The organism is Brevibacillus sp. MCWH (genome assembly GCF_013096935.1).
In the GTDB taxonomy this organism is placed as follows: Bacteria; Bacillota; Bacilli; order Brevibacillales; family Brevibacillaceae; genus Brevibacillus; species Brevibacillus aydinogluensis.
The window spans coordinates 173,014-230,684 of record NZ_SDLF01000003.1 but is presented as its reverse complement, the minus strand read 5'-3'; the positions used below and the strand labels follow the sequence as shown (position 1 = coordinate 230,684).

General features: G+C 56.9%; 54 protein-coding genes (2 of these 54 only partly in view). 1 reads left to right on the top strand and 53 read right to left on the bottom strand.

What is annotated here, in order from left to right; all coding sequences use genetic code 11:
* The 6 genes from ETC00_RS04205 to ETC00_RS04180 all read right to left on the bottom strand — a co-directional run.
* A protein-coding gene (locus tag ETC00_RS04205) for an ABC transporter ATP-binding protein (RefSeq protein WP_171564750.1) crosses the window boundary here: on the bottom strand, window positions 1–1,143 show its 5' portion. 372 nt of this gene lie to the left of the window's left edge; only the first 1,143 of its 1,515 coding nucleotides appear in the window; it begins with the start codon at window positions 1,141–1,143; the stop codon falls past the left edge of the window.
* A gap of 119 nt (window positions 1,144–1,262) precedes the next feature.
* Entirely contained in the window at window positions 1,263–2,309 is a 1,047-nt protein-coding gene (locus ETC00_RS04200; protein WP_171564700.1) for a BMP family lipoprotein, read from the bottom strand.
* Between the two features lie 60 nt (window positions 2,310–2,369).
* Window positions 2,370–3,095 carry a GntR family transcriptional regulator gene (locus tag ETC00_RS04195; protein ID WP_171564699.1) on the bottom strand — a complete coding sequence of 242 codons (726 nt, stop codon included), beginning with the start codon at window positions 3,093–3,095 and terminating at the stop codon, window positions 2,370–2,372.
* A 230-nt stretch (window positions 3,096–3,325) separates the two neighbouring features.
* The gene (locus tag ETC00_RS04190) at window positions 3,326–5,731 is read right to left on the bottom strand and encodes an FtsK/SpoIIIE family DNA translocase (protein ID WP_305792672.1); all 2,406 of its coding nucleotides are present in this window, start codon (window positions 5,729–5,731) and stop codon (window positions 3,326–3,328) included.
* Window positions 5,732–5,812: 81 nt separating this feature from the next.
* Window positions 5,813–6,043 carry a YlzJ-like family protein gene (locus ETC00_RS04185; protein WP_171564697.1) on the bottom strand — a complete coding sequence of 77 codons (231 nt, stop codon included), beginning with the start codon at window positions 6,041–6,043 and terminating at the stop codon, window positions 5,813–5,815.
* Window positions 6,040–6,837, bottom strand: coding sequence for a ClpP family protease (locus ETC00_RS04180; protein WP_171564696.1), 798 nt, complete (start codon window positions 6,835–6,837; stop codon window positions 6,040–6,042). The genes ETC00_RS04185 and ETC00_RS04180 overlap by 4 nt, the downstream gene beginning before the upstream one ends.
* Window positions 6,838–7,052: 215 nt before the next feature.
* Here ETC00_RS04180 and ETC00_RS04175 point away from each other — a divergent pair, with 215 nt between their 5' ends.
* Window positions 7,053–7,397, top strand: coding sequence for a TM2 domain-containing protein (locus ETC00_RS04175; RefSeq protein WP_171564695.1), 345 nt, complete (start codon window positions 7,053–7,055; stop codon window positions 7,395–7,397).
* Window positions 7,398–7,456: 59 nt separating this feature from the next.
* On the opposite strand, the gene ETC00_RS04170 is transcribed toward ETC00_RS04175, so the two are convergent.
* The 47 genes from ETC00_RS04170 to flhB form a co-directional block, all read right to left on the bottom strand.
* Window positions 7,457–9,133, bottom strand: a complete 1,677-nt coding sequence (locus ETC00_RS04170) for a ribonuclease J (RefSeq protein WP_171564694.1) — start codon at window positions 9,131–9,133, stop codon at window positions 7,457–7,459.
* Window positions 9,134–9,333: 200 nt separating this feature from the next.
* Window positions 9,334–10,200, bottom strand: coding sequence for a 4-hydroxy-tetrahydrodipicolinate synthase (dapA, locus tag ETC00_RS04165; RefSeq protein WP_171564693.1), 867 nt, complete (start codon window positions 10,198–10,200; stop codon window positions 9,334–9,336).
* A 50-nt stretch (window positions 10,201–10,250) separates the two neighbouring features.
* Window positions 10,251–11,477, bottom strand: coding sequence for an aspartate kinase (gene dapG, locus ETC00_RS04160; protein WP_171564692.1), 1,227 nt, complete (start codon window positions 11,475–11,477; stop codon window positions 10,251–10,253).
* Between the two features lie 11 nt (window positions 11,478–11,488).
* Window positions 11,489–12,529 carry an aspartate-semialdehyde dehydrogenase gene (locus ETC00_RS04155; protein WP_171564691.1) on the bottom strand — a complete coding sequence of 347 codons (1,041 nt, stop codon included), beginning with the start codon at window positions 12,527–12,529 and terminating at the stop codon, window positions 11,489–11,491.
* A 32-nt stretch (window positions 12,530–12,561) separates the two neighbouring features.
* A complete protein-coding gene (locus tag ETC00_RS04150; protein ID WP_171564690.1) occupies window positions 12,562–13,161 on the bottom strand; it encodes a dipicolinate synthase subunit B in 600 nt (199 codons plus the stop codon).
* Window positions 13,154–14,056 carry a dipicolinate synthase subunit DpsA gene (gene dpsA / locus ETC00_RS04145; protein WP_171564689.1) on the bottom strand — a complete coding sequence of 301 codons (903 nt, stop codon included), beginning with the start codon at window positions 14,054–14,056 and terminating at the stop codon, window positions 13,154–13,156. The genes ETC00_RS04150 and dpsA overlap by 8 nt, the downstream gene beginning before the upstream one ends.
* Window positions 14,057–14,191: 135 nt before the next feature.
* Window positions 14,192–14,452: a YlmC/YmxH family sporulation protein gene (locus ETC00_RS04140; protein ID WP_171564688.1), complete on the bottom strand. Its 261-nt coding sequence runs from the start codon at window positions 14,450–14,452 to the stop codon at window positions 14,192–14,194.
* A 132-nt stretch (window positions 14,453–14,584) separates the two neighbouring features.
* Window positions 14,585–15,838, bottom strand: a complete 1,254-nt coding sequence (locus ETC00_RS04135; protein ID WP_171564687.1) for a M16 family metallopeptidase — start codon at window positions 15,836–15,838, stop codon at window positions 14,585–14,587.
* A 118-nt stretch (window positions 15,839–15,956) separates the two neighbouring features.
* Entirely contained in the window at window positions 15,957–16,925 is a 969-nt protein-coding gene (locus tag ETC00_RS04130) for a polysaccharide deacetylase family protein (RefSeq protein ID WP_171564686.1), read from the bottom strand.
* 206 nt (window positions 16,926–17,131) lie between these two features.
* A complete protein-coding gene (gene pnp / locus ETC00_RS04125; protein WP_171564685.1) occupies window positions 17,132–19,267 on the bottom strand; it encodes a polyribonucleotide nucleotidyltransferase in 2,136 nt (711 codons plus the stop codon).
* Window positions 19,268–19,523: 256 nt separating this feature from the next.
* The gene (gene rpsO, locus ETC00_RS04120) at window positions 19,524–19,793 is read right to left on the bottom strand and encodes a 30S ribosomal protein S15 (protein WP_171564749.1); all 270 of its coding nucleotides are present in this window, start codon (window positions 19,791–19,793) and stop codon (window positions 19,524–19,526) included.
* Between the two features lie 133 nt (window positions 19,794–19,926).
* Window positions 19,927–20,868 carry a bifunctional riboflavin kinase/FAD synthetase gene (locus ETC00_RS04115; RefSeq protein WP_171564684.1) on the bottom strand — a complete coding sequence of 314 codons (942 nt, stop codon included), beginning with the start codon at window positions 20,866–20,868 and terminating at the stop codon, window positions 19,927–19,929.
* 2 nt (window positions 20,869–20,870) lie between these two features.
* Entirely contained in the window at window positions 20,871–21,800 is a 930-nt protein-coding gene (gene truB, locus ETC00_RS04110) for a tRNA pseudouridine(55) synthase TruB (RefSeq protein WP_171564683.1), read from the bottom strand.
* Window positions 21,793–22,788 carry a DHH family phosphoesterase gene (locus tag ETC00_RS04105; protein ID WP_171564682.1) on the bottom strand — a complete coding sequence of 332 codons (996 nt, stop codon included), beginning with the start codon at window positions 22,786–22,788 and terminating at the stop codon, window positions 21,793–21,795. Before ETC00_RS04105 ends, truB begins: the two co-directional genes overlap by 8 nt.
* On the bottom strand, window positions 22,781–23,152 hold the full coding sequence (rbfA, locus tag ETC00_RS04100) for a 30S ribosome-binding factor RbfA (protein ID WP_171564681.1): 372 nt from the start codon (window positions 23,150–23,152) through the stop codon (window positions 22,781–22,783). The genes ETC00_RS04105 and rbfA overlap by 8 nt, the downstream gene beginning before the upstream one ends.
* A 20-nt stretch (window positions 23,153–23,172) precedes the next feature.
* Entirely contained in the window at window positions 23,173–23,454 is a 282-nt protein-coding gene (locus tag ETC00_RS04095) for a DUF503 domain-containing protein (protein WP_171564680.1), read from the bottom strand.
* The gene (gene infB / locus ETC00_RS04090; RefSeq protein ID WP_171564679.1) at window positions 23,454–25,886 is read right to left on the bottom strand and encodes a translation initiation factor IF-2; all 2,433 of its coding nucleotides are present in this window, start codon (window positions 25,884–25,886) and stop codon (window positions 23,454–23,456) included. Before infB ends, ETC00_RS04095 begins: the two co-directional genes overlap by 1 nt.
* Window positions 25,887–25,907: 21 nt before the next feature.
* Window positions 25,908–26,207: a YlxQ family RNA-binding protein gene (locus ETC00_RS04085; protein WP_171564678.1), complete on the bottom strand. Its 300-nt coding sequence runs from the start codon at window positions 26,205–26,207 to the stop codon at window positions 25,908–25,910.
* Window positions 26,204–26,494 carry an RNase P modulator RnpM gene (gene rnpM, locus ETC00_RS04080; protein ID WP_171564677.1) on the bottom strand — a complete coding sequence of 97 codons (291 nt, stop codon included), beginning with the start codon at window positions 26,492–26,494 and terminating at the stop codon, window positions 26,204–26,206. The genes ETC00_RS04085 and rnpM overlap by 4 nt, the downstream gene beginning before the upstream one ends.
* Before the next feature lie 2 nt (window positions 26,495–26,496).
* Window positions 26,497–27,582: a transcription termination factor NusA gene (gene nusA / locus ETC00_RS04075; protein WP_171564676.1), complete on the bottom strand. Its 1,086-nt coding sequence runs from the start codon at window positions 27,580–27,582 to the stop codon at window positions 26,497–26,499.
* 42 nt (window positions 27,583–27,624) lie between these two features.
* Window positions 27,625–28,083 carry a ribosome maturation factor RimP gene (gene rimP, locus ETC00_RS04070; protein WP_171564675.1) on the bottom strand — a complete coding sequence of 153 codons (459 nt, stop codon included), beginning with the start codon at window positions 28,081–28,083 and terminating at the stop codon, window positions 27,625–27,627.
* A gap of 186 nt (window positions 28,084–28,269) precedes the next feature.
* Window positions 28,270–32,580, bottom strand: a complete 4,311-nt coding sequence (locus tag ETC00_RS04065; protein WP_171564674.1) for a PolC-type DNA polymerase III — start codon at window positions 32,578–32,580, stop codon at window positions 28,270–28,272.
* A gap of 123 nt (window positions 32,581–32,703) precedes the next feature.
* Entirely contained in the window at window positions 32,704–34,434 is a 1,731-nt protein-coding gene (locus ETC00_RS04060; RefSeq protein WP_249178982.1) for a proline--tRNA ligase, read from the bottom strand.
* Between the two features lie 176 nt (window positions 34,435–34,610).
* Window positions 34,611–35,693 carry a flavodoxin-dependent (E)-4-hydroxy-3-methylbut-2-enyl-diphosphate synthase gene (gene ispG / locus ETC00_RS04055; RefSeq protein WP_171564672.1) on the bottom strand — a complete coding sequence of 361 codons (1,083 nt, stop codon included), beginning with the start codon at window positions 35,691–35,693 and terminating at the stop codon, window positions 34,611–34,613.
* 37 nt (window positions 35,694–35,730) lie between these two features.
* Window positions 35,731–36,990 (bottom strand): RIP metalloprotease RseP, encoded by a 1,260-nt coding sequence (rseP, locus tag ETC00_RS04050; protein WP_171564671.1) that lies wholly within the window; start codon window positions 36,988–36,990, stop codon window positions 35,731–35,733.
* Between the two features lie 38 nt (window positions 36,991–37,028).
* Entirely contained in the window at window positions 37,029–38,183 is a 1,155-nt protein-coding gene (locus tag ETC00_RS04045) for a 1-deoxy-D-xylulose-5-phosphate reductoisomerase (RefSeq protein ID WP_171564748.1), read from the bottom strand.
* A gap of 41 nt (window positions 38,184–38,224) precedes the next feature.
* Window positions 38,225–39,010, bottom strand: coding sequence for a phosphatidate cytidylyltransferase (locus ETC00_RS04040; protein ID WP_171564670.1), 786 nt, complete (start codon window positions 39,008–39,010; stop codon window positions 38,225–38,227).
* 18 nt (window positions 39,011–39,028) lie between these two features.
* Window positions 39,029–39,799, bottom strand: a complete 771-nt coding sequence (locus ETC00_RS04035; RefSeq protein ID WP_171564669.1) for an undecaprenyl pyrophosphate synthase — start codon at window positions 39,797–39,799, stop codon at window positions 39,029–39,031.
* A gap of 64 nt (window positions 39,800–39,863) precedes the next feature.
* Complete coding sequence (frr, locus tag ETC00_RS04030; protein ID WP_171564668.1) at window positions 39,864–40,421, bottom strand: ribosome recycling factor; 558 nt, start codon at window positions 40,419–40,421, stop codon at window positions 39,864–39,866.
* On the bottom strand, window positions 40,421–41,146 hold the full coding sequence (gene pyrH, locus ETC00_RS04025; RefSeq protein WP_171564667.1) for a UMP kinase: 726 nt from the start codon (window positions 41,144–41,146) through the stop codon (window positions 40,421–40,423). The genes frr and pyrH overlap by 1 nt, the downstream gene beginning before the upstream one ends.
* Before the next feature lie 175 nt (window positions 41,147–41,321).
* A complete protein-coding gene (gene tsf / locus ETC00_RS04020; protein WP_171564666.1) occupies window positions 41,322–42,209 on the bottom strand; it encodes a translation elongation factor Ts in 888 nt (295 codons plus the stop codon).
* A gap of 98 nt (window positions 42,210–42,307) precedes the next feature.
* Window positions 42,308–43,018: a 30S ribosomal protein S2 gene (rpsB, locus tag ETC00_RS04015; protein WP_029098978.1), complete on the bottom strand. Its 711-nt coding sequence runs from the start codon at window positions 43,016–43,018 to the stop codon at window positions 42,308–42,310.
* Between the two features lie 288 nt (window positions 43,019–43,306).
* Window positions 43,307–43,930: a DNA polymerase III subunit gamma/tau gene (locus tag ETC00_RS04010; RefSeq protein ID WP_171564665.1), complete on the bottom strand. Its 624-nt coding sequence runs from the start codon at window positions 43,928–43,930 to the stop codon at window positions 43,307–43,309.
* The gene (locus ETC00_RS04005; RefSeq protein WP_171564664.1) at window positions 43,923–44,381 is read right to left on the bottom strand and encodes a DUF6115 domain-containing protein; all 459 of its coding nucleotides are present in this window, start codon (window positions 44,379–44,381) and stop codon (window positions 43,923–43,925) included. The genes ETC00_RS04010 and ETC00_RS04005 overlap by 8 nt, the downstream gene beginning before the upstream one ends.
* Before the next feature lie 80 nt (window positions 44,382–44,461).
* Entirely contained in the window at window positions 44,462–44,800 is a 339-nt protein-coding gene (locus ETC00_RS04000) for a hypothetical protein (protein ID WP_171564663.1), read from the bottom strand.
* A gap of 40 nt (window positions 44,801–44,840) precedes the next feature.
* Window positions 44,841–46,259, bottom strand: a complete 1,419-nt coding sequence (locus ETC00_RS03995; RefSeq protein WP_171564662.1) for a flagellar assembly protein A — start codon at window positions 46,257–46,259, stop codon at window positions 44,841–44,843.
* Between the two features lie 62 nt (window positions 46,260–46,321).
* A complete protein-coding gene (locus tag ETC00_RS03990; protein WP_171564661.1) occupies window positions 46,322–47,110 on the bottom strand; it encodes a FliA/WhiG family RNA polymerase sigma factor in 789 nt (262 codons plus the stop codon).
* Between the two features lie 17 nt (window positions 47,111–47,127).
* Window positions 47,128–47,493, bottom strand: a complete 366-nt coding sequence (locus ETC00_RS03985) for a hypothetical protein (protein ID WP_171564660.1) — start codon at window positions 47,491–47,493, stop codon at window positions 47,128–47,130.
* Window positions 47,494–47,495: 2 nt separating this feature from the next.
* Complete coding sequence (locus tag ETC00_RS03980) at window positions 47,496–47,981, bottom strand: chemotaxis protein CheD (RefSeq protein ID WP_171564659.1); 486 nt, start codon at window positions 47,979–47,981, stop codon at window positions 47,496–47,498.
* On the bottom strand, window positions 47,968–48,594 hold the full coding sequence (locus ETC00_RS03975) for a chemotaxis protein CheC (RefSeq protein ID WP_171564658.1): 627 nt from the start codon (window positions 48,592–48,594) through the stop codon (window positions 47,968–47,970). Before ETC00_RS03975 ends, ETC00_RS03980 begins: the two co-directional genes overlap by 14 nt.
* A 5-nt stretch (window positions 48,595–48,599) precedes the next feature.
* Entirely contained in the window at window positions 48,600–49,076 is a 477-nt protein-coding gene (locus ETC00_RS03970) for a chemotaxis protein CheW (protein WP_171564657.1), read from the bottom strand.
* 15 nt (window positions 49,077–49,091) lie between these two features.
* Entirely contained in the window at window positions 49,092–51,137 is a 2,046-nt protein-coding gene (locus tag ETC00_RS03965) for a chemotaxis protein CheA (protein ID WP_171564656.1), read from the bottom strand.
* Between the two features lie 20 nt (window positions 51,138–51,157).
* On the bottom strand, window positions 51,158–52,339 hold the full coding sequence (locus ETC00_RS03960) for a protein-glutamate methylesterase/protein-glutamine glutaminase (RefSeq protein WP_171564655.1): 1,182 nt from the start codon (window positions 52,337–52,339) through the stop codon (window positions 51,158–51,160).
* Between the two features lie 29 nt (window positions 52,340–52,368).
* Window positions 52,369–53,235 (bottom strand): MinD/ParA family protein, encoded by an 867-nt coding sequence (locus tag ETC00_RS03955; protein WP_171564654.1) that lies wholly within the window; start codon window positions 53,233–53,235, stop codon window positions 52,369–52,371.
* Between the two features lie 5 nt (window positions 53,236–53,240).
* Window positions 53,241–54,539, bottom strand: coding sequence for a flagellar biosynthesis GTPase FlhF (gene flhF / locus ETC00_RS03950; RefSeq protein WP_171564653.1), 1,299 nt, complete (start codon window positions 54,537–54,539; stop codon window positions 53,241–53,243).
* Window positions 54,536–56,578: a flagellar biosynthesis protein FlhA gene (gene flhA, locus ETC00_RS03945; RefSeq protein ID WP_171564652.1), complete on the bottom strand. Its 2,043-nt coding sequence runs from the start codon at window positions 56,576–56,578 to the stop codon at window positions 54,536–54,538. Before flhA ends, flhF begins: the two co-directional genes overlap by 4 nt.
* Window positions 56,579–56,600: 22 nt before the next feature.
* A protein-coding gene (gene flhB, locus ETC00_RS03940; protein WP_171564651.1) for a flagellar biosynthesis protein FlhB crosses the window boundary here: on the bottom strand, window positions 56,601–57,671 show its 3' portion. 27 nt of this gene lie beyond the right edge of the window; only the last 1,071 of its 1,098 coding nucleotides appear in the window; its start codon lies off the right edge, out of view; its stop codon occupies window positions 56,601–56,603.

Genomic DNA, 57,671 nt, shown 5'->3' with positions numbered 1-57,671 from the left:
CTCCTCGATCAGTTTGGATGCATGCTTGTCAATTGCTGCGTAGTCCAGGAAGCCGTTTTTGTTGAACCGCGGGTGGAAGTACGTCTCCAGCACCATGTTTTCGCTCATGGTAAAGTCGAGCACAAGCCCGCGCTTGTGGCGGTCCTCCGGAATGTGGGACAACCCTGCTTCCGAGATTTCACGCGGCAGCCGGTTGGTAATGTCCTGTCCCTTCAAGAGGACCCGTCCGCCGGAAGCCTTGCGCAATCCTGTCAGCACTTCAATCAGTTCGCTTTGACCGTTGCCGTCCACACCGGCGATGCCGAGGATTTCCCCTGCACGCACTTCAAACGAGATGCCGTTCAGCGCGTTGACACCGCGGTTGCCCATGGCGGTGATGTTTTCGACCGAGAGGATGACCTCTTTTGGCTGCGGCGGCTTTTTGTCCACTTTGAACGTAACTTCGCGCCCCACCATTTTTGCAGCCAATTCGTCCAGGTTGGTATCCTTGACGGCGACCGAATCGATCACCTTGCCCCGGCGTATGATCGTGACCGCGTCGCAGACAGCCATGATCTCTTTCAGCTTGTGCGTGATCAGGATGATCGTCTTGCCCTCTTTTACCAGATTGTGCATGATCTCGATCAGTTCCTGAATCTCCTGCGGTGTCAGGACGGCGGTCGGCTCGTCAAAAATGAGGATGTCCGCGCCTCGGTAAAGCGTTTTCAAAATCTCTACCCGCTGCTGCATGCCTACGGAAATATCGGCAATTTTGGCAGTAGGATCCACTTTCAGCCCGTATTTGCGGGAAAGTTCTTCCACTTCCTTTTCCGCGCGACGAATATCTATCTTCAACCCGTTTTTCGGTTCGTTTCCTAACACGATGTTTTCCGTGACCGTAAATGTTTCGACAAGCATGAAATGTTGGTGCACCATGCCGATGCCCAGATCGTTCGCGACGTTGGGACTCGTGATGTTTACCGGTTTCCCATTGATGAGGATTTCCCCCTCATCCGGTTGATACAAACCAAACAAGATGTTCATTAATGTAGACTTCCCCGCGCCGTTCTCCCCCAGGAGGGCGTGGATTTCGCCTTTTTTCACGACCAGGTTGATGTTGTCGTTCGCCACGATGCCGGGAAAACGCTTGGTAATCCCGCGCATTTCAACAACTGTCTGTACCGAGTTCAACCATGTTCCCCCCGTTTTTGTGGGTCTTAGTGAAGGTAAAGAACAAGGCTAGTTGCTCGAACTAGCCTTGTCCGCATGCAGCCTGCTGTGGGTTACTGTTGAGGTGTTTCAGGAACCTTGATCTCGCCGTTTACAATTTTTTGCTTGTACTCTTCAACCTCTTTCAGCACGTCTTCCGGCACGTTCTTGCTGGAGGTGTCGGCCAGTCCTACACCGTTTTCTTTCAGACCGAGCCATACGATGCCGCCTTTGAAGTTGCCGTCGATGACGTCTTTGGAGACGCGGTACACGGCTTCGTCCACGCGCTTCACCATGGAAGTGAGGGTGATGTCGTCGCCGAAGGTCAGGGACTGGTCCTTGTCTACACCGATTACCCAAACCTGTTGACCTTTTGCCTTGCGGGCCTTGGCTTCGTTGAATACGCCGTCGCCGGTGGCGCCGGACGCGTGGAAGATGATGTCAACGCCCTGGTCGTACATTTGCGACGCGGTGGATTTGCCTTGGTCCGGTTTGTCGAACGCAGCGGTGTATACCTTCACGACTTGAATGCTCGGATCAACAGCTTTCACACCTGCTTCGAAGCCAGCTTCAAAGCGTTTGATAACCGGGATTTCCATACCGCCGACAAAGCCGACTTTTTTCGTTTTGCTCATTTTCGCAGCGACTACGCCAACCAGGAAGGACCCTTCATGCTCTTTGAACAGAACGGATTCCACGTTTGGCGCATCCACTTCGGCGTCGATGATCGCCAGTTTGGCATCCGGGTTTTCGGACGCCACTTTTTTCACGTGGTCGCCCATCAGGAAGCCGATGCCCCAGGTCAGATTCCATTGGTCCTTGACGAACTGGGTCAGGTTCGGGATGTAGTCGGCGTCACTGGTGGACTGGAGGTAGCTGACGTTTTCTTGCGGGAGGTTGAGGTCTTTTTGCAGTTTTTGCAGACCTTCCCACGCGCTTTGGTTGAAGGAGTTGTCGTTCACACCGCCCACGTCGGTCACCATGCCGATTCTCGCGTTCGGCGCAGCCGTTCCCCCTTGGTCGGCCGCTCCTTGCTGTCCTTCTGTTTTTCCGCCGCAGCCAGCCAGTACAAGCGACAGGCTGAGGGCTGCCACGGAGAAGACGGAAAGTACCTTTTTCATGCCGAAATACCCCCTAATATGAGATGGAATGAAATTGTTGTGCGAGGTTTCCCCCGCTTGTTACAACCGTCTGCGTACGACGTGAAAGTGAATCTTGTCCGCCCGGAAGTAATTGTGGGAGTATAGCACGGGCCGTTCACTCTCGTCGTAGTGAATCTGTTTCAGCAGGAGCAGCGTCGCGTTTTTGTCGCACTGCAGCAGATTGGAAACCTTTTCAGAGTAGCCCAGCGGTTCGATATGAGCCACTGCGTATGCAATGCGCAGTCCCGTCTTGCTCTCCAGCCAGTTGAAGATGGACTCGCCCTCTGCCGTGTACCCTTCAGGGACCAGGCGAGCTGGAATGCGGTCAAAGCAGTAGACGACCGGGTCGCCGTCCGCCGTGCGAATGCGCTCTACCATGAGCACGCCTTCACCTGGATTGAGGGACAGGTGTTTGCGCTCGTCCTCGCAAGGCTCACCGAACGCGGTGCCAATCAGGATTGTTCCCGCTTTGTACCCCTGCCGCTCAATTGCATCCGTCACACTAAAGAGTTCCCCAATTCCGCCTGTAAAAACAGGGCGGGAATTAATAAACGTACCGACCCCGTGACGACGGATGACAATTTTCTCTTCTTCGAGAAGGCGAAGCGCTTCCCGCAACGTCGCCCGACTCACACCCAACTGTTTTGACAGCTCGGCTTCGGAAGGGAGACGTTCGCCAGGTTTAAACACGCCGGAATCAATATCACTCTTGATCTTGTCCATGACCAAGAGGCTCAGCGACCGGAAATTCCCCTTGATGCTCATCCATACTCACTCCTGTTTCCCTTCAGCCATCCAACAGGTAGGACGTCAGACCTCTGATTCACATGCAACGATAACAACAATTTCCTAGAATCCCGTAAAAATTGTACCGTAGGGGCAGATATCATGCAAGCCAAATTTTCAGAAGTCGTTATACCATTTTTTGCGTTTTCAGTCGTCTGATGAGCAGTCGCTCATAGACTGCCCCATTCGGCCGATAAAAAACGCCCGGCTCAGGAGATGTTGCTCTCCTGTGCCGGACGCGGTATGCGCACTTCGCGGGGTTTGCTGCCCTCATACGGGCCGACAACCCCTTGTGCTTCCATCATGTCGATCAGCCGGGCTGCCCGCGTGTACCCGATGCGGAGCCTGCGCTGCAGCAGGGAGGCGGATGCGGTCTGCGCCTCGGCGACAATCTGCACCGCCTGATCGTACAATTCGTCGTCGACGACGGCCTGCTGCTCGTCCGCCACTTCGTCCGGAATCATCTCTTCCTGATAACGGACTTCCTGCTGTTCCTTGACAAAGCGGACGACGTCCTCCACTTCCTTGTCGGAGACGAACGCCCCCTGCACGCGAATCGGCTTGGAAGCCCCCATCGGCAGGTAGAGCATGTCCCCGCGGCCGAGCAGTTTTTCCGCCCCGCCCATGTCCAGAATGGTGCGGGAGTCGGCCATGGACGAAACACCAAAGGCAATCCGCGACGGGATGTTCGCCTTGATCACGCCGGTGATCACGTCCACAGACGGACGCTGCGTGGCGATAATCAGGTGAATGCCGGCTGCGCGAGCCATCTGGGCCAGGCGGCAGATGGCGTCTTCCACTTCACCTGGCGCCACCATCATCAGGTCAGCCAACTCGTCGACGATGACCACGATGTACGGCAACGGGCTTCCTTCCACCTGCTGGTTGTACATCTCGATGTTGCGGCTCCCCGTTTTGGCAAACAGGTTGTAGCGCCGCTCCATCTCCGCGACCACTTTTTTCAATGCAACGGACGCTCGGCGGGGGTCGGTCACCACCGGCGCGAGCAGATGGGGAATCCCGTTGTACACATTCAGCTCGACCATTTTCGGATCGACCATCATCAGCTTCACTTCATCCGGCTTCGCCCGGAACAGGATGCTCATGATCAATCCGTTGATGCAAACTGATTTGCCGCTGCCGGTCGCGCCAGCCACCAGCAGGTGAGGCATTTTGGCCAGGTCGGCCACGATCGGCTCGCCCGAGATGTCCCGGCCGAGCGCCACCGTCAGCTTTCCGGGCGCCTCCTGGTATTGCGGCGATTCCAGTACTTCGCGAAGCGACACGACCGCCACTTCGGCATTGGGCACCTCGATGCCGATCGCCGACTTTCCTGGAATCGGCGCCTCGATGCGAATATCCTTGGCCGCCAGCGCCAGCGCCAAATCATCTGTCAAGCTGACGATCCGACTGACTTTCACGCCGGTCGCGGGCTGCACTTCATAGCGGGTGACGGCCGGCCCCCGGTGCACTTCCGACACGATCGCGCTGACGCCGAAGCTTTTCAGCGTCTGCACCAGCTTGGCCGCGTTGGATGTATGGTCCACATCCTTGCCCGGCGTATAACCTTTGGGCCGGGCCAGCATCTGCAAGCTGGGAAGCACATAGGGGACAGCCGACTGCTCTTCTGTGTTCTCCAGTGTGCCAAAAATCTCTTCGTCGCCTTCCAGCGAAAAGGTAATCTCCCTCTCTGCCGGCGGTCGGACGGGCGCGGCCGCAGATTCGGGGGATTCCTGTTCGTGTTCGCTTGCCACCCGCTCGGTAAAGTCCCGAATCAACGGGGCGACAGGCAGTGCTTCCTCCTCGTCCACTGACGCTCCCGCCGTCCCAGGTGACTCGGCAGCCTCCGATGCAGGGGAGGCTGCTCCGTCCTGCCGGTCAGCGGTCCCTTCCTCATTGGCGCTTTGCTCTGCGCGGGCCTTCCGCTTTTCCTTCTCCTGCCTGCGCTTCTCGCTTTCTTCCTGCAACAGCTGTACGGAATCTTTCACCGAGTCCTTCAATTTTTCGTATAGCTGCAACGTTTTGTTGCGCATGAAAATTACGATGTCCACGTACGAAAGGTTAAACAAAAACATGGTGCCGGCCAGAAACAGCAGGGCGATGATCAGGCCGGTTCCGGCCAATCCCACCAGGCTGTTGCACAGGCCGAAGAAGAGCGCTCCAACCATGCCGCCGCCAACACCGGTAGTGGACACCTTCTGGCTGTGGTCCAGCCACAGCCGGTCCCACGTGACGCGGACGATGCTTTGTTCCGCGAATTTGCCGTCTGCCGTGACCTGCTTGTACAGCATCAGATGGTCCCACGTCAAAATCGCCAGGAAGATAAACAAAATGCCCAGCACCCGGTAGGTGAGCCGCGGCGGTTTGCGGGTAAACATCATGTGGATGGCCATTCCGATCATTAGCAGCGGGATGACAAAGTCCCACGAGCCTGCCACAAACCGAAACAAAAAGGCAAGCACATGTTTCCCCAGCGTGCCGCTCTCCAACAAGCCGATCAGGCTGAGCACAATCACCACCAGGCCCAACAGTTCCACTTTAACGACCGAGGCCCATGCCGCTTGTGACTGTCTTCTCTCTTTTCTACTCAATGGCACGCCTCCTTTGTCATGCATAAAAAGGCAGCCGTCTGCTGTTCGGCTGCTGTTCGTTCATGTCTAGTATAACACAGGAAATTCATAGAAATACAGGACTTCTTATGCGCGCCAATCGGGGAGAAAGCGAACCGTCTCACCAGGCGCCAGCCGCGGATTGAGGTAATCCTGGGGATTGGGGCTGATCAGCCGCACGATCCGTCCCTCGTAGGGTCCTGTCGGTTCCACCACCATGGTGGCCTCGCCCAGCGGCAGTTCGCGCAGTTGACGCTTTTCCACCTGCTCCATGTTGGCAAACACCATTTCCATCGGAACGACCGAGTAAAAAATCACTGCAGCACCTTCTCTCCGTTGCGCACCTTTTCAATCAGCTCATTCAGTTTTTTCAGCGCTGGGCCCAATCCGCCCACTTCGTCGATCAGCCCGTACTTGACGGCATCGGCCCCGATCACGTTGGTTCCGATGTCGCGTGTCAGTTCGCCGGTGCGCAGCATCAGCTCGCGAAACTTCTCTTCGGTAATCTTGGAGTGGCGGGCGATAAAACTGACCACCCGGTCCTGCATCTTATCCAGGTATTCAAACGTCTGCGGCACGCCGATTACCAATCCGGTCAGGCGGATGGGGTGAATCGTCATCGTCGCCGTTTCGGCGATAAACGAGTAATCGCCCGCAACCGCAATCGGCACGCCGATGCTGTGTCCGCCGCCCAGCACCAGGGTGACGACCGGTTTGGACAAGGAAGCGACCATCTCCGCAATGGCCAGTCCCGCTTCCACGTCGCCGCCCACGGTGTTGAGGATCACCAACACCCCTTCCACCTTGCTGTTTTGCTCGGCTGCCACCAACTGCGGAATAATATGTTCATACTTGGTGGTCTTGTTTTGGGGCGGCAGTTGGATATGCCCCTCCACCTGCCCGATAATCGTCAAGCAGTAGATGTTGCTCTCCAACTGCGGGACATTGGTTTGCCCAAGCTGGGTAATCGAATCGAGCAGCTTCTTTTTCTGATCGTCAGTCTCCGGCGGCGCCGCAGCCGGCCGCGGCTGATCATTCGGTGCCGACGGGGGGACGTCCTGTCCTGAAAAAGGGGGGCGGTTGAGGTAATCGGTTATTCGTCGGTTTGGCATGGACCATCCTCCTCGCTTTCCTCCGTTAGTATGGATTGGACAAGGGAAAACGATACACTTCTGGAAATGAGGCAGAACGGGCAGGCCAAAAAACACGTGTCGTCAGACCTATATTTTCAAACAGCTTAGGTCTTTTCTCTTGGAATTTTATTGCAGACAGAATGGCAAGCCTTTACAATAAAAGAGACTAATTATTGGAAGGAGGACCATGTGTTTTGAACAACATTGTGGCACGATCAGGCCTGACTACCGAGCAGCAGTTAATTGTAAACTCGGAGCTGGAAAAAAGAAGAAAAAGCAAGGGAATGGCTTATTTATTGTGGTTTTTCCTTGGCGCATTTGGCGGTCATCGCTTTTACGTAGGTGACATAGGTATTGCGATCGGCATGATTCTTGTTTGGATTATCGGATGGTTTACTTTTTTTATCCCTACGACCATTTGGTTCATTATTGATGCATTTTTGCTCAGCAAACGTGTTGACAAGTACAACGAACAAGTTGAACTTGAAATCATCCAAAAAGTCAAAATGCTCGCCGCAAACAGTGATGTGGCTCAATAAATTACGCCCTTTATGGGCGTTTTTTTAAACAAAAGGAACCCTTGTGAGAACAAGGGTTCCTATACTTCCATGATGATGGGCAGAATCATTGGACGACGGCGCGTCTGATCGTACAGGAAGCGCCCCAGTGCTTCCTTCACGTTGTTTTTCAGGGAAGACCATTCGTTTACATTTTCTTCCATACATTTGACAAGTGTTTGGGTTACTATGCGATTCGCCTCGTCCAGCAGTTCTTCGGATTCACGCACATAGACGAATCCGCGGGAGATGATGTCAGGACCAGACAGGATCGTGCCATTTTGTTTGCTGAGTGTAACGACAACTACCAGAATGCCATCTTGAGAGAGCAGTTTGCGGTCCCTAAGTACAATATTGCCGACGTCGCCGACGCCAAGACCGTCAATCAGCACGTTGCCTGCGTGTACCTTCGGACCGTAACGGGCTTTGCCGCCGGAAATCTCCACCGTGTCGCCGTTGTCCAGCAGGAAGATGTTCTCCCGGGGAACGCCCACTTGTTCCGCCAGAATGCCGTGCATCCGCAGCATGCGGTATTCGCCGTGAATGGGGATAAAATACTTGGGTTTCATCAGGTTGAGCATCAGCCGCAGTTCTTCCTGGCTGCCGTGACCGGAAACGTGGACGGTGCCGCTGGGTCCGTGACCGCCGTAAATTACCTCTGCGCCAATGCGGTACAATTGGTCAATCGTGCGCGCCACGTATTTTTCGTTGCCCGGTATGGGCGTAGCGGCAATCACGACCGTATCCCCTGGAAGGATGTCAATTTTCCGATGGGCGGATCGGGCCATCCGGGTGAGCGCAGACATCGGCTCCCCTTGACTTCCAGTGGAGAGAATGACTACTTGATCGGCTGGAAGCTTGTTTACTTCATCCGTCTCGACAAACACGCCCTCGGGTACATTCAGATACCCCAGGTCCTTGCTGATGGCAATGACGTTTTGCATGCTCCGTCCGACAACCGTAATCTTGCGGTTAAACTGAATCGCCGCATCCACCACCTGCTGAATGCGGTGGACGTTGGACGCAAACGTGGAAACGATGATGCGTCCCCTTGCCTTGCTAAAGACGTCCTTGATTGCCACGCCGACAGCACGTTCCGAGCCGGTGAATCCCGGCCGTTCAGCATTGGTACTGTCGGACAAAAGACACAAGACTCCCCGCTCACCGATCATTGCCATCTTTGCCAGATCCGCCTGTTGATTATTGACCGGCGTCTGGTCAAATTTGAAGTCCCCGGTGTGCACGATGTACCCTTCCGGCGTCTCCAGGCAAACCCCAACACTGTCCGGGATGCTGTGGTTGACGCGGAAAAACGTCGCTTTCATCTTGCCGAGAACGATCTCCGAGTCGCTGTTGATCAAAACCCGCTTGGTATCGGCCAAGATACCCGCTTCCTTCAGCTTGGCTTCAATCAGGCCCATAGTAAGTTTCGTGGCGTAAACGGGCACATTGAGGTGTTTGAGCACATAGCTGAGACCGCCGATGTGGTCTTCGTGGCCGTGCGTGATAATGATGCCGCGAACCTTGTCACGATGTTCTTCCAGGTACGTGATGTCCGGAATGACCATGTCAATTCCCAGCATTTCCTCTTCCGGGAATTTTAATCCGGCGTCGATGACCACGATGTCGTCATCGCACTGCACCACGTACATGTTCTTCCCAATTTCGCCAACTCCGCCCAGGGCGAAAATGAGAACAGAGTGTTTCGATTTTGCCAAAACGTGTAACCTCCTATATTTAGTTGTCCATTACACTCAAAAAACCGCCCCAAATCACTTAGTAACATTATAACCGAACGCAAAAGCGGAACTCAAGAAAAAACAACCAAATAGATTGCAGCCCAGTCACAACGTAAAAAAGCTGCCCGTCCGGCACTTTCTCTTGCCTTCGGGACAGCTTTTTGGCTGCAATCGACAGGTTATTGCAGCAGCGAATGCACAAACGCTTTTTCCTCGTCGTTGAGCTCTACCAATGGCAGGCGAACGCCGCCCACCGGCACGCCCAGCTTCTCCAATGCCGCCTTCGTCGGTGTGGGGCTCGGGTATTTGAACAGTCCTTCGAACACGGGCAGCAGCTTGCGATGAAGGGCGGCAGCCTTGGCGTTGTCGCCGCCGAAGTATGCCGCCATCATCTCGGCCATCTCGCTGCCCACGACGTGGCTGGCCACGCTGACCACACCAACGCCGCCAATCGATAGAATCGGCAGTGTCAACGCGTCGTCCCCGCTGTACAGTTCAAAACCCTCAGGCGCCTCCTCGACAATCCGCGCCATTTGCGACAGGTTGCCGGACGCTTCCTTGATGCACACCACATTGGGCAGCTGCGCCAACCGCACGGTGGTCTCAGCGGCCATGTTGACGCCGGTGCGGCCGGGCACGTTGTACAGCATGACCGGCAGACTGGTTGCTTCTGCCAGCGCCTTGAAATGCCGGTACAAGCCTTCCTGCGACGGACGGCTGTAGTAGGGTGCCACCAGCATCACGGCGTCCACGCCGATCTTTTCCACTTCCTGCGTGAATTCGATGCTGGCAGCCGTATCGTTGCTTCCCGTCCCGGCGATGATGTGGCATTTTCCTTTCGCGTACGCCACGACATGCCGGAACAAGTCCAGTTTTTCGGAACGGGTCAGCGTCGGCGATTCGCCGGTCGTGCCGCTGACCACTAGCGCTTCCGTACCGGTAGACAGCAGATGGTCAATCAGTCGTTCCGTTTTCTCGTAGTCGATTTGCAATTGTTCCGTAAACGGGGTCACCATGGCGGTAACCAGTCGGCCAAAACGTGCCACGTCCTCCAACTCCTCTTCGATTGTTCCCCCATCTGCCACGGCAAATGGAGCTACATGTGTCCGTTGTGCAGCTTGAACTGTTTGTGCAGGGCGCGAACAGCGCGCACCATGTCCGCTTCGTGAACCAGCACCCAGATGGTCGTATGCGAGTCGGCCGACTGCAAGATCTGGATGTCTTCCTGCGTCAGCGCCTCCACAATCTGCGCCATTACACCGGGAACGCCGGCAATCCCCGCACCGATGACAGAGACTTTGGCGCAGTGCGGCAGAATCTGCGGTTCGTATCCCAAGTCGGTCAGAATCCGCGCTGCTTGTTCGCTCATCTCGTCATGGACGGTGTACGCCACGCCCAACGGATTTACGTTGATAAAGTCCACACTGATGCTGTGCTGGGCCATCGCCTTGAACACCTGCAATTGGGTGTCGTACGTTCCGTCCTTGTTCGCCACCTTGATCTGTGTAATGTTCGGCACGTGCGCGATGCCCATGACCAGGCGGTCGTGTACAGTATAACCCATCTTGTCAATTTCCAGCATGGTGGTCACCAGCGTGCCAGGGTCGTCCGAAAACGTGGAACGCACCCGAATCGGCACGTTGGCCTGCATCGCAATTTCCACCGCGCGGGGATGGATCACTTTGGCCCCCAGGTGGGCCATGTTGCAAATTTCCGTATACGTCACCGTGCTGAGCGGCTGCGCTTCTTCGACAATCCGCGGATCAGCCGTCATGATGCCGTTTACGTCAGTAAAAATGTCCACCCTTTCGGCGCGGAGGGCGACACCAAGCGCTGTCGCCGTGGTGTCGCTGCCGCCCCGCCCCAGCGTGGTAATCTCCCAATCAGCCGTGCGCCCCTGAAAACCGGGAACGATGACCACGTTCCCCGCTTCCAGTTCCTTGCGAATCCGGCCGGGATCAATCGATTCGATCTGGGCGTTGGTAAACTCGTCTGTCGTGACGATGTTGGCCTGCCCGCCCGTCAGGATTGTGGACTTGATGCCGCGCGCATTCAGCATGCTGCACATCACGGTGGCGGAGATGATCTCTCCGGTGTGCATGAGCAGGTCCGTCTCCCTGCGGGGCAGGCGGTTGCCGTTGTTGCGAATCAACTGCAAGAGCGTGTCGGTCGCATACGGGTCACCTTTGCGCCCCATTGCAGACACGACGACGACGAGGGCATAGCCTTCGTCGAGCGCTCGTTCCATATGCGTAATAGCCCTCATTCGGCACTCTTCCGTCGTCAGGGAAGAACCGCCGAACTTCTGGACGAGAATTTTCACAAACCTCTCCCCTATGCTCGTGCTTTGATGAGTTCTTCAGCGATTTGTACCGTATTCCATGCCGCACCTTTGAGCAAGTTGTCGGAAACGATCCACATGTGCAGGCCGCGGGGGTGATGCAGGTCGCGTCTTACCCGACCAACAAACACGTCCAGCTTGCCGGCTGCATCGGTCGCCAGCGGATAACGCTGCTCTTCGGGCTGATCCACCAGCACGATGCCAGGCGCCTGTTCCAGCAGAGACTTCACTTCGTCCAGATCGTAGTCCTGTTTCAGCTCCACGTAGACGGCTTCGCTGTGGCCGTAGACGACCGGAATGCGCACGCACGTGGCGGAAACCAGCACACTGTCGTCACCGAGGATCTTTTTGGTCTCGTTGACCATTTTCATCTCCTCGTAGGTGAAGCCGTTGTCCGTGAACACGTCGATTTGCGGAATGGCGTTAAAGGCGATCGGGTGATGCACCGGCAGCTTGCCGACAGGCAGCACCTTGCACTCCGGCTGCTTGCCGTCCAGAACGTCGCGGGTCTGCGTCAACAGCTCCTGAATGGCAGATGCACCCGCGCCGGATACGGCCTGATACGTGGAGACGATGATGCGATCTATTCCATATCGATCATACAAGGGTTTCAAAGCGGCTACCATCTGAATCGTCGAGCAGTTCGGATTGGCAATGATCCCCTTGTGCTTGAACGCGGCCTCCATGTTCACTTCCGGCACGACGAGCGGCACGTCCGGGTCCATTCGAAACGCGCTGGTGTTGTCAATTACCACGGCACCGTGACGCACGGCGTGATGAGCCAGTTCCTTGCTGACCGCCCCGCCGGCGCTGAACAAGGCGAAATCCACTCCGGCAAAGCTGTCCGGCGTTGCCTCTTCCACGACGACGTCCTGTCCCTTGAAGCGGACGGTCTTGCCGGCGGAACGTCCGGAAGCGAGCAGTTTCAACTGCTTGATCGGAAAGTCGCGCTCCTCGAGAATCTTGATCATTTGCTGTCCGACTGCGCCGGTCGCGCCGACCACAGCGACGGTGTAGGTCAGTTGGTTCGCCATCTTTTACTCTCCTCCAAATCGCTTTTCAGTTGTTACGAATAGTTGTATCTTTCTATCAACAAGGGTTGCAACTGTCGGCCTTCCAAAGCAGCTTCACACGTCTCCAAGATCAAATCCATGCGGGCGACAAGCGAATTGGGCTTTTTCTCCGGCGCATCCTGTCCAAACGGAACAAAGTAAATGTTTTTCGCCGCGAGCAGCTTGGCGATGTTGGCTGCATTCAAGCCCAGACCGTCATTGGTGGAGATGGCGATGACGACCGGACGCAAGTTGCGCATCGTCGCCTTGGCTGCCATCAACACCGGACTGTCAGTGATTGCGTTGGCCAGACGACTGGTCGTGCTGCCTGTGCAGGGGGCGATCACCATCACGTCCAGCAGCTTCGACGGCCCCAGCGGTTCTGCCTCCGGAATCGAAGCGATCAGCGATTCCCCCGTAATCTCCACCAACTTGCGCTGCCAGCTTTCCGAAGTGCCAAAGCGCGTATCCGTCGTCATGATCGTTTGTGAGACGATCGGGATCACTCTCGCGCCTGCGTCCACCAGCCGTTTGATCTGCGGCATCGTCTCGTCTAACGTGCAGTGGGAACCGGACAAACCGAAACCAATGGTCTTTCCCTTCAGTTTACTCATGTTGACTCCCCCTGGTGATCGTTTGTTCCGCAATTAGACGAGACAGCGTTTGAGCCATGATCTTTCCGGCGGTCTTCGGTGCGACGATTCCAGGCAATCCGGGAGCGAGCAGCGCTTTGATGCCTCGTTTTTCTGCATAGCGAAAATCAGTGCCCCCCGGCTTCGACGCCAGGTCCAGGATAAATGCCGTCTGCGGCATCTGGGCAATCACTTCCGCTGTGAGGACAAGATGAGGCACGGTGTTGAATATAAAATCGGCATTGGTCACCTGCTGCTTCAATTCGCTGAAATGAAAAGGGGTAAGCCCCATTTCATAAATGCGTGCCAAGTGTTCCTGACGTCTCGCCCCCACCTTGACGCGGGCGCCCAGCGCATGCAGCGCCCGCGCCATGGACATGCCTGTCCGCCCCAATCCGAGCACGATGGCCTGTGATCCGTGAATCGTAATGTCCGTATGTTGAATTGCCATCATCAACGCTCCCTCCACCGTCGGGATGGAATTGTAGATGGCAACATCATCACGATCTAATAGTTCCACCAACGTAATCTGCGAGGCTGCCAGCAGTTGTCTCAGATAGGGCTTCGCCATGCCGGTGTACACGACGCAGTGCTTCTGCAAGCTGGCTGCGTGCTCTTCCAAAAGCCGCAGCGGCTTGGAGCAGAAGATGCTTTCCACGTAACCGTCGTCATCAGTACCGACCACGGGCAAGATGAGGGCATCCACGTCTCGCAACACATCGCATGTTAATGGTCTCTTCGTTGCCCCGGTGAAGATGCTTTCCAGGTTGTCAAAGCCAATCAACGTGACGCTGGCATCCAGTTGTATGCACCGCTTGATGACTTCCAACTGGCGGGCGTCGCCGCCGATAAAGGCAACATGTATGCCCGTTAGCATGCTGCGTTCCCCTTTCCACACATTTTACTGCAATCGATTCGAAACGCAAAGGTTTTTCCGTGTGAAAAAGATAACGGAAATCGTTGCGGTCTACCCCCATCCTATTCGCCGTTTATAGGTTCGGTTACACTCACCCTACTTTTCAGAGGCTTGCGGCTCTCGTCTGTGCATTTGGATGATCACCATGTCAGGACCGATTTTGACGATCGCCTCCCAAGGGATCACGATGTCCTCGCGCCGTTTCCCCAAAGCGAAAAAGCCGCCTTGCGGTATGATGATCGAACGGATTTGTCCCGTCTCCGTATTGATCTCCAGATCCGCGTCGCCGATCACGCCCAGCCGTTCCCCGTTGTCCAGCCCGATGATCTCCTTGCCGCCAAACTCGCTCAAGCGCATGCCGTCTCCCCCTTTGTTCCGAACCGCCGCAGTCATTCGCCGGCAGATCTTTCCCGTGTTTGGGCACCAGCCCGTCATCACCATGCTTATACGAAAAAATCCGGCCTATGCCGGATTTTTTGTCCTCCCTTTCTACAGGAGAATATCGCTTTTCACATTGGCCGGGAAACCGTCCAGCGGGCTCACCATCGCCAGCGCCAGTTTGGAGCGGAACAATTCGCGTGCCACGGCGTGGACCGACTCATGGGAGACGCGGTCGATCTTGGCGAGAATCTCATCCAGTGTGAGGTGGCGCCCCAGCAGCAGCTCGTTTTTGCCCAGCCGGCTCATGCGGCTGTTGGTGCTTTCCAGGCTGAGCATCAGGCTGCCCTTCAACTGCTCCTTGCCCTTGTTCAGTTCCTTGTCGGTAATGCCGTTTTCAGCAACGTCCCGCAGCACGTGGGCGACGATGTCAAAGACTTGCCCGACCTGCTCCGGCGCCGTCCCGGTGTAAATCGTGAAGGTACCCGTCTCTTTGTATGAAGAGTGGTACGAATAGACGGAGTACGCAAGCCCGCGTTCTTCGCGGATTTCCTGGAACAGCCGGGAGCTCATGCTGCCGCCGAGCACGTTGTTGAGCAGAATCAGCGAGTAGATCTCCTCGTGTCCGACCGGATAACCAGGCAGCGAAATGCACAGGTGCGCCTGCTCCGTGGCCTTGTGCTGCGCTAATGCGTTGGCCGCGAACACAGGTTGGGCCACGTCCATTTGCTGGGCTTGACGCTGAAACGCAGAGAAGCGCCGTTTGATTTCTTCGATCAGGGAGTCGTCAAAATTGCCCGCCACCGTCACCACAGTATTGGTCGGCAAATAACGACGTTCAATGTAGTTGATCAAATCGTCACGTTTGAGCGCTCGCAGCACCTCTTCCGTGCCGAGAATGGGAGACCCCAGCGGATGGTCAGCGAAGCTGGCGCGGGCAATCAGATCATGCACCAGATCGTCCGGGGTATCCTCGTACATGCTGATCTCTTCGATCACCACGTTTTTTTCCTTTTCCAGCTCCTCCTCGTCAAATACGGAGTGAAAGTACATGTCCGCCAACACGTCAAGCGCTATCGGGGCATGCTGGTCCAGCACCCGCGCGTAGTAGCAGGTGTACTCCTTGGAGGTAAAGGCATTCACATTGCCGCCAATTTCGTCAAAGGTTTCGGCAATTTCCTTTGCCGAACGGGATGTGGTCCCCTTGAAAAACATGTGTTCCAGAAAATGGGAAATGCCGTTGTCCTGTTTTGTTTCGTATTTGGAGCCGGTCCCCACCCAGATGCCCAGTGCAACGGAACGCACGGAAGGAATCTTCTCCGTCACGATCCGCAGACCGTTTTCACATGTATGCCGTTGAATCACACAAATCCTCCTCGGTTGTCTATCTGTCTCTATCCGCTTCGGGACTCTCTTGTAAACACGTCTAACTATAGCAAAATTCCCTTGACTCCACAATAAATGATCCCATTGTCTTGCACTTTCAGGGCAGGCGCCGGTTGGAAATCACTTCAGAAACGGTGGTGGGGACCAATCCCTTTTGCCTCGCCATCCTGATCAACGTATCCAGCCCTGCTGCCGTGGGTGCGGTCGGGTGCATCAGAACCAGTACTCCGTTGCCCATTTTGGGCTCGATCCGCCGAATCAGCACGTCTACCGACGGCTTTTGCCAGTCAACCGTGTCCGCTGTCCAGAGGATGGTCGTCATCTGGAAGTCGTGGCGGGCGATGTCGACGACCGCTTGATTGAACGCACCGGAGGGAGGGGCAAACAGCACAGGTGTTACCCCTAGTGTATGGCGGATCACCTCCTGTGTGCGGCCGATTTCCTGGCGAATGCGCTCACGGCCCAACCGGCTCATGTCGGGGTGGGAGTATGCGTGGTTGCCGATCTCGTGACCCCGGGCAGCAATCTTTTTCGCCCATTCCGGGAAGCGTTTGACCCACGACCCGTCCAGGAAAAACGTGGTCTTCACCCCGTGTTTGTCCAGCGTGTCCAGGATGGTATCGAGATACTCGTTGCCCCAGGCAACATTGATCATAAACGAAATGGCCGGCTTTTTTTCGTTCCCCCGGTAAACGGGGTGCGCACCCAATTGTTCCAGCGTGACCGCCGGAGGGACCTCCTTGTACACCAGCGACTCCGGGCCTGGCGTGCGGGACCGCTTCATGTTGGCCAGGGATGCCTCGACGTCTACGACGCGTCCGTTGTAACCGGGAATCGCTTTCCAGATGGGGTCGATCCGGGCATTGATCGGTGCCTCTTCCCGTCCCTGTTTCCACTGATCGATCAGGGCGCGCAGCCGTTCATCCCCTTCCAGGGAAAGCGCTGCCTGCACGGTCTGGCGCTTGACCGTGTCAACGTACTGATCGATCGGACCGTTGCTGAGAACAAAGAACAGGAGGACCGCACCCCCTCCCATAAACCACAAGCGTTTTGCCTTTTGACCCATGAGGGTTGCCCCCTTCCTTCTCTGCCGTACAACCTTTCTTTGTCCAGTGTATGTATGGAGAAAAACGGTTAGACGAAAAAAGAACATCCCTGTCAAAACAGAGATGTCCGTGTGCAGACGACGTGGTTGGCAAAACGCAAAACGCAAAAAGAAAAAGCTTCCGTACGCGAAGATACCTTCGAGTGACGAAGCCTTTTGCTTGTAAGTTATTCTGCTTTAGCAGCCGCACGCTGTGCCGCCTGTTCCTTCAGCACGGCCTTGCGGGACAGGTTGATCCGGCCCTGGTCGTCAATTTCCGTAACCTTGACGAGCACTTTGTCGCCGATGGAAACGACATCTTCGGTCTTGGCGACCCGTTCTTCCGCCAGTTGGGAAATGTGGCAGAGACCTTCCTTGCCGGCAAACAGTTCGATGAACGCCCCGTATTTTTCCACGCGCTTCACGGTGCCCAGATAGGTCTGGCCAACGGTTACCTCGCGAACCAGGTCTTCGATGATCTGTTTCGCACGCAGGTTGGCTTCCTGATCGACCGAGGCGATGTAGATGCGACCATCTTGTTCGATGTCGATTTTGACGCCCGTTTCGTCGATGATCTTGTTGATGACGCGTCCTTGGGGACCGATCACTTCGCGGATCTTGTCCGGATTGATCTGCATCGTGATAATCTTCGGCGCGTATGGAGAAAGCTGCGGCCGCGGTGCGGAGATCGTTTCCATCATGTGCTTGAGAATCACGAGCCGTCCTTCGCGAGCCTGTTCCAGCGCCTGCTGCAGAATCTCCCGGTTGATGCCGGAAATCTTGATGTCCATCTGAATGGCGGTAACCCCTTTTTCCGTACCGGCCACCTTGAAGTCCATGTCGCCGAGATGGTCTTCCATGCCCTGGATGTCAGTCAGGATGGAGAAGGTCTTGCCGTCGTTGCCCATGATCAGCCCCATCGCGATACCGGCAACCGGCGCCTTGATCGGCACGCCTGCATCCATCAGAGCCAACACGCTGGCGCAAATCGACGCCTGGGAGGTGGAACCGTTGGATTCGATCACCTCGGAAACAAGCCGGATGGTATACGGGAACTCGCTCTCAGACGGGATGATCGGTTCGATCGCCCGCTCGCCCAGCGCTCCGTGCCCGATCTCGCGGCGTCCCGGTGCCCGCAACGGACGTGCTTCCCCTACACTGTACGGCGGGAAATTGTAGTGGTGCATGAAGCGTTTGGACTCTTCCAGACCCAATCCGTCCAGGATCTGCACATCCCCCAGCGCACCGAGCGTACATACGCTGAGCGCTTGCGTTTGGCCCCGTGTGAACAGCCCGGAACCGTGCGTGCGAGGCAACAGGCCCACTTCGCTGGAAAGCGGACGAATTTCGTTGAGGGCCCGTCCATCCGGCCGGATTTTCTCCTCGGTGATCAGGCGGCGCACTTCTTCCTTGACGATGTTGTGCAGCACCTCGTTGATCATCGCTTCCTGTTCCGGATACGTCTCCGGATTGAGCTCGGCAAAGTGCTGACGCGTTTCTTCCTTGATTGCGTCAATTGCGTCGTAGCGCGCCTGCTTCTCCTCGATGCGGATCGCTTCCTTCAACCGGGCTTCGGCATAGCTGCGGACAGCCTGGTCAATCTCCGGGTCCACTTCATGCAGCACGACTTCCATTTTTTCCTTGCCGATCTCGGCGACGATCTGATCCTGGAATGCGACCAGTTCCTTGATGACCTCGTGACCGGTCATGATCGCTTCCAGCATCACTTCTTCCGGCACCTGGTCGGCTCCCGCTTCCACCATGTTGATGGCGTCGCGCGTACCGGCCACGACCAGATGAATGTCGCTCTTTTCCATCTGTTCGACGGTCGGGTTGATCACGAACTGGCCGTCTACGCGCCCGACGATCACGCCGGCAATGGGGCCGTTAAACGGAATTTCCGATACGCACAGCGCAGCCGACGTACCGATCATCGCAGCGATCTCCGGCGAGCAGTCCTGGTCAACGGACAGCACCGTGTTTACCACCTGGACTTCGTTGCGGAACCCCTCGAGGAACAGCGGACGAATCGGACGGTCAATCAGGCGGCTGGCCAAAATCGCCTTTTCGCTGGGACGTCCCTCCCGTTTGATAAACCCTCCGGGAATTTTCCCGACTGCGTACAGGCGCTCCTCGTAGTTGACGGTCAGCGGGAAAAAGTCAATCGGCTTTGCTTCCTTGGATACCGTCACAGCGGATAGAATCGCCGTATCGCCGTACCGAACCAAAACCGAACCTTGTGCCTGCTTGGCCATCTTGCCGAATTCCAGCGTCAGTTTGCGGCCTGCCAGGTCAAAGTCGTATGTACGGTATTGTTGCTCCATGTTGCTAGCAGTCCTCCTTCACGACGTAGTGACACGTATACAATCTTTTTCTACCTATATGTATTATTTCCTGCCTGTTTGAAAATTAAATGGCACCCTGTGCCAGTTGCACGGGAAGAATGGAGTTTCGCCAGCGGTCGCCGGGCGCAGGATCGCCGAGAAGCGACTGGTCTGCAGCTCGTAACGTCACCCCGCTGGCGGAAAGAGGCGCAGACAGCAGAAAAAGCGGGATGAACCCGCTTTCCAACTGATGTCATTAGCGACGCAGACCGAGACGGTCAATCAGTACGCGATAGCGCTGAATGTCCGTTTCTTTCAGGTAGTTCAACAGATTGCGGCGCTGACCAACCATCTTCAGCAGACCACGACGGCTGTGGTGGTCTTTCTTGTGAACGCGCAGATGTTCGTTCAGGTTGTTGATGTTTTCGGTCAGGATAGCGATCTGAACTTCCGGAGAACCAGTGTCGTTCTCATGCGTGCGGAACTCTTGAATCAGTTGAGCTTTGCGTTCTTGAGACAGTGCCATCATGACTCACCTCCCTCTTGTCTATCCCCGTCAGCCGAGTCTGCCGCCGGTGAGTGTCGGACAGCCAAGCTGCGGTTATCTGTACAACGTTTTGAATTATAGCATACCGCTCATGGAAAAGCAATGAAAAGATTTACACGTTCGCCTCGGCAAACTTCCGCTTGGCGTACTCCACATCTTCCCGAATTTGTGCGATCAGCGCGTCCACACCGGAGAATTTTTGCTCGTCGCGGATGAAGAACAGAAATTCCACTTCCACTTCTTTTCCGTACAGGTCTCCCTGGAAGTCAAAAATGTGCACTTCCAGCGACTTTTCCTTCTTCTCCAGCTCAAACGTCGGCTTGATGCCCACGTTCATCACGCCCCGGTAGCTTTGCCCGTCCACGTTGAAACGGACGCCGTACACCCCGTTTTTCCCGATCAGATACGGGCGTGATAGGCGCACGTTGGCTGTGGGGAAGCCGATCGTGCGGCCGCGCTTGTCGCCGTGGACGACCACGCCCCTGATCTTGTACGGCCGTCCGAGCAGCAGACGGGTCTGCTCCACGTTGCCATGGTGCAGATACTCACGGATGATCGTGCTGCTCACTTTTTCGCCCAACCGGTTGACCGGTCCGACGATGTCGATGCCGTACCGTCCCTCGCTTGATGCCAGCAGCGTCTGTGCAGTACCCATGCCGCGGTAGCCAAACGTGTAGTCAAACCCGACGACCACATGGCGGCAGTTGAGCGGCAGCAGGCACTCGGCGATGAAGTCCTCCGGGTAGACGGCCGCGAAGGCGATGTCAAAACGCATCACGTAGGTCAGATCTACGCCCATCTTTTCCAGTTGTTCCAGCTTATCCGCCAGCGGGGTGAGATACTGGCTGTACCCGGTCTGCCCCAGCACCTCGCGCGGATGGGGATCGAAGGTCATGATCGCGCTTTTCCATCCGTTCATCTTGGCCGTGTCGATCGCTTTCTGAATCACGCGCCGATGGCCGATATGTACGCCGTCAAAATACCCCAGGGCAATGGCGCAGGGGTCCGGCTGCAAATCCCGCGGCAGTGGATACGTCAAGGATATCGTTTTCACGTTTACACCTCGGTGGGAAAGACTTTTTCAGCCTTGGCAAAAAGACCTTTGGGGCCGCGGCAGACGCGGTGAATGCCTAGCAGCTGTTCGCCTGCAAACAGGCAGATCAGGCTGCCCTCTTCCGCCTTCACGCCGGGAAGAGCGGTGGACAAACCGTTCAGCACCGCTTTTGTCCGCTCTGGCGGCACCTGATACCTCGGCAAGAACGAGACCGCTTGCGACAAGGGGACCAACCAGGGGGACAAATCCTCACCGCCCGCGCTTTTTTCTTCCAGCAGCTCCAGCGCCACGGCGTCCCTTTCTGAAAACGGGCCGCTTTTGACGCGCCTCAACTGCTTCATATGGGCAGGATACCCCAGAGCTCGTCCCAGGTCAACACACAAGGTGCGCACATACGTGCCTTTGGAACACGTGCAGGAAAAGTGCACGTCTACGCCGTCGCCGTCCGGCCGGATGTCGTGCAGGTCCAGTTCGTAGATCGTCACTTTGCGGGCGGGGCGCTCCACCACTTCGCCCTCTCTGGCCAATTGGTACAGCCGCTTGCCGTTTATCTTGACGGCAGAGTACATCGGCGGCACCTGCTCGATCTCGCCCAGAAACTGGCTGAACACGTCATTCAGCCGCTCTGTCGTGATCTCCGCAGAGTCGACCGGCACGTGTTCCACCCGTTCACCGGCCGCGTCCTCGGTCGTTGTGGAGGAACCGAGGCGCATCACCACATCGTATCGCTTCGGAAGGTCCTGCAGGTATTCCACCAAGCGGGTGGCATGCCCCAGACAGACAGGCAGCACACCGGTCACGTCCGGGTCCAGGGTGCCGGCATGCCCCACTTTTTTCGTGCGAAACAGGCGGCGGATACGCGCCACGCAATCGTGGGAGGTCATTCCGGCCGGCTTGTCCAGCACGACGACGCCATGCCACTTGTTACTCATCGGCGTTCACTCCCAACGCCTGCCCCAGGGCGTTCCACACCCGTTCCTGCGCCTCCGCCAGCGTTCCGCGAAGCGTGCAGCCTGCCGCTTTGGCGTGGCCGCCGCCCCCCAGCTGCTTGGCGATCTCCGACACGTCCACGCGGCTGCGGGCCCGCAGGCTCACCTTCACCGTCCCCGGCTCCGCTTCCACAAACGACACGCCTACTTCCACGCCTTCAATGTTGCGGCAGTAATTTACCAGTCCCCCGGCATCCTCCCGGTCGGCCCCTGCACTTTCCAAATCCTGGCGAGAAACAAAAACGGATGCCACCAGGTTGCCATGGGACATGCGCAGCGTCTGCAGCGCCTGCCTGAGCAGCTTGACATGGGACAGCGTGATGACTTCAAGACACCGCTCCGCCACGTCGCCCGGATTGACGCCGTACCGCAGCAAGCGGGCGGCGATCTCCATGTTGTACGGCGACGTGTTGGAGTAGCGGAAGCCGCCCGTGTCGGTCAAAAGTCCCGTGTAGATGCAGAGCGCAAAATCTTCGGTGATCGGCAGCCCGGCCGCCTCGTTCAGGTCATACAGAATCTCTGCCGTGGCCGCCGCATCGGTGCGAATGACGTTTACCGCACCAAAGGCGTCGTTGGTGGGATGGTGATCGATATTGAGCAGGGCGGCGTCGGGGGCAAACAGATGACGCACGTCCCCCATTCGCGACGCATCGGCGCAGTCGACCGCGATCACGGCGGAAAAGGTGTCGCCGGCCAAATCTTGCGAAAGATTGCAAATCCGCTCAAACCGGGGCAAAAATGAAAATTTGTCCGGCGCGCCGCTCTCATTGACGAGCACGTATGATTTTCCCAACTGTTCCAGCATTGCGGCCACAGCCAGTGTAGAACCGATCGCATCCCCGTCCGGGTTGACGTGGGAGAGAATCAGGAAGCGATCGTGTTCCCGCAGGAACCGGACCGCTTCCTCCAAGGCACGGCGATAATCAGTCATCCTGCTTGTCTCCTTTGGCACCTTCTGTGGAGATTTCACGGAGAATCGATTCAATCCGGTTCCCGTAATCGATCGACTCATCCAGTTTGAATACGAAATCGGGCACGTGGCGCAGCTTTACACGCCGGCCGATCTCCGTGCGCAGATAGCCCTTTGCCTTTTGCAGCCCGGCCAGGGACGCCTTGCGCTGTTCGTCGTCGCCGAAAATGCTGACGAACACCTTGGCCAACTGGAGATCGCTGGTCACTTCCACATCCGTTACCGTGACGAAGCCGATGCGCGGGTCCTTCAGGCCGCGCTGCAAGAGGACGCTCAGTTCTTTCTTGATCTCCTCGCCCACCCGGCTCATCCTCGTCTTGTTCATTTCTGTCACCTCCGCTGGCGTTAGTCGTAGTATTCCGTATCGGCGCGAATCAACTCCACGCCGGGATGGTTTTCCACCAGACGGACAGCCGCCTGGATTTGTTCCTGCAAAAACGACCATTCATTAGCAACGGCAGCGATACCCAGCACGGTACGCTGCCACTGCTCTTGACAGGCCAACTCCGCCGCGGAGACGTTGAAGCGGCTCCGCAGCTTGCCAAGTATGCTCTTGACGATGGCCCGTTTCTCCTTTAGATTGCGGCAGGCGGGCAGAAACAGTTCGATCCGCGCCCCCGCCAGCATTACTGCTTCACTTCCTCCATGATGAAGGCTTCGATCACGTCGCCGACCTTGATATCCTGGAAGCGCTCCAGGGTCAGGCCGCACTCGTAGCCGCTCATCACTTCGCGTACATCATCCTTGAACCGCTTGAGCGTATCCAGCTTGCCCTCGTAGATGACCACACCTTCGCGGATCACGCGGGCGCCAGCATCGCGGGTAATCTTGCCCTCGGTGACGTAGCAGCCGGCGATGTTGCCCACTTTGGAGACCTTGAAGATTTCGCGGATTTCCGCCTGGCCGATGATGGTCTCCTTGTAGACCGGGTCCAGCATTCCTTTCAGCGCCTGCTCGATCTCGTCGATGACGTTGTAGATGACGCGGTGCAGGCGAATGTCGATTTTCTCCTGTTCCGCCATGTTGCGGGCATTTGGCTCAGGACGCACGTTGAAGCCGATCACGATGGCGTTGGACGCGTTGGCCAGGGTGATGTCGGACTCCGTAATCGCCCCTACACCGGTGTGAATGATCTTGACGCGCGTGCCGTTCACATCGATCTTCTCGAGCGCGCCGCGGAGCGCTTCCACGGAGCCCTGCACATCCGCTTTCACGATCAGGTTGAGCTCTTTCACATCGCCCTCCTGAATGTGCTGGAACAGATCGTCCAGGGATACGCGCGTGTTGGCGCGCCGTTCCGATTCGCGCTGCTTGGCTGCGCGCGCTTCACCGATGGAGCGGGCCTTTTTCTCGTCTTCGAAGACCATGAACTGGTCGCCCGCCTGCGGAACGTCATTCAGACCGGTAATCTCCACTGGCGTGGACGGTCCTGCTTCCTTCAGACGGCGTCCCTTGTCGTTTACCATCGCACGGACGCGGCCATAGGCGGTGCCCACGACGATCGGGTCCCCGACTTTAAGCGTACCATGCTGCACCAGGACGGTTGCCACCGGTCCGCGCCCCTTGTCCAGTTCGGCCTCGACGACGGTACCGCGGGCGCGCTTGTTCGGATTTGCTTTCAACTCCTGCACCTCGGCAACGAGGAGGATGTACTCCAACAGCTCCTCGAGGCCGATGCGCTGTTTTGCGGAGATCGGGCAGAAAATGGTGTCGCCGCCCCACTCTTCAGCCACCAGTCCATACTCGGTCAGTTCCTGCTTGATGCGCTCGACGTTTGCCTCCGGCTTGTCGACTTTGTTCACGGCGACGATGATCGGCACGTTTGCTGCCTTGGCGTGGCTGATGGCTTCCACGGTTTGCGGCATGACACCGTCATCCGCTGCTACGACGAGAATGGTAATGTCGGTGATTTGCGCACCGCGGGCACGCATCGTGGTAAACGCCGCGTGGCCGGGGGTGTCCAGGAACGTAATTTTCTTCCCTTTGACTTCCACCTGGTACGCACCGATGTGCTGGGTGATGCCGCCTGCTTCACCCGCTACGACGTTGGTGGAGCGGATGGCGTCCAACAGGGTGGTCTTCCCGTGGTCGACGTGACCCATGATGGTGACAACCGGCGGACGTTCCACCAGATCGGCCGGGTTATCCACTTCTTCAATCGTCTCGAAGTTGGTTTCGTCGATGACGATCTTCTCTTCCACTTCGACGTTGTACTCGGAGCAGATCAACTCGATGGCATCGCGGTCGAGATCCTGGTTAATCGTCGCCATGATACCCAAATTAAACAACTTTTTGATGATTTCCGCCGGTTCCCTGCGCAGTTTTTTCGCCAGTTCTGCGACGGTAAGCGACTCGGTGAAGGTAATTTTGGACGGCGGATCCGGCAGCTGGCGCTGTTGCTGTTCGCGCCCCTGCTTGCGGTTCTCCTGACGTTTGTTGCCGCCTTTGAACGGCTGATTTTTCTTGCTGTCGTCGAATCCCTTCTTGCCGCCCGCACCTTTTTTGATTTTTTCCCGCTTTTCCAGGGAAACTTTGGGCGGGATTTTTACCTTGTCCTCAAAGTCGTCGCCTGCGCGCGGATCGTCATGTTCATTGACCGTTGGCTCATGTTGGGCAACCTGCTGCTTGCGATCAAATGGTTTCGCGGATTGGCTTTTCATATCGCTCGGTTTTCTCTCCTGATTCTTCCCCTGATTTTTTCCTTGTTGCGGACGCTGCTGGTCGGCACGCTGGCCGCCGCCCTGACGGCTTGCTCCGCGATCAGACGGGCGTTCGTTGCGACGCTGCTGCTGAGGCTTTTGCTTCCCTTTCGACTCCTCTGTCCGCTTCTTGTCGCCTTCCTGTTTGGGCTTCGCCTCCGCCTGACCGGCGGGCCGCTGTTGTTCCGGCTTGCCGCCGCTCCGCAGCTTGGCAAGGTGATCTTCAATTTTTTTGATCGTTGCTTCATCCATGATACTCATATGATTTGCCACTTCTATGTTCAGCCGCTTTAACAAATTGAGGATTTCCTTGCTGCTCATGTTATGCTGTTTGGCGTATTCATACACTCGAGTCTTCAAGTGATCTTCACCCCTTCTGAATTAGGTGAGCAGGCGCAGTATGCTGTCCGCCAGATTCCCGTCCGTAACCGCTACGGTGACACGCCCTTCCTTGCCGATGGCGTGCCCCAGCGCGTACCGGTCGCCTGCCGTTACGCACGGAACACCGTAATAGGCGCACTTGTCACGTACCTTCTTCGTCGTGTTGGCAGAAGCGTCGGCCGCGAGCAGCACCAGCTTGGCCTGACCGGTTCGCACTGCCTGAACGACCAGCTCCTCGCCGGATATCACCTTGCGTGCACGCATGGCCAACCCCAGCATTTGCGCTGCCTTGGGGATCATTGTCCCATCATCTCCAGCCATTTCTCACGGAACGCGTCGTATTTTTCCTGGGTGATGGACATGTTCAGTGCGCGTTCCAGCACTTTTTTCCACTTGCCCGAAGCAAACGTGTCCGGCTTCAGACAGCTTTCCTGACGGCACACGTACGCCCCGCGCCCGGCTGCCTTGCCAGTCGGATCGATGATAATCTCTTCGTCCGGGGTCCGCACGACGCGCACCAGTTTTTTTTTCGGAAACATTTCCTGACACACGATGCATTTCCGCAATGGAATTTTCTTTTGCTTCATGGCTATTCGAGGTCAGCCCCCTCATCGCCCGCTTTCGGGTAGGCGATGCCTTCCTGTTCAGCCTGTGTCTCGCTCTTGATGTCGATCTTCCAACCGGTCAGCTTGGCCGCGAGACGGGCGTTTTGACCGCGCTTGCCGATTGCCAGCGACAATTGATAATCCGGTACGATCACGCGGGTCACTTTCTCGGCAGCGTTCACTTCCACGTGCAGCACCTTGGCCGGGCTGAGCGCGTTGGCCACGTATTCCGCGGGATCTTCCGACCAGCGCACGATGTCGATCTTCTCGCCCTTCAGCTCGTTGACGATGGTCTGTACGCGCATCCCTTTAGGCCCCACACAGGCGCCTACCGGGTCGACGTCGGGGTTGATCGAATGGACGGCGATCTTGGAGCGGTCGCCGGCCTCACGTGCGACGGATTTGATCTCCACCACGCCGTCGTAGATTTCCGGCACTTCCAGTTCAAACAGCCGTTTCAACAGGCCGGGATGCGTGCGGGAGACGATGATCTGCGGTCCTTTGGTCGTCTTTTCAACTTTGATGATGTAGGCTTTCACCCGATCCTGGGGCTTGAAGTCGTCGGTCGGCATTTTCTCCGTGATCGGCATCACTGCCTCCGCCTTGCCCAGGTCAATGTAGTAGTTGCGGGCATCCATGCGCTGGACCACACCGGTGATGATGTCGTCCTCCCGCTCGATGAACTCGCTGTAGATGAGTCCGCGCTCTGCTTCGCGAATGCGCTGGGTCACCACCTGCTTCGCGGTCTGGGCGGCAATGCGGCCAAAGTCGCGGGGCGTCACTTCGATCTCGACGATGTCATCCAGCCGGAAGTTGGGATCAATCTCCTGCGCCGCTTCCAGAGAAATCTCCAGACGCGGATCGAGCACTTCCTCCACGACCGTTTTGCGGGCAAACACACGCACCTGGCCGGTGTGGCGATTCACGTCTACGCGAACGTTTTGCGCCGAATTGAAATTCCGTTTGTATCCGGAAATGAGGGCCGCTTCGATGGCCTCGATCAACACGTCTTTGGAAATTCCTTTCTCTCTCTCAATGGCTTCCAATGCCTCAATAAAATCGGCGTTCATGATTTTCGTTGCCTCCTCCTTTACGAACACACACCCGCGGGATTAGAAGACGATGGCCATCCGGGCCGCGTCGATTTGGTCCAGGGAAATGACGTAGGTTTTTTTCGCTTCTTTCACTGTCAGCTGTCCGTCCTCGAAGGATACCAGTTCCCCTTCGAACACGGTTGAGCCTTCCAGCGGCTCCTTGGTTACGATATGTACATGCCTGCCGACAGCCTTGCGAAAATCGCTTTCCTTGCGCAGCGGACGCTCTGCTCCCGGTGACGACACCTCCAGGAAGTACGCGGTAGGAATAGGGTCCACCTCGTCCAGACGCTGACTCAGCCGCTCGCTGACAAGGCCGCAGTCATCAATGTCGATGTTCCCGGTTTCATTGTCGATGAACACGCGCAGAAACCAGTTGCTGCCTTCTTTCTTGTACTCGATGTCAACCAGTTCCAGACCCAGTTCGTCGAGAATGGGCGTAACCAGTTCGGTGACAATGTCTGTTACCTTGCTCAAGCAAGTACCTCCTTGTCGTTGAAGCATGGGGTTCGGCCAGAAAGAAAGAGTGGGTTTCCCCACTCTCGCTCTGCGTGCGTATAACCAGTATTTCCAAAAAAATTATAGCATAACAGCCTGTCGTTGACAACCGTGTGTTACCCAAATCCCGACAGGCCCCTCCGGACCGCTCCTCGTCCGGAGTCGTCAGAACAGCGAGAGCTGATTGGATTCCGGCAGCCCTTTAAGGGCTCCCTGCTCCTCCAGATATTCCAGGATGCTTTTGGAAATCCGGGCGCGGGTCAAGAGGTCTTCCTTGGAGAGGAACTCTCCTTCCTCCCGTGCCTTGACGATGCTGATCGCCGCGTTGGTCCCCAGACCGGGCAGAGCGTTGAACGGCGCGATCAAACTGTTGCCGTCGATCAGGAATTTGGTCGCATCGGAACGGTAGAGGTCGACGTTGGCAAAGCGAAAACCCCGCTCCACCATCTCCAGCGCCATCTCCAGTACGGTCAACAGCGCCTTCTCCTTGGGCTGCGCCTCGTGTCCCTTTTCTTCGATTTCCTCGATTCTTTGCCGGATTGCCGACGAGCCCTTGACCATCAACGGAATGTCGAAGTCGTCCGCTCGCACCGTGAAGTATGTTGCGTAAAACTCAAGCGGGTAATGCACCTTGAAGTAGGCGATCCGCACCGCCATCATCACGTAGGCGGTAGCATGCGCCTTCGGGAACATGTACTTGATCTTCTGGCAGGACTCGATGTACCATTCCGGCACGTTGTTGCGGCGCATTTCTTCCTGGTCTTCTTCGGGAACGCCTTTTCCTTTGCGCACCGACTCCATGATCTTGAAGGCGCGGGACGGTTCCAGCCCCTTGTAAATCAGGTACACCATGATGTCGTCGCGGCACCCGATCACCTCGGACAGCTTGCACGTCCCGCTGCGGATCAAGTCCTGCGCGTTGTTCAGCCAGACGTCCGTACCGTGGGAAAGACCGGAGATCTGCACCAGCTCGGCAAACGTCGTCGGCTTGGTGTCCTCCAGCATCTGCCGCACGAATTTGGTACCAAACTCGGGAATGCCCAGCGTCCCCAGATTGGTGCGAATCTGCTCCGGCGTGACGCCCAGCGCCTCGGTCGAACTGAAGATCGACATCGTCGCCTTGTCGTCGAGCGGGATCGTCTTCGGATCGATGCCGGTCAAATCCTGCAGCATGCGGATTACGGTCGGGTCGTCGTGGCCGAGAATGTCCAGCTTCAACAGGTTGTCGTGGATGGAGTGGAAGTCAAAATGCGTGGTCCGCCACTCCGATTCGCTGTCGTCCGCCGGGTACTGGATCGGACAAAAATCCTCGATCTCCATGTAGTCGGGCACCACGATGATTCCGCCCGGGTGTTGGCCAGTCGTCCGCTTGACGCCGGTGCAGCCGTTTACCAGCCGGGCGATTTCCGCGTTTCGCAGCGTCAGGCCGCGCTCATCCGCGTATTTGCGCACGTAGCCGTAGGCGGTCTTTTCCGCAACCGTGCCGATCGTTCCCGCGCGGTAGACGTTGTCCACGCCGAACAGTTCCTGCGTATACTTGTGGGCGCGCGGCTGGTATTCGCCCGAGAAGTTCAGGTCGATATCAGGGACCTTGTCCCCTTTGAAGCCGAGGAACGTCTCGAACGGAATGTCCTGTCCGTCTTTGGCCAGCTTGTGTCCGCAGGCGGGACAATCCTTGTCCGGCAGGTCGAAACCGGAACCGATCGAGCCGTCCGTGATGAACTCGCTGTGCCTGCAGTTTGGACAGCGATAGTGCGGCGGCAGCGGATTGACCTCGGTGATCTCGGCCATCGTGGCCACGAAGGAAGACCCGACGGAACCGCGGGAACCGACGAGATAGCCATCCATCAGCGACTTGGTCACCAGCCGCTGGGAGATCAGGTAAATCACGCCGAATCCGTGTGTGATAATGCTGTTCAGCTCTTTTTCCAGGCGCTTTTCCACGATCTCCGGCAGCGGATCGCCGTACAGCTTCTTCGCCTTGTCGTAGCACATCTGGCGCAGCTCGTCATCTGCTCCCTCGATGATCGGCGTGTACAACCGGTCAGGGATCGGGCTGACGTCCTCGATCATATCGGCAATCGCGTTGGGGGCGGTCACCACCACTTCGCGCGCAGTCTCCTCGCCGAGGTGGGCAAACGCTTCCAGCATCTCGTCCGTGGTGCGCAGATAAAGCGGCGGCTGGTTGCCCGCATCAGGGGAGCCTTGCGACAGCAAAAACACGTCTCGGAAGATGTCGTCCTGCGGATTGAGAAAGTGGACGTCCCCCGTTGCCACCACCGGTTTGCCCAGTTCCTTTCCGATATCGACGATCAACTGGTGGTATCCCTTCATCGTCTCCAGTGAGGGAATCTCCTCATTGCGCAGCAGCGGCGCGTAGTGATCCAGCGGCTGCAGTTCGAGAAAATCGTAGAAGGCGGCTACTTCTTTCAGCTCGTCCCGCGTCTTCCCGCGCAGGATCGCCTGCATCAGCTCGCCCTCTTTGCAGGCCGTTCCGATCAAGAGCCCGTCGCGGTACTTGACGAGCTGGCTGCGCTGAATGCGAGGGACGCGGAAAAACGTCTCCACGTGGGAGCGGCTGACCAGTTTATACAGGTTTTTCAGCCCGGCCTTCGTTTTTACCAGCAGCGTGGCGTGGAACGGGCGGCCGCTCTTGTAGTCTGCCTCCGCATTGCTCCGCTCGTTCAGATCGGCCAGGGTTTTGATCTCCGCCTCCCGGATGTCTTTCAGCATGTACTGGAAGACGTGGGCCAGCGCCACGGTGTCATCCAGTGCGCGGTGGGCGTTGATCAGTTCCACGTTGAACTTTTTCGCCAGCGTGCCCAGGCGGTAGTTGCGCATGCCCTTGTAAAGCAGGCGGGCCAGCGGCAGCGTATCCAGGAAGGGGTTGTTCCACGGCTCCATCCCGATTCGCTTGGCGCAGGCATTAATGAACGCCTTGTCAAACTCCGCGTTGTGCGCCACGAGCACAGCGTCACCGGTAAACTCCTTGAACCGGCGCAGGACCACGTCCAGCGTCTCCTTGCCGCGCAGCATTTCGTTGGTGATCCCGGTAATTTCGGTCGTCTTGGGGCCAATCTCGATCTGGGGATCGATCAATTCCGTCCACTTGTCGACAATCTCCGTGCCGCGCATCTTCACCGCAGCGATTTCAATGATCGTGTGCTCCGCTGCGTTGAGACCGGTCGTCTCCGTGTCGAACACGACGTACTCGGTGTTTTCGTCGATCGGCAGGTTGTTCTCCTGAGTCAGGTTGTAGACGATGTCTACGCCGTCTTCCACCACGTACGCCTCCATGCCGAGGATGCACTTGATGTTGTTCTTTTTGGCGACGCTGTACGCTTCCGGGAACGCCTGAACGACGCCGTGGTCAGTGATGGCGATCGCTTTGTGCCCCCACTTGGCCGCCGTGCTGATGAGCGACTTGACGGAGGCGACGGCATCGAGCGCGCTCATCGGCGTATGACAGTGCAGTTCTACCCGCTTCTCCTCGGCTGTGTCTTTTCGCACGACCTGTTCGATTTGGTTGATGTCGTTTGCGACCATTACCAGTTCCCGCAGGAAGGTGTCATGCTGGACGCTGCCGCGCACTTTTACCCACAAACCGTCCTTTACGGCCTCCAGCATTTTGACGTCTTCCTTGTCGCGGGAAAAAATCTTGACCGTCAGCGAATCGGTGTAGTCGGTGATGTTGAACGTCAACAAATGGCGGCCGCTGCGCAGCTCCTTCAGTTCCGCGCCAAACACCGTGCCCTGGATGGTGACGCGCCGCTCTTCGTCCTGGATCTCGCGGATCGGTAGCGGCTCGTCCTTGATCTCGTAGCCGATCATCAGCGTGGTCACTGCCTCTGTCTTCTCACTTTCCTTATTCTCTTTCTCCTGCTGGACCGCGCTCATGACCTCTTCGATCAGCGCCCGCTCCTCTTCTTCCCGCTGCTCCATGAACGCCTTGTACGCCTCGTCGTTCTCTTCGGCCAAAAACGTAAAGCGCGGCACGCAGGCCGTCACTTTTTCAAAGGCGGCGGCCAGTTCGCTGTCCGCTTTCTTCCGCTTGGCCATCTCGACCGCCATCTCCGTCGGCAGGTACACGGTTACGCTCTGCGCCTCCACTTTCCGTTTCGCCTGGCGCAGCGTGACCGCCAAGGAGTTGATCTTTTGTTCCAGATTCTCCAGCAGCACGTCCCAGTACTGGCTGACGGCCTGCTCCACACTCGGCTGTTCGCGGTAGCGGAATCGGGCGTCCACTGTCGCCAAATGGGAAAAGCTCTGGATCAGACGGCGCATAAAGGCCTGATAGATCTCCGCCGGCAGCAACCGGGGCAGTGTAAAGGTAAACACCCACTCCTTGTTCTGCCGGTAGAGTTCCAATTTATCGATGTGCCCATCAAGAAAAAATCGCTCCACCCACTCTGCCGGCAGATCCAACTGTTTCACCAACAGCGAGAAGCGATGTTTTTGCTCTTCCAACCGATTCACGGTTCTCCACCTCAATCATGCCATCAGTACAAACCTGTCTGAAAAAAACAGGGGGTACTCCCACGGTTCAACGGGAGTACCCCGATTTGATTCGACAAAATCAGCCGAATCCCTGCTTTCTTTTTACGCGTGGACCAGTTCCGCCCCCGTCCGGTCGACGCGAGTCAGCAGATCTTTCACAAAGGTGACCAGTTCGTCGCGTTTTACCTCGTGCGTTTCACCAGTTCGGCGGACGCGGACTTCGACGACGCCCTCCTGCGCGGCCCGGTCGGAGATGGTGATGCGCAGCGGCAGGCCAATCAGGTCAGCGTCCTTGAACTTCACGCCGGCGCGCTCAGGCCGATCGTCGTACAGCACCTCGATGCCAGCCGCCATCAGCGCTTCGGTGATCTGTTCACTCGCACGCCGCTGCTCCTCCACTTTGGTGTTGACCGGAATGACGTGGACGTGGAACGGCGCCACGGACACGGGCCAAATGATGCCGTGTTCGTCGTTGTTTTGCTCAATCACGGCGGCCAGAGTACGGGAGATGCCGATGCCGTAGCAGCCCATGATCATCGGCTGGCTGCGCCCGTTCTCGTCGAGGAAGGTGGCGCCCATCGCCTGCGAGTACTTGGTGCCCAGTTTGAACACGTGGCCTACTTCCACCCCGCGGGCAAATTTGATGACACCGCCGCCGCGCGGGCAGACGTCTCCCTCCATGATGTTGCGCAGATCGGCGTAACGAGACACGGTAAAGTCCCGGCCCGGCTGCACATGGATGAGATGGTAGTCGGCTTCGTTGGCGCCCACGATTCCGTCGTAGACGTCCTGGACGAAGTTGTCGGCGACGATTTCCGTTTTTTCGTCAGCGAGACCGACCGGCCCGACAAAGCCTGCCGGTGCGCCGCTCACTGCCAGCACCTCCTCTGCGGACGCAAGGCGTACCTGCGTCGCGTCGAACAGGTTTTTCAGCTTGACTTCGTTCAACTCGTGGTCGCCGCGGACGAGCACCATCACCAGCTTGTCGTCGATCCGATAGATCAGGCTTTTGATGATCCGGCTGGCGTCCACGCCAAGCGTTTCCGTCAGTTGGTCAATGGTTTTTACACCAGGCGTGTGGATTTTCTCCATCGCAGGTGTTTCTCCGGCCGGTTTGGGGGAAGGCTTGTACACCACTTCCGCCTTTTCCAAATTGGCAGCGTAATCGCCCTCTTCCGAATAGGCAATCGTGTCTTCACCGATGTCGCACAGCGCCATGAATTCGTAGGTTCCTTTTCCGCCAATCGCTCCCGCGTCCGCTTCCACAGCGCGGAAGTTCAGGCCGACGCGAGTGAAAATGCGGGTATATGCATCAAACATCGCCTGGAAGTTTTTGTCCAGCCCTTCCGGCGTGGTGTCAAACGAGTAGGCGTCCTTCATAATGAACTCGCGGCTGCGGATCAGGCCGAAGCGCGGTCTGACCTCGTCGCGAAACTTCGTCTGAATCTGGTACAGGTTGATCGGCAGTTTTTTGTAGGAGTTGATTTCGTCCCGCACCAGGCTGGTAATCACTTCTTCATGCGTCGGACCAAGCGCAAACGAACGTTCGTGGCGGTCCTGCAGGCGCACCAGTTCGGGACCGTATACGTCCCATCGGCCCGTTTGATGCCACAATTCCGCCGGCTGCATCGCCGGCATCAGCAGTTCCTGGGCCCCGGCGCGGTTCATCTCTTCGCGCACAATGGTCTGGATTTTCTGCAGGCTGCGCAGCGCCAGCGGCAGGTAGGTGTAAATCCCGGATGCCAGCTGACGGGCCATGCCCGCCCGAAGCAGCAACTTGTGGCTGGCAATCTCCGCATCCGCAGGCACTTCCCGCAGGGTGGGAATCAACATCTGACTTTGCTTAAACACACGCTTGTCCTCCTTCATGCATCGCACAACTGCGTCGTCAAACTTTTTTCGCAAAGCAAACCCACGTGCCTGGGGAGCCTCGCAGCGGGTGTTTCCTCCGCCCGCTCGCAAGGGGCCGCCGCTATGCACGTGGGTTTGTCACCGGTTAGAACGTGTTCTTATCCAACCGTGGCAGATTTCCGCTCTTCCACCAATTCGTGAATTTCTTTCATCAGCTCTTCGAACAGTTCCGTTTCCTTCACTTTCCGCACAATCTCCCCGTTGCGGAAAATCAGTCCTTCGCCATTGCCCCCGGCGACGCCCACATCCGCTTCGCGGGCCTCGCCGGGACCGTTGACGGCACAACCCATGACGGCAATTTTCAGCGGTACCTTCAGCGTGGAAACGGCATCCTCCACCCTGGTGGCCAACCCGATCAGGTCAATCGCACAGCGTCCACACGACGGGCAGGCAATCACCACCGGGTCGTTGTTGACGATGTCCAGGCTGCGGAGAATCTGTTTCGCCACCTTGATCTCCTCGACCGGGTCAGCCGTCAACGAGACCCGAATCGTATCCCCGATGCCCATCGACAGCACAGTGCCGATGCCGACCGCCGACTTGATGCTGCCAGAAAACTGCGTCCCTGCTTCGGTAACGCCGACGTGAAGCGGATAGTTGCGCTTCTCCGCCATCAGCGAATAGGTCTGAATCATCGTCGGCACGTCAGACGACTTCAGGGAGATGACGATGTTGTCGTAGTTCAGGTCTTCCAGAATGTGGACGTGGTCCATGGCGCTCTCCACAATCGCTTCCGGTGACGGATACCCGTACTTTTCCAACAGCCGTTTTTCCACGGAACCGGAGTTGACGCCGATGCGAATCGGAACGTTGCGCTCCCGACACGCCTCGACGACCGCTTTCGTTTTTTCCTTGGAGCCGATGTTACCGGGGTTGATGCGAATCTTGTCGATGCCGCTTTCCAAGGCGATCAGCGCCAGACGGTAATCAAAATGGATGTCGGCGACGAGCGGAAGCGGGGAGCGTTCCTTGATTGCCTTGATGGCGCGCGCCGCGTCTTCGTTGATCACCGCCAGGCGGACGACTTGGCAGCCGGCTTCATACAGCCGCTGGATTTGTGCCAGCGTGGCTTCCACGTCGCGGGTGTCCGCCGTCGTCATCGACTGGATCACGACGCTTTTTTGTCCGCCGATCTGTACGCCTCCAACATATACCGGTTTCGTCTCCTCGCGCTTGTACATAGAGCACCATCCTTTTGTTTGTGTCGGTGATTACACGTCACTGCAAAAACAAGCGTTGCAAATCGTTCCAGGTCACGACCAGGATCAACAGCATCAGGAAAGCAAAGCCGAGAAAATGCACCATGCCTTCCTTGTGCGGATCGACCGGCCGGCCGCGCAAAGCTTCCACCAGCAAAAACGCCAGCCGTCCTCCGTCCAGTGCCGGCAGCGGCAAGAGGTTAAACAAGCCCAGATTGATGGACAGCACCGCTGCCCACTTCAGCAGGACCGCCAATCCCTGCTGGGCAAATTCGCCCGTCATCTTGAAGATTCCCACCGGTCCGCTCAGGTCGTTCAACCCGACGGCGCCGGTAAACAGCATCCCCAAGCTTTTCAGAATCATCGCGGTAAACTCGTACGTGGAGACGGCTCCGTACTTCAGCACCTCGCCAGGCGCGTACGTCAGCGTCTGCGTCACCATGATCTTGCCGACGTTGTTGTCGTTGTAGATGCGGACTTTTACGCTTTTGCGCTGTCCGTTCCGCTCGATGTCAAACAGCAGTTCCTTGTCGGGGGACTGGCTGACGATCTGCACGATTTCCTTCCATGTAGATACCGGCTGCCCCTGAATGGCGATCACCCGGTCTCCCTGCATCAGGCCCGCCTGTGCTGCGGGGCCGCCTGGCCTTACTTCGCCCAGGTACGGCACGTTGCTGGGGACCCCGTAGGACAGTCCGATCGCCACAAACAGGACAAAGGCAAGCAAAAAGTTGGCCGCCGGACCGGCAAAGATAGCCAGGAAGCGCTCAGAGACCGTCTTCCCCCTGAACTGCCGGTTGTAGGGCGCAATCTGCACCTCCTGCCCGTCCTTGACCAAGTGAGCCTGCGGGTGTACGGAGAACGTCTGCTCCTCCCCGTCCACGTTCAAGGTGAGCGTCAGTTGGTGTTCCAAATCATAGCGGACGATCGTCCCGTTCACGCTGCCGCTGTCCGTTTTGTCCAGCAGAATGCGCGTCACTTTTCCCACTGCATCCCGTTCCACGCTCACTTCCATGTGCGGCTTGAGGATATCCAGCTCCGGATCTTCACCGGCCATGCGCACCATTCCCCCGATTGGCAGCAAGCGCAGTGTGTATTCCGTTTCTCCCCGTTTTATGCTGAAGATTTTCGGCCCCATGCCAAGCGCAAACTCCCGGCAGAGAATGCCGGCCCGTTTGGCCAGCAGGAAATGGCCCAATTCATGCACAAACACGAGTACGCCAAACACGATGATGATCGCGAGAATCGATTCGATCGAATCCAGATTGGGAAAAGGCAAGGGAAAGCCACCTTTCATTGCGTTATCGTCAAGCTTCATTATCGTGCAGACAGGGATCGCGCCTGATTGCGGGCCCACTCGTCGGCATCCATGATCTCCTCCAGGGAGGGCTGGCTGATTCCTTTATGGATTTCGCAGGTTTCCTGCACGATGCGTTCAATCTCCAGGAAGCCGATCTCGCCCTGGAGGAAGCGCGATACGGCAACCTCATTGGCTGCGTTGAGGACGGCGGGATGGGTGCCGCCTTGTTTTCCGCACTCATATGCCAATTGTAACAGAGGATAACGGACAAAATCCATCGGTGCAAAATGCAGGGTTCCGCACTTCACCAGATCAAGCGGCTCTGTCATCAGCGGCATGCGCTTCGGGTAGCTGAGCGCGTACTGAATCGGAACGCGCATGTCCGGGGTGCCCAGTTGAGCCATGACAGCCCGGTCCTTATATTCTACCATAGAGTGAATAATGCTTTCATAGTGCAGGATGCAGTCGATCTGGTCGTACGGCATGTCAAACAGCCAATGGGCTTCGATCACTTCAAACCCTTTGTTCATCATGCTGGCGGAATCAACGGTGATCTTGGCGCCCATGCTCCAATTGGGGTGGTTCAGCGCTTCGGCGACCGTCACGTGGGCCAGTTCCTCCCGGCTCAGATGACGGAACGAGCCGCCGGAAGCCGTCAGGATGATACGGGCTACGTCCTCCCGGCGCTCCCCCTGGAGCGCTTGAAACACGGCGGAATGCTCGCTGTCTACCGGGATGATTGGCACGCCCCGTTCGCGCGCAGCTTTCATGACCAGGTGACCGGCGCTGACAAGCGTCTCCTTGTTGGCCAAGGCGATCGCTTTTCCCGCCTTGATCGCGGCCAGCGTTGGCGCTACTCCCACGCTTCCGACCACGGCCGTCACGACGACATCTGCGTCCGGATGACGGGCAGCCAGCTCCAATCCGTCTGTTCCGCAGACGATCTCCGGACGATGGTCGCTGCCGAGCAGCTCCATTAGTTCGCCTACCGCTTTTTCACTGCCAACGGAGACCAGCTCGGGCTTGAATTGCTTCACCTGCTCCGCCAACCGTTCTATATTGTTCCCTGCCGCCAAGGCCACTATCGAAAATTCCTCCGGATGCTGGGCCACTACGTCCAACGTGCTAATGCCGATCGACCCGGTAGAGCCCAATAGCGATATGCGTTTCAATCGTTTCACCCTCTATATCTCTTTCTATATGGCGTTCGCATTTAGACAATGCCTAGCAGATACAAGACGGGAAAGACCATAATCCAACTGTCGCAGCGATCGAGAACGCCGCCGTGGCCAGGCAGGATACTGCCGGAGTCCTTGACGCCAAAGTGGCGTTTGATCGCCGATTCTACCAAATCCCCCAACTGTCCGGCCACGGCCGCCACCACGGCAATGGCCACAGCCTGTCCGAAGGGAAGATGCCCAAAAGCGGCATTGAGGCCCAGCACGACTGCGACCGCAGCGAGCAGTCCGCCAAACGATCCCTCTACGGTTTTGTTCGGACTGATGGCCGGCCAAAGTTTTCGCCGGCCCACGGCCTTGCCGATGAAATAGGCACCAGAATCGGACGCCCAGATGCCCAGGATGACCAGCATCGTCAGCATCAAGCCGTCCGGGAGGTTGCGCACGGCGGCCATGTAAGTAAATCCGTAGCCTATGTATAACGCCCCTATCAGCGTAAGGGCGGCGTGTTCAATGTGAAACTGGTTTTTTCGCAAAACGGAATAAACCAGCAGCAGCAGCGTGACTGGCAGCACCAAATTCGGTATAACAACACCGGTCCCGGCTGAAAACGAAAGCGCCGGCCAGACGATGCTGACCATCAACGCATAAGCGAGCACACCCGCCGTGCTGAACGGCTGCAGTCCCGCCATCCGCAAAAATTCAAAAAGGCCCATGACGGCCAATAACAACACCAGGAATGAATACCACATGTTCCCCAGATAGACGAGGAACAGGAAGATTGCCCCACCAATGAGGCCTGTAATGATCCGCTGCTTCAACTGATTCCACCTCTCGGCTTAAACCGCCCCGTAGCGTCGAGCTCGGCCCTGGTATTCCACAATTGCCTGATAGAAATGTTCCCGGGTAAAATCAGGCCACAGCACCTCGGTAAACCACAATTCCGTATAGGCCAACTGCCACAACATGAAGTTGCTCAGACGAATTTCTCCGCTGGTGCGGATCAACAGATCCGGATCAGGGATTTCGCTCGTGTAGAGATGCCGGGAAATGACATCTTCATTCAATTGTTCCAGGTCGATTTCACCCGCCTGCAGACGGGCTGCAATATCCTTTACGGCTTCAACAATTTCCTTGCGCGCTCCGTAATTGAGTGCGAAGTTCAACTGCAGACCGGTGTTATTGCGCGTTCTATGTTCCGCCGTTTCCAGCGCCTGAATCGTATACGGCGGCAGCTGCTCCCGGCTGCCGACCATCCGCACCCGCACGTTGCGTTCAACCAATTCTTCCAATTCAGTCGACAGAAACTCCTGGGGAAGTCTCATGAGAAAATCCACTTCGTCCCGCGGCCGTTTCCAGTTCTCGGTGGAAAACGCGTACATCGTCAAATACTGTACGCCAATCTCGTCGGCTGCCTTGACGACTTCCTTCACCGTTTTCATCCCTGCCCGATGGCCGGCCACTCGGGGCAAATTGCGCTTTTTGGCCCATCGGCCGTTGCCGTCCATGATCACCGCCACGTGATGCGGAATCTGGCCGGACAGGTCCAGTTCAGTTGTGTTTGCCTGTTGTGCCTTGCGCGACCACTTGCGCGCCAGATGTTCTAACATAAAGTGTTCCCCCGCAATGAGAGATATAGACATACATCCCCCTCAACAGAGGGGGATACCTGGCTTACACTTCGAGAATGTCCTTCTCTTTTTCCTTGATGATCTTGTCCACTTCCGCGATGAACTTGTCCGTGGTCTTTTGGACAGATTCCTGATGACGGCGGGACTCGTCTTCGGAAATGGTGCCGCCCTTTTCCAGCTTCTTGATCTCTTCGTTGGCGTCGCGGCGGATATTGCGGATCGCTACTTTCGCTTCCTCACCGCTCTTGTTTGCCACTTTCACCAGCTCTTTGCGGCGCTCTTCCGTCAGCGGCGGGATGACGATCCGGATGATGGTCCCGTCATTGGAAGGCGTCAGCCCCAGATCAGACTGCTGAATTGCGCGATCGATTTCTTTCAGGGCCGATTTGTCCCACGGCTGGATCGTCAGCATGCGCGGCTCCGGTACGCTGATGTTGGCCAGCTGGCTGATCGGCGTCGGTGTGCCGTAGTAATCCACAGTGATCTTGTCCAGCATCGCCGGATTGGCACGGCCGGCACGCAGGCTGGCAAGGTCTTTCTTCAGCGTGGCAATCGCTTTGTTCATGCGTTCTTCCATGTCTTTCAGCACGGTTTGCGGCATTATGATTCCCCCTTCACCAGTGTACCGATCTTTTCGCCCATTACGGCACGGCGAATGTTGCCTTCTTCGGAAATGTTGAAGACAATCAACGGAATGTTGTTGTCCATGCACAGGCTGGACGCCGTCGAATCCATGACGCCCAATCCCTTGTTGAGCACCTCGAGGAACGTCAGTTCATCATACTTGACCGCTGCAGGATCGATGCTGGGGTCGGCGGAGTAGACGCCGTCCACCTTGTTTTTCGCCATCAAAATCACTTCGGCCTCGATTTCCGCTGCACGCAGGGCTGCCGTTGTATCCGTGGAGAAATACGGATTGCCCGTGCCTGCCGCAAAAATCACGACCCGTTTTTTCTCCAGATGGCGGATCGCCCGGCGGCGTATGTACGGTTCTGCCACCTGTCTCATTTCAATCGACGTTTGTACGCGAGTCGGGACGTTCACTTTTTCCAATCCATCCTGCAGGGCGAGCGAGTTCATGACCGTTGCCAGCATGCCCATGTAATCGGCAGTGGCCCGATCCATGCCTTTGGAGCTGCCGGAAAGTCCGCGCCAGATATTGCCTCCACCGACAACGACTGCGACTTGTACACCCAATTCTACAATTTCCTTGATCTGATTAGCGATGGAGAAAATCACTTTCGGGTCGATCCCGTACCCTAATTCTCCCGCCAGAGCTTCCCCACTCAACTTTAACACAACCCGTTTATAGGCAGGAAGTGGCATGTGAAACGGCCTCCATTCATGATTCATTCTCTGTCCGGCACCGGATTCCTTCCGGCACCTGCCGGCGGCTGGTTCTTTTTACGCGGATGAGAGTTTCACACAAGATCGCGTGAAACTCTCTTTTGCCAAACCTCTTACAAAATAGGGAACACACAGGTGTTCCCTATTTCGATTGTTACTGTTTATTCACTTGCGCCATTACTTCCGCAGCGAAGTCTTCCTGTTTTTTCTCGATGCCTTCGCCTACTTGGAAGCGGACAAATGCCTTCAGCGTAGCGCCTGCCTCTTTCAAGAGAGCGGATACTTTCTTGTCCGGATCTTTCACGAATGGTTGTTCAACCATGACGAACTCTTCGAAGAACTTGCCGAGGCGGCCTTCCACCATTTTCTCCACAATGTTGGCCGGTTTGCCTTCAGCCAGTGCCTGGTTCTTCAATACTTCGCGCTCGCGTTCGATCTCTTCTTGAGATACCTCTTCACGGTTGGCATAACGCGGGTTGGATGCAGCAGCGTGCATGCCCAGATCTTTTGCCAGCACTTCGTCCTTGGTGCCTTCCAGCGCTACCAGAACACCGATTTTACCGCCCATGTGCAGGTATGCGCCGAACACGCCGTTGTCGGATTTCTCCAGAATGGAGAAGCGGCGGAAGGTGATGTTTTCACCGATGGTGGCGATCTTCTCGCTGATCACTTGGGAGAGTTTATCGCCATTGCCTTTAAACGGCTGTTCCAGAGCAGCTTCCACGCTGGCCGGACGTTGTGTTACAACGTGCTCGGCAATGTCTTTTACCAGCGTTTGGAACTCAGGGTTTTTCGCCACGAAGTCGGTCTCGCAGTTAACTTCCACGATCGCAGCCACGTTGCCCTCAATCGCGTAGGAGGTAAGCCCTTCCGCAGCGATGCGGCCCGCTTTTTTCGCTGCTTTGGCGATGCCGCGCTCACGCAGCAGGTCAATCGCCTTTTCCATGTCGCCGTTGGTTTCTTCCAGGGCGCGTTTGCAGTCCATCATGCCTGCGCCGGTGCGTTCGCGCAGTTCTTTCACCGCTTGTGCACTGATTGCCATGAGTTGAACCTCCTTGAAAAATGACGAGCTAAGTATATAGTGGTGAATAAAGGGTGGACGGGGTTCTGAAACCCTCAGTCCACCCTCTTAACACTTGCTTACGCAGTTGTTGTGGTTTGTTGTTCTCCGCCTTGGCTGCCTTCCAGCAGAGCGTCAGCCATTTTGGAGGTGAGCAGTTTCACGGCGCGGATCGCGTCGTCGTTACCCGGAATGACGTAGTCGATTTCGTCCGGATCGCAGTTGGTATCGACAATCGCCACGATCGGGATGCCCAGCTTGCGAGCTTCCGCTACAGCGATGCGCTCTTTGCGCGGGTCGATGACGAACAGGGCGTCCGGCAGTTCTTCCATGTTCGCGATACCGCCGAGGAATTTCTCCAGGCGCTCTTTTTCCTTGCGCAGCACGATAACTTCTTTCTTCGGCAGTACGTCGAAGGTGCCGTCTTCTTCCATGCGGTTCAGCTCAGCCAGACGAGCTGTACGCTTTTTGATGGTAGCGAAGTTGGTCAGCGTGCCGCCCAACCAACGTTGGTTGATGTAGTAGTGACCAGTGCGTTCCGCTTCTTCTTTCACGGATTCCTGCGCTTGCTTCTTCGTGCCCACGAAGAGCATTTTGCCGCCGTTTGCAGCGAGTTCACGCACGAAGTTGTACGCTTCCTCTACTTTCTTAACGGTTTTTTGCAGGTCGATAATGTAGATACCATTGCGTTCGGTGAAGATATAGCGAGCCATTTTCGGATTCCAGCGACGAGTTTGGTGACCGAAGTGAACACCAGCCTCGAGCAGCTGTTTCATCGAAATAACTGCCATATTTCACACCTCCTTCAGATTGGTTTTTAGCGATGCCTACCTCCGCCTCACCGCATCTTCCGGACAAGACTGCCGATTGGCAGCACCGTTGTCGGAATTGGTGGACGTGCGAATTCAACACCGTTAATGAATATATCATATGGCACTTTCAAATGCAACAAACGATTCCTTTGTTTTTTCAAAATTGTTCCTCTCCTGTTCGAGGCGTCATTCGCCCGCCGGGCACCGGCCCGGGCCGCGCGCAAACGGGATGGCAGACGGCGGCCTGTCCCCCAAAAAAACACCGCCTTACTTCGCAGGCGGTGTAGTGATAATCCGGACGATCTCCGCTTCGCTTGCACCTACCGGGATCTGATAGGTCCCGACGCGAATCCGGTTCAGTTTGTTCTGTGCGCGCAGCGTCTCCACCAGTGTGTTGTCGGCCTTGAGAACACCCGCTTCCACCATCGAGCGGGCGACACCTTCGGCGGTGGCCCTGTACGGGACCTGAACCGTGACGGTCGCTGCCGGCGGCTTCGGTGCCGACGGAGTGGAATTGGCGGTGTTCCCGCCCGGTTTGGACGAATCACCGGCAGCAGCCGGGGCGGGTGTGGACGGCGGCTGCGGCCCGCTGTTGTCCTCAGGTGGTCGAGGCGATTGCGTTTTGGGCTGTGTCGGTGCCGTTACAGAGGGTGTCTGCGGCTGCTTCGGCGACGCCGCACCGGACGGAAGCGAGACGTTCTGCTCCTGTCGCAAGCGGTCGTACTCGGCTTTGGACAGGACCACCATCTGCAAAGCCTCAGCCGCCTGCTTTACCTGTTCCTTGGTCAGCGAAGCAGAAGAGGCAGGAGCAGCATGTTGCACCGCTCCCAGAACGGTCGATGCCACAAACAGGCCGGCGCCAAACCCAAACAACCATTCACGCTTACTCATCGGCCTTCCCTCGCTCATGAGAACCGGCCAGCGAGAGAATCAATTCGATCTCGCCCTGCCCGGCTCCCAGCCTTTTGGCGATTTCATCGGAGGACAATCCCTCCTGCCGCAGTTCAAAAACGCGCCGATAGCGCTCCTGAAGAGCAAACACATCGGCTGCTACCGCTTCACTTGTACGCGGAGCCTCTGCATCAGCTGCTTGTCCCGCAGCGCTCCATGCGGACCATTCGCTTTCCATACGGGCCAAGTGCTGCTTCAGTTCCGCCACCTCTTTCGCGAGTTCCGCATGTGCTTGCGTCCATCTGCCTTCCGTCGCTTTCTGTTCGTGCCTGATTTGGTTCAGAAACCGCTGCAGGCTTTTTTCCATGTCAGCCTTGTCCCACGCCTCGTTCGGCGCGGTTTCAACAGAGGCGGCCGTCTGTTTCCGTTTGCTCAGGAACGCCGCTGCCATAATCAGCGCTCCTGCACCCATCAGAATATAATAAGGAAGATCCATTGAAGTCACCTGTGCTCCCATCTTGTCTCGGATGTTTACAATGAGATGTCGATAAACCTTCCGCGCAGCGGATCACGCATCAGCACGCCGTCCGACGTACTGCCCTGATCCGTCCCATCCTTCGCTTCGTTTAGTTCCGCGCCGGAATCGGCTTGCTTTTTTCGCTTTTGCTGTTGCTCTCGTTCCCGAATCATGTTTTTTTCCGTCTCGTTGACGTCAGTGGGGCGCTGGCGCATCTGCTGATCCGTCAGTTTTCGGTCATCCGTCTGCCACTGCTGCTGGTACACGGTCCTCTGCTGATCATGTTCCTGAATGCGGCCGATCTCCGGGCTCCGCGGCACTGACACCTGCCATTCAACCGCTTTCAAACTCATCCGGACTCAACTCCTTCAACCCGTTTCCCATCATGCTGCGTCAGATGAGATGGGAAGTGGTGATTTCCCCCTCCAGCGCGATAAACCGGGTACGGGAGAACTCCTGTTTGATGAAGCGCACCAGTTTGCCAAACACCAGCTTGATACCGGGATACATCAGGTTGTACACTTCCACGGCAGCCGGCGCGTCCCCTTCCAATTCCTGTTCCAGTTCTTTTTTTCGCGCCTCCAGTTTCTTTACCTCTTTCTCCAGCACGAGACGCGTATTGGTCAGCTTGATCTGCATCGTTCGTTTTTCCGGAGGCAGTTCGCCGGCGGCCTGCAGCATTTGATTGAGGACGCCCAGCCCCTGATCCGTTTTGCGTAAATTTTCGTACACGTTTTGCAGTTCCTTGGTGATGGAAGACAGTTCCTTTCTGAGCTCCGGTTTGACGCCCACTTCCAGTATGGTCGGGGTCGCGCTTGCATTGCCGATGACGCGAGCCGCGATCTTTTCCCCCGCCTGCAGCAGGCCGCCGATGATAAACCCCTTGGTTCCGTTGCAGATGATCTGCTTTCCGGCCCGGACCTGGGAAAACATGATGCTCTGCGACACCAGCACCTGATTGCCGGCGGTGACGTTCGCGTTCTGGATATAGGATGTCTTTACATTGTAGCCGGCCACCACATGTCCCTTGTCCTGAGCGACGATGCCGTTGCGAATTTCGATCGAGCCCCCTGCCTCCAGCTCAGCTCCCTCCACGCTGCCGAACACGCGGATATCGCCGGACGCCTTTACCCTGAACCCTGTCGGGACGTTCCCGCGAATGACCACCGTTCCCACGAAGTCGATGTTGCCGACGCGAAAGTCTACATCTCCGTTCACTTCAAACACGGGAAAGACATTCACCTTGTCGTTCTCCGTAAACGACACCTGGCCGTCGATGGCGGCGTAGAGCAGCGTCCGTTCCTGATTCATCACCACGTTTTTGCCCGGCTTGATCATGACTTCCCTGCCGTCCTTCGGCGCAATGGGCTCGCCTGTCACGGCCGTCCCCGGCGTCCCAGGTGTTGGCGGCGTCTTGGCAGCCAGCAACTGTCCTTTGGCCACGTTGGGAATATTGGTGATGCTGTAGTAATCCACTCGCCCGTCATCCAACTCTTTGGGCCGTTTGTCACCATGCAGCAGCGTCAGAAATGGATACTCGATTTTTCCGTCGAGCCCGGGAACCGGCGGTGTGCCGCGGGCGACGGTGACCGGAACATTGGCGAATTTGTCAGGATTGCCGACCAGTTCGCTGATGACGCTGTCTAATACGCCGTATGTCACATTTTTCGCGTGCAGGGCATCACGCACGTCTTTTTCCGTAATGAGGATAGGGCCACCCCGCCCCTCGTCGGGGACGACCAACGTGACCCTTGCCTCCAGCTTGTCGGGAGAGATGTTCACTTCCAGTCTGATGTTCCCTGTCTCTTCCATCTTTATTGCCCCCTCAAAACCATGGATTGCTCTCTTTCTGCAATCCCCACTCCTGTCCAGTCCTACATCAACTGCGATTTCCATCGCGACAGAGCTGAGCGCATGCGGGAAATCGCTTTGGAATGAAGCTGCGAGATGCGGGACGGAGAGAGATTCATCACTTCGGCAATCTCTGACAAAGACAGTTCTTCAAAGTAGAACAGCGAGACAACCAACCGTTCTTTTTCCGGCAGCTTGTCGATGACGCCGACCAAAACCTCCTTCAACCCGGCGGTTTCCGCCACGTATTCCGGACTGGGCGTCACTTCATCGATGATATAGGAATGACGTGCGGTCTTTTGTTCGTCTTCTTCGCCGACCGCTTCATCAATGGAGATCATCGATGCCAGCGAGGTCTCGTAGTGAACCTGGCGCAGTTCCTTCTCGGAGATGCCCAGATACTGGGACACTTCCCCTTCAGTGGGCGTGCGGAGCTTCTCCTGTTCCAGGTAGGAATAGGCCTCTTCGATCTTCTTGGCCTTGTCCCGAATTGTCCGCGGAATCCAGTCGTTTTCCCGCAGTCCATCAATCATTGCGCCGCGAATGCGCCACATCGCGTAGGTCTCAAATTGCAGACCGCGCGTATGGTCAAACTTGGCCAGCGCATCGAGCAGGCCAAAGCGGCCGTAACTGATCAGATCGTCCTTGTCCACATTGGCCGGCAGGTTGCCAGCCAAACGACTGGCAACCTTGTCGACGAGCGGGAGGTACTGGTTCACCAGGTCCTCCTCCGCCTCGCGACTGCCTTCCTGCTTCCACATCACCCATTTATCGAACTGTCTTGCCTTCTCCTGATTGGTAAGCCGTGCCACGAATCAGTCACCAACCTTTACTCATCAGTTAACCGCCTGACAACATCCGCAACGACAGCGGGATCTTGAACTGGTGCAATTCGGTCGATCTGGTTTGTGTTCAGCGGCGTAAACGGTTCATCGTCCAAAGCGGTCCGCTGTTCCCCGCTCTCCGGTGAGGCATCCGTTTCTTCCGCTGCAGCCTTGCCCGTGGCGGCCTCCGATGTATCCATGACCCTTGCCAGCAGCCAGCGCAGGGGAAACGCCACGAGAAAAAAGAGAATGAAAGCCATAAAGGCCCGCTCCAGCGAGACAAGCCAGGTGTTTCCTCCCAACGCCGTGGCCAGCGTCATGACGAAGCCGAGCAAACCGATTCCTGTGTTCAGCCAAATGGTTCCCCACATACCTATACTTCCTTCACACCTTGATTTACGGTCCGAATCTGGAGAATGCCCGTAGACGTGTCGAATTCGATCGTCCTTCCGCAATTGCCGCCAGTATCCTCAGCCACAATCCTGATCTGCGCGGATTGGAGCGCCTTCTTGCAGGCCTCTACGTTGCGCGGACCAATCCGCATCGTATCGCAGTTGCCCAAAGCCGCGAACATCTGCGCGCCGCCCGCCATCTTGGCCACCATGTGGCGGACCGACGCGCCTGCCCGCTCCATCTCCTGAATCAATCGGGGAATCGCCGTATCCGCGTATTTCCCCACCGTGATCTGCCCGCCTTTTCCCAAAGACGATTCAGGCAGCATCACATGGGCCATTCCGCCCACCTTGTGCACGACGTCATACAGCACAACTCCGACGCACGATCCCAATCCAGTCGTGCGCAACCGGTCCGGAGATTTTGCCACGCCCAAGTCTGCCATGCCGATTCTAATGATCTCCATCGAACGGAACTCCTAATGAATCAAATAGTGTTTTCAACGAATCCGGGTCCGGTATCAGAAAAAAGTGGCCTTTCACCCGATCGTTTCCTTCAAAAAAGGCGGTGTCTATCGTCAGGGCGACGTCACCCGTATGCCCGAGCTCGATCAACCCGTGGCTGAGGATCGCTCCGGCCATGTCGATGGCCAGCGCCGGCACGGAAGGCTGCATGCTCAGATTGGTGAAGTCGGCCAGCGACGACAGATACGACCCGGTCAGGATATTGCCGATTTCGTGCAGGGCGGAATACTCGAAATCGGTCCATTCGTACACGTCCTTATCCGCACCTGTCATCTGCCGCAGCAGGCTGCGTGCGGACTCCATGTCCAGGATAAAGAACATGTTGCCGGGGCAATCCCCTTCCACGCGAAGGTACACCGTCACGACAATCGCCTCGGAACCGCCGACACAATCGGCCACCTCATCAAACGGGATCACACTGACCTTCGGCACATTCATGTCAATTTCTTTTTGTATGAGCTTGGAGAGTGCCGTAGCGGCATGGCCGGCGCCAATGTTGCCCACCTCGCGCAGCACGTCGAATTGAAAGTCTCCAAACTTGGCAAAGTAATTCATCGCACTTATCCCTCAAGCGCGTCCAATTGCTTGATTTCTTCGTTGCTCAACACCTTGTCGAGGTTGAGCAGGATCAGGAGGCGTTTCTCCAGCTTGGCCACACCCCGCAGATATGCCGCTTCCACGCCGCCGACCACTTCCGGCGGCGGCTCGATGGCATCGATCGGGATGTCGATCACGTCGTTGGCCGCGTCGACGATCAGCCCCACTTCCAGCTCACCCACCCCTACGATGATGATCCGGGTCGATTCGCCGTAGGCTGTCTCCTCCAGGCCGAAACGGCTGCGCAGGTCAATGATCGGCGTCACCACGCCGCGCAGGTTGATGACCCCTTTGACAAACTTGGGCGTGCGCGGAACGCGCGTGATATGCTCCAATTTTTCAATCGACTTGACCTGGTTCACCTCAACGCCGTACTCTTCGTCTTTCAACCGAAAAACAATGACTTTTACTTCGCCTGTGATTTCTTTTTGCTCCAGCATGGGCTGCGCCTCCCTTTACTTGATCAGTGCGTTGCAATCGATAATCAGTGCAACCTGTCCGTCGCCGAGGATCGTCGCACCGGAGATGGCAAAGACGTTCACCAGGTATTTGCCCAGTGATTTCAGCACAATCTCCTGCTGACCGATGAAGGAATCGACCACCAGGCCGGCCATTTTTTCTCCCTTGCGAACGATTACGACGGCCACTTCGTCCTCACTGCCCACTCCTGCGTCGGGCACCTGGAAGATGTCCTTCAGCGAGACGAGGGGAACCACCCTGCCGCGGAAATCGATCACCTGCTGCTGATGCGCCATCATGATCTCATCTTTGCGGAATACAGCGGTCTCGATGATCGAGCTGAGCGGAACAGCGTACTTCTCGTTTTGCACCTGTACCAGCATCGCCGAGATAATGGACAGGGTGAGCGGAAGCTGGATGAGGAACGTGGTGCCCTGGCCGCGGACGGAGTCAACGCTGACGCTGCCGCCCAGCGATTCAATTTTGGACTTCACTACATCCAGGCCGACTCCTCGGCCGGAGATGTCAGAGATGACCTCAGCCGTGCTCAGACCGGATGCAAACAGCAGCTCGAAAATCTGCTTGTCCGTCATGCTGTCGGCATTGGCGGGATTGACGATGCCCCGCTCGATCGCTTTTTTCAGGACCTTCTCCTTGTTGATGCCGGCCCCGTCGTCCTTCACCTCGATGAAGACGTGGTTGCCGCTGTGGTACGCGCGAAGGCAGATGGTCCCCTCTTCCGGCTTGCCCGCCTTTTTCCGTTCCTCCGGCGATTCGATGCCATGGTCGAGCGAATTGCGCAGGAGGTGCACCAATGGGTCTCCGATCTCGTCGATCACGGTGCGGTCCAACTCAGTCTCCGCCCCATAAATTTCCAAATTTACTTTTTTGTTTAATTCTTTCGCCAAATCGCGCACCATCCGCGGGAAGCGGTTAAAGACCTGCTCAACCGGCACCATACGCATGGTCAGAATGATGTTCTGCAGGTCGCCGCTGATGCGGCTCATGTGTTCGACGGTCTCCTGCAGTTCGCTCTTGCCGATCTCGCGTGCCAACTGCTCCAGCCGTCCCCTGTCAATCACCAGCTCGCTGAACAGGTTCATCAGCACATCCAGCCGCTCGATATCCACGCGAATCGTCTTGCCCCCGGCGGACACCTTTTTCATACCGCCTGCCGGTGCGTCCGGTTTTTTCTCAACCGCCGGCGCTGCACTGGCTGCCGCCTGCTCTTTCGCCTGCTTTACTTCCTGCTCGGCTTTGGCAGCCGGTTCTTGCAACTGCAGCGGCTCCAGCTCCACATCGCTGATTTCTGAAATGTTGGTGATGGTTTGGCGGATCTTGTCGGCCGGCTGCATCGTGACGTACACCAGTTCAAACGAGCGGTCAAACCGTTCGTTCTCAATCTCTTCCACCGCCGGCGTCGACTTGATCACGTCGCCCATCGACTCCAGCTGATCAAACACCATGTAGGCGCGGGCCGCCTTCAGCACGCATCCTTCGTCAAGCGTCACCTTGATCCAGAACAGATTGTGGCCCACGTCCTTGGACTGCTTCAAAACGGTGAGGGCAAACTCGTCCAGGTCGTACTGCCTCTCTGATCCGGCAGCTTCATTTCCGGCGGGGGCAGCCTCCACCACCGCAGCCGTCTCCACAGCGGAAAAATCGCCCGCCACGATGGCACGCAGCTTTTTCACCAGAGTGGAAACATCTGCGGAACCGTCGCCGCCTTCCATGATGTTCATCACCATGCTCTCGATCAAATCGACGCTCTGAAAGATGACGTCCATGATATCGCTGGTAATTGTCAGCTTGTGGTTGCGGATCATGTCCAGCACGTTTTCCGTCTCATGCGTGAGGCTTGCCATGTCCTCAAACCCCATGGTGGCCGACATTCCCTTCAGCGTATGGGCGGAACGGAAGATTTCGTTGACGATCTGGATGTTCTCCGGATCATTCTCCAACAGGAGCAAATTGGCGTTGATCGCCTGCAGGTGTTCCTTTGACTCTTCGATAAACATGTCCAGGTATTGATTCATGTCCACGGGTGATCCACCTCCCATAATCAATGCAACAGCTTACACAACGTTTCGGCTATCCGGTCCAAAGGAACGATGTTGTCGGCAAGGCCCGCCTGAATGGCAGCCCGCGGCATTCCGAAAACGACACATGTCGACTCGTCTTCGACAATGCTGATCACGCGTCCCGCCTCTCTCATTCGGCCCAGGCCTTTTGTCCCATCATTTCCCATGCCTGTCATGATGATTGCCCATTTGTCTACATTTGTCAATCGGCTGGCCGATTCAAACAGAACGTCAACGGAAGGACGGTGTCCACCCCGCGGTTCTTCTTGTTGCAGTCGTGTTTTCAATCCCCCACCGCTCACCTGAACCACTTCCAGATGAAAGCCGCCTGGCGCGATATACGCCGTCCCTGGCTGTATCCATTCTCCGTCTGTTGCTTCCGTCACATGGATGGCGCAAAGCGAATCCAGCCGCTGCGCGAGCGATTTGGTAAAACCGGCCGGCATGTGTTGGACGATGAGAATCGGCGCCGGAAAGTCGGACGGGAGGGCGGTCAACACCGTTTGCAGCGCTTTTGGCCCCCCGGTGGACGTCCCCAGTACAACCAGCTTGGAGACGGCTGACGCTCGGCGCGGGATTGCAGACGCCGGCGGCGTAACACGGGAATCAGCCGTTCCCGGATGGCTGGTGCCCGAAGCCGTACGACCCGGTGTGCCTGTGCCCGGTTGGGCTGGCAGCGTCCACGCTGTCTTTTGCTTGAACAAAGGTGAGCGCATAGGGAACGTGGTGCCGGGCCTGCCCAGCGGTCTTCGCAGACGCCCGTTCACCTGTGCCGCCGCTTTCACCCTTTCGATCAGCCGTTCGGCCACTTTGTGCAGATCGAGCGAAATGGGACCGGACGGTTTGGTCACGAAGTCTACCGCGCCCAGTTCCAGCGCGTGGATCGTCGCTTCCGCCCCTTCCCTGGTCAGACTGCTGAGCATCACGACCGGGACGGGGTGTTCGTTCATCAGACGTTCCAGCGCATCCAGCCCGTTCATGACCGGCATTTCAATGTCGAGCGTAACGACATCGGGATGGAGCTGCTTTACTTTTTCAAGACATTCGAGTCCGTTCTTGGCTCGGTCAACCACTTCAATGTCAGGATCGCTATGTAAGATGTCTGTGATGACTTTACGCATAAAGGCAGAATCGTCGGTGACGAGAACTCGAATCTTGTTCATCCGCTGCTGCTCCTTCCTTCTCCTGTTGCCTACCGAATAAAGCGTCTCAGCTTCTGCAAAAAGCCTCCGATCCCAGCCGGAAGAGACTGCCTTCCCCCCGCCTCTTTTCCCAGGTAGACGGCCGAAAGATGACGGATATCCCTGGACGCCTGCGCGTGCGGAAAGGCAAGCAAAAAGGGCCGCTGCAGTTTCACCGCTTTGGAAACGTGAGGGTCGTCCAGTACAAATCCCAACGGATGGACGTCCATGTTGAGAAACCGTTTGGCCACCATCACCAGCTTTTGGGCGGTCATCGTCCCTTCCCGGGCGGAAGTGACGCGGTTGACCACCAGCCGGATCGTCGTGCGGGGATTGTAGAAGTGAAGCATCTTGATCACGGCGTAGGCATCGGTGATCGCCGTCGGCTCCGGTGTCGTAACGAGAATCACCTCGTCGGACGACAGCATGAACCGCAGCGATTCGTTGGAGATGCCCGCACCGGTGTCAAAGATGATCGTGTCCGCATAGCCCTGCAGCGGCTGCAGACGGGCAAACAGCAGGTCAAGTTTGGCGTCGTCCAACTGCAAGAGCTTGGCAAAGCCGGACCCGCCGGCGATAAAATCCAGCTCGCCCGGTCCCCTTTCCATGATGTCCCATACGGTCATGTCCGGCTCCAGCAGATGCAGCAAATGCCGCTTGGGCGATATCCCCATCAGCACATCCAGATTGGCCAATCCCAGATCGAGGTCGAACAGGATTGGTTTGTGTCCCTTTTCTTGCAGGCCGAGGGCAAAGTTGAGGCTGAAGTTGGACTTGCCGACGCCCCCTTTGCCGCTGGTGACCGTAATCAGCCGGGTCTGCCGGGAGACGTTGTTCTGTTGCATGCGTGCGCGCAGTCGTTCGGCTTGGTCGTGCATGTGCGTTAATCTCCCATGATCATGTTGGCTACCAATGCTGGGGTGGCGGCCACGATGTCGTCCGGGACGTTTTGACCTGTCGTGATGTACGAGAAGGGAAGACTGGTCTCATATGCCACATTCAACATCGCTCCGTACGCTTCCGTCTCATCCGCCTTCGTAAAGATCACCCTGGAAACGGGCACGTCATCAAAGTTGCGGATGATCGCCTTGATGTCGCTGTACTTGGCGGTCAGACTGAGCACCAGGAAATTGAGGCAGTCCGCATCATGCCGCAACAGCTCCCGAATTCCCTGCACGTATTCGTCGTTGCGGAAATTGCGGCCGGCCGTATCGACAAAAATCAGATCGCATCCGCTCAACCGCTCCATCGCCTGGACGATTTCTTTTGGCGAGAAGATCACTTCAAGCGGCACGTTCAAGATGTTGGCGTACGTCTTCAGCTGCTCGACGGCGGCAATTCGGTACGTGTCCGCCGTGATGAATCCGATCCGCCGCTTGTCTTTCAGCATGCTGTCTGCCGCCAGTTTGGCAATGGTGGTGGTTTTTCCCACCCCGGTTGGCCCAAAAAAGAAAGCGTACCTGACGCCAGACTCGATTCGTGACGGCATAGGCGATGCCTGTTCCACCCGTTCAGCGATAATCCGCGCAGCGGCTCGCTTCGCCTCTTCTTCCGTCCACTGAGCAGACGGCTCACCGTGCAGGAGCACCTGGCGGATGATGTCCGCCGTCACCTCTTCTGCGACCTCCTGCCTGACGAGATGCGCCTGAACCGCCTGGATCGCAGGCGGCAGTTGGCTGCTGAGGCCGTTGACCAACAGCTTGTCAAAGACCTGCCGCATATCCCGCACTTCGTCCGCCAACTGCTTGCTGTCGGCAGCAGCTGCCATGGAAGGGGCTCGCTTTGCCTGCGAGTGGTCGGGACGGGAGGCAGCCTGACGAGCGGAGTCAGCCGTCGCTTCATGCGTCAGCCGAGTATCGATGCCGGGAGGCTCTGATTCTGCTGTCGCCTGTCCAGCAGTCACCGTCGCCGCTTTTTGATAGGCCTGCTTGGCGGCGTAGCTGCCTGTCTTCGGCAAGGCAGAGGGGTCCGGCTGGCTGGCGGGAGAGGCGCTCGCTGCCCGCTCGGCCCCTTTGTCATCAACGGCGGCCACCACTTCGATCCGCTGCTTTGTGAACAATCCGAACAGTCCACCAGTTCGGATCGGCTTGGAGTTGAGGATGATGGCGTCCTTCCCCAGGTCAATCCGGATTTTCTCCAGGGCGTCCGGCATGGAATCGACAACGTAGCGCTTCACTCTCACGTCAGGTTCACCATCCCTACGCTTTGCACTTCAACATGCGGCTCCAGCTCGCTGTATGACAAGACAGGCACATCCGGCATCATCCGCTCCATCAGCTGCCGCAGGTACATGCGAATCGCCGGAGAGGCGAGAATGATCGGCTGCTGGCCGGCATTGACCATTTTGCTCACTTCCGCCGACATGCTCTGGTAAATCCGCTGGGACGTCTCCGGGTCCATGGCCAGGTAGGTTCCCTGCTCAGACTGCTCGATTCGCTCGGAGATGGCCTTTTCCAGTCCAGGGCCTGCAGTGATCACCCGCAGCGGCTGTCCGGGCTCGGTGTATTGCAGCGTAAGTTGGCGGGACAACGCTTGGCGCACGTACTCCGTCAGCACGTCCGGATCTTTGGTGTAGACCGCGTGATCGGCCAGCGCTTCCAAAATGACCGGCAGATTGCGAATCGACACCTTTTCCCGGAGCAGTTTTTGCAGCACTTTCTGCACGTCGCCGATCGACAGCGTGCCCGGAATCAGTTCGTCCACCAGCACAGGCGCCGTCTCCCGTACATTGTCGATGAGGGAGCGCGTCTCCTGGCGGCCGAGCAGCTCGTGGGCGTGCCGCTTGATCACTTCCGTCAGATGGGTGGCGACGACGGACGGCGGATCGACCACGGTATAACCGGACAGTTCGGCAATCTCCTTATTTTCTTCTGTTACCCACAATGCAGGCAGTCCAAACGCCGGTTCGACCGTTTCGATACCGACAACCGCATCGTCTTCGAAACCGGGACTCATCGCCAGATAGTGATCCAAGAGGATCTCTCCCTTGGCGACCTGGTTTCCTTTGATTTTGATTATGTACTCGTTGGGACGCAGTTGGATATTGTCGCGAATGCGGATTACCGGCACGACGATCCCCAGTTCCAGCGCGATCTGTCGACGGATCATGATGACGCGATCCAGCAGGTCGCCGCCTTGTTTGGCGTCGGCAAGCGGAATCAGGCCGTAACCAAACTCGAACTCGATCGGGTCCACCTGCAGCAGGTTGACCACACTCTCGGGACTGCGCACTTCCTCGATCTGCTGTTCCTCTTCCTGTTGGGCCGTCTCTTCCTGCTCCACTTTCTGCTTTTTGTTCATCTTCCATCCGGCGAACCCGAGCAGTCCCGCTACCGGCACCACCGGCAGCAGTCCGATTGGCGTCAGCAGGCCTAACAGGGTGATGCCGCCAGCCACGATCAACAGCAGGCGGGGGTAGCTGAACAACTGGTTGCTAATATCTTCGCCCAGCCCGTCGCCGGAAGTGGCACGAGTGACGATGATACCCGTCGCCGTCGAAATCAGGAGAGCCGGAATCTGGCTGACCAGCGCGTCGCCGACGGACATGGTGGTGAATCGGGAAGCCGATTCGGCAAAACTCAGATCGTGAATAACCATCCCGATGATGAAGCCGCCGATGATGTTGACGATGAAAATAATGATGCCGGCGATCGCGTCCCCTTTGACGAATTTGCTGGCACCGTCCATGGCGCCGTAAAAGTCAGCTTCGTCCTCGATCTTTTTGCGGCGGGCGCGCGCTTCCGCCTCGGTAATCATCCCCGCGTTCAGGTCGGCGTCAATGCTCATCTGTTTCCCCGGCATCGCGTCCAGCGTGAAGCGGGCGGCCACTTCCGCCACGCGCTCCGAGCCTTTGGTGATCACGATGAACTGGATGACGACGAGAATCAGGAAGACGACAAACCCCACCACCTGATTGCCGCCGACGACGAAACTGCCGAACGCTTCGATGACCTTTCCGCCATCGGCGTGCGAGAGAATGTTCCGCGTCGTCGATACATTCAGCGCCAGGCGGAAGAGCGTGGTGATCAGGAGCACCGTGGGAAAGATGGAAAATTGCAGGGCTTCCTTTGTGTACATCGAGACGAGCAGAATCGTCAATGCAAGGGAGATGTTCAGGATCAAGAGCAAATCCAAAAGTTCAGACGGCAGTGGGATCACCATCATGACGACAATGCTGATGACGAACAAAACGGTACCCAGCTCTTTGAATCTGAATCCCACCGTGCATCCTCCTTTCTTTTGCTTATTTCACTTTCCCTTGCAGCTTGTACACGTACGCGAGAACTTCCGCGACCGCTTTGAACAACTCTTCGGGAATTTGTTGGCCGATCTCGACTTGACTGTAGAGAGCCCTGGCCAAGGGCTTGTTTTCCATGGTGATGATGCGATGTTTTTGGGCGATTTCCTTGATTTTCAGCGCGAGGTAATCCTGCCCTTTGGCGATGACTGTGGGGGCGCTCATCTCGCTTGCGTCGTACCGGATGGCAACAGCGAAGTGTGTCGGGTTGGTGATGACCACGTCCGCTTTCGGCAGCTCCTGCATCATCCGGCGAATGGCCATGCTGCGCTGACGCTCGCGGATTTTCCCTTTGATCAAGGGGTCCCCTTCCGCCTGTTTGAATTCATCCTTGATGTCCTGTTTGGACATGCGCAGGCTCTTTTCATGTTCGTAGCGCTGGTACGCGTAGTCCAGAACAGCCAGGACCACCAGCGTCATGCCGATGTACAGCCCCAGTTTGGTCGCTTCTGAAGCTGTCAGTGAGAGCGCCGCTCCCAGCGGCTTCAGTGAGAGCTGCACCAGCTCGTCCTTGGTCTTCCACAAGATCATGAACGCAACGAGAATGCCCGCGCTGATTTTTAACAGCGATTTGAACAGTTCCACCACGGAGCGCAGGCTGAACAGCCGTTTCAACCCCTGTACGGGATTCAGCTTGTCCAGCTTGATCCGCAGCGGTTCGGTGGTAAACAGCCAGCCCACCTGCATGTAATTGACGAGAACGGCGACGGTAAACACCACGCCCAGAACCGGTCCGACGATTTTCACGGCTTCATAGGCAAGCTGGTAGAAAATCACCCGCAGATTTTCCTCGTTGACCTGCCAGCTCGTGTAGGTGACGAGCGACTCCCGCAGCAGATTCTGGAACGTGTGAAACATGGACGACCCCAGCACAATCAGCATGAGAAATGTCGCGGTCAGGCTGACGGACGGGGACAAGTCCGCGCTTTTGGCGACCTGCCCTTTCTTTCTCGCGTCCTGCCGCTTTTTCGGTGTCGCCTTTTCCGTCTTTTCGCCGTTGAAATACTGCAGATCGAC

What these genes read in the sequence shown, in the direction of transcription:
- rpsO (WP_171564749.1), bottom strand. Translation starts at nt 19,793, where the DNA reads ATGGCACTGTCTCAAGAACGCAAAGCTCAACTGATTCAAGAGTTCCGC.
- pnp (WP_171564685.1), bottom strand. Translation starts at nt 19,267, where the DNA reads ATGGAGCAACAATACCGTACATACGACTTTGACCTGGCAGGCCGCAAA.
- ETC00_RS04130 (WP_171564686.1), bottom strand. Translation starts at nt 16,925, where the DNA reads ATGGGTCAAAAGGCAAAACGCTTGTGGTTTATGGGAGGGGGTGCGGTC.
- ETC00_RS04060 (WP_249178982.1), bottom strand. Translation starts at nt 34,434, where the DNA reads ATGTTGATTCCCACCCTGCGGGAAGTGCCTGCGGATGCGGAGATTGCC.
- pyrH (WP_171564667.1), bottom strand. Translation starts at nt 41,146, where the DNA reads ATGCCACTTCCTGCCTATAAACGGGTTGTGTTAAAGTTGAGTGGGGAA.
- ETC00_RS04010 (WP_171564665.1), bottom strand. Translation starts at nt 43,930, where the DNA reads ATGAGTAAGCGTGAATGGTTGTTTGGGTTTGGCGCCGGCCTGTTTGTG.
- ETC00_RS04005 (WP_171564664.1), bottom strand. Translation starts at nt 44,381, where the DNA reads ATGGCAGCGGCGTTCCTGAGCAAACGGAAACAGACGGCCGCCTCTGTT.
- dpsA (WP_171564689.1), bottom strand. Translation starts at nt 14,056, where the DNA reads ATGCTAACGGGCATACATGTTGCCTTTATCGGCGGCGACGCCCGCCAG.
- ETC00_RS04035 (WP_171564669.1), bottom strand. Translation starts at nt 39,799, where the DNA reads ATGTTAGAACATCTGGCGCGCAAGTGGTCGCGCAAGGCACAACAGGCA.
- ispG (WP_171564672.1), bottom strand. Translation starts at nt 35,693, where the DNA reads ATGTACAAGCGCGAGGAGACGAAACCGGTATATGTTGGAGGCGTACAG.
- ETC00_RS03955 (WP_171564654.1), bottom strand. Translation starts at nt 53,235, where the DNA reads ATGCACGACCAAGCCGAACGACTGCGCGCACGCATGCAACAGAACAAC.
- ETC00_RS04195 (WP_171564699.1), bottom strand. Translation starts at nt 3,095, where the DNA reads ATGAGCATCAAGGGGAATTTCCGGTCGCTGAGCCTCTTGGTCATGGAC.
- rpsB (WP_029098978.1), bottom strand. Translation starts at nt 43,018, where the DNA reads ATGGCAGTTATTTCGATGAAACAGCTGCTCGAGGCTGGTGTTCACTTC.
- ETC00_RS04105 (WP_171564682.1), bottom strand. Translation starts at nt 22,788, where the DNA reads ATGACTGATTATCGCCGTGCCTTGGAGGAAGCGGTCCGGTTCCTGCGG.
- rbfA (WP_171564681.1), bottom strand. Translation starts at nt 23,152, where the DNA reads ATGAACAAGACGAGGATGAGCCGGGTGGGCGAGGAGATCAAGAAAGAA.
- rnpM (WP_171564677.1), bottom strand. Translation starts at nt 26,494, where the DNA reads ATGAAGCAAAAGAAAATTCCATTGCGGAAATGCATCGTGTGTCAGGAA.
- ETC00_RS04200 (WP_171564700.1), bottom strand. Translation starts at nt 2,309, where the DNA reads ATGAAAAAGGTACTTTCCGTCTTCTCCGTGGCAGCCCTCAGCCTGTCG.
- ETC00_RS03970 (WP_171564657.1), bottom strand. Translation starts at nt 49,076, where the DNA reads ATGCTGGAGCAAAAAGAAATCACAGGCGAAGTAAAAGTCATTGTTTTT.
- truB (WP_171564683.1), bottom strand. Translation starts at nt 21,800, where the DNA reads ATGAGTAACAAGTGGCATGGCGTCGTCGTGCTGGACAAGCCGGCCGGA.
- tsf (WP_171564666.1), bottom strand. Translation starts at nt 42,209, where the DNA reads ATGGCAATCAGTGCACAAGCGGTGAAAGAACTGCGCGAACGCACCGGC.
- ETC00_RS04150 (WP_171564690.1), bottom strand. Translation starts at nt 13,161, where the DNA reads ATGAGTAAACTGAAGGGAAAGACCATTGGTTTCGGTTTGTCCGGTTCC.
- ETC00_RS04180 (WP_171564696.1), bottom strand. Translation starts at nt 6,837, where the DNA reads ATGCCAAACCGACGAATAACCGATTACCTCAACCGCCCCCCTTTTTCA.
- ETC00_RS04155 (WP_171564691.1), bottom strand. Translation starts at nt 12,529, where the DNA reads ATGGCGAACCAACTGACCTACACCGTCGCTGTGGTCGGCGCGACCGGC.
- ETC00_RS03995 (WP_171564662.1), bottom strand. Translation starts at nt 46,259, where the DNA reads ATGGAAGAGACAGGGAACATCAGACTGGAAGTGAACATCTCTCCCGAC.
- ETC00_RS04085 (WP_171564678.1), bottom strand. Translation starts at nt 26,207, where the DNA reads ATGATCCCCAAGGCAGCGCAAATGCTGGGGTTGGCCATGCGTGCACGC.
- ETC00_RS03975 (WP_171564658.1), bottom strand. Translation starts at nt 48,594, where the DNA reads ATGAATTACTTTGCCAAGTTTGGAGACTTTCAATTCGACGTGCTGCGC.
- nusA (WP_171564676.1), bottom strand. Translation starts at nt 27,582, where the DNA reads ATGAACGCCGATTTTATTGAGGCATTGGAAGCCATTGAGAGAGAGAAA.
- ETC00_RS03960 (WP_171564655.1), bottom strand. Translation starts at nt 52,339, where the DNA reads ATGAACAAGATTCGAGTTCTCGTCACCGACGATTCTGCCTTTATGCGT.
- ETC00_RS03980 (WP_171564659.1), bottom strand. Translation starts at nt 47,981, where the DNA reads ATGGAGATCATTAGAATCGGCATGGCAGACTTGGGCGTGGCAAAATCT.
- ETC00_RS04000 (WP_171564663.1), bottom strand. Translation starts at nt 44,800, where the DNA reads ATGAGTTTGAAAGCGGTTGAATGGCAGGTGTCAGTGCCGCGGAGCCCG.
- ETC00_RS04095 (WP_171564680.1), bottom strand. Translation starts at nt 23,454, where the DNA reads ATGCTGGCGGGGGCGCGGATCGAACTGTTTCTGCCCGCCTGCCGCAAT.
- ETC00_RS04190 (WP_305792672.1), bottom strand. Translation starts at nt 5,731, where the DNA reads ATGCATGACAAAGGAGGCGTGCCATTGAGTAGAAAAGAGAGAAGACAG.
- frr (WP_171564668.1), bottom strand. Translation starts at nt 40,421, where the DNA reads ATGCCGCAAACCGTGCTGAAAGACATGGAAGAACGCATGAACAAAGCG.
- ETC00_RS04140 (WP_171564688.1), bottom strand. Translation starts at nt 14,452, where the DNA reads ATGCGCTTGAGCGAGTTTGGCGGCAAGGAGATCATCGGGCTGGACAAC.
- ETC00_RS03985 (WP_171564660.1), bottom strand. Translation starts at nt 47,493, where the DNA reads ATGTGGGGAACCATTTGGCTGAACACAGGAATCGGTTTGCTCGGCTTC.